The 56,815-nt window shown below is 46.9% G+C and carries 63 protein-coding genes and 1 pseudogene (2 of these 64 running past the window's edge); 48 read left to right on the top strand and 16 right to left on the bottom strand.

Translation table 11 applies throughout. From position 1 onward, the window contains the following. Together MKY41_RS04925 and MKY41_RS04920 are read left to right on the top strand one after the other, a co-directional pair. Window positions 1–727 carry the 3' portion of a hypothetical protein gene (locus MKY41_RS04925; RefSeq protein WP_340743980.1) on the top strand. It extends 20 nt beyond the left edge of the window, so 727 of the gene's 747 nt are visible here — the last part of the coding sequence; its start codon lies beyond the left edge, outside the window; it ends in the stop codon at window positions 725–727. Further along, window positions 724–1,590, top strand: coding sequence for an ABC transporter ATP-binding protein (locus MKY41_RS04920; RefSeq protein ID WP_340743979.1), 867 nt, complete (start codon window positions 724–726; stop codon window positions 1,588–1,590). Before MKY41_RS04925 ends, MKY41_RS04920 begins: the two co-directional genes overlap by 4 nt. A gap of 768 nt (window positions 1,591–2,358) precedes the next feature. Here MKY41_RS04920 and MKY41_RS04915 read toward each other — a convergent pair. Both MKY41_RS04915 and MKY41_RS04910 read right to left on the bottom strand, forming a co-directional pair. Beyond that, window positions 2,359–2,553, bottom strand: a complete 195-nt coding sequence (locus MKY41_RS04915; protein WP_340743978.1) for a hypothetical protein — start codon at window positions 2,551–2,553, stop codon at window positions 2,359–2,361. An 86-nt stretch (window positions 2,554–2,639) separates the two neighbouring features. Beyond that, entirely contained in the window at window positions 2,640–3,185 is a 546-nt protein-coding gene (locus MKY41_RS04910; protein WP_340743977.1) for a DoxX family protein, read from the bottom strand. Between the two features lie 213 nt (window positions 3,186–3,398). On the opposite strand from MKY41_RS04910, the gene MKY41_RS04905 reads away from it, so the two are divergent. From MKY41_RS04905 to yfkAB, 4 genes are all read left to right on the top strand, one after another. Continuing rightward, complete coding sequence (locus MKY41_RS04905; RefSeq protein WP_340743976.1) at window positions 3,399–4,760, top strand: cyclic 2,3-diphosphoglycerate synthase; 1,362 nt, start codon at window positions 3,399–3,401, stop codon at window positions 4,758–4,760. Between the two features lie 249 nt (window positions 4,761–5,009). Then, window positions 5,010–6,173: an MHYT domain-containing protein gene (locus tag MKY41_RS04900; protein ID WP_340743975.1), complete on the top strand. Its 1,164-nt coding sequence runs from the start codon at window positions 5,010–5,012 to the stop codon at window positions 6,171–6,173. Continuing rightward, entirely contained in the window at window positions 6,137–7,351 is a 1,215-nt protein-coding gene (locus tag MKY41_RS04895; protein ID WP_340743974.1) for a putative bifunctional diguanylate cyclase/phosphodiesterase, read from the top strand. Before MKY41_RS04900 ends, MKY41_RS04895 begins: the two co-directional genes overlap by 37 nt. 54 nt (window positions 7,352–7,405) lie before the next feature. Then, window positions 7,406–8,518, top strand: a complete 1,113-nt coding sequence (gene yfkAB, locus MKY41_RS04890) for a radical SAM/CxCxxxxC motif protein YfkAB (RefSeq protein WP_340745636.1) — start codon at window positions 7,406–7,408, stop codon at window positions 8,516–8,518. 77 nt (window positions 8,519–8,595) lie between these two features. Here yfkAB and MKY41_RS04885 read toward each other — a convergent pair whose 3' ends face one another. After that, window positions 8,596–9,147, bottom strand: a complete 552-nt coding sequence (locus tag MKY41_RS04885) for a YusW family protein (RefSeq protein ID WP_340743973.1) — start codon at window positions 9,145–9,147, stop codon at window positions 8,596–8,598. 194 nt (window positions 9,148–9,341) lie between these two features. On the opposite strand from MKY41_RS04885, the gene MKY41_RS04880 reads away from it, so the two are divergent. The 6 genes from MKY41_RS04880 (at window position 9,342) to MKY41_RS04855 (ending at window position 13,796) form a co-directional block, all read left to right on the top strand. Next, entirely contained in the window at window positions 9,342–10,325 is a 984-nt protein-coding gene (locus tag MKY41_RS04880; protein WP_340743972.1) for an ABC transporter substrate-binding protein, read from the top strand. Beyond that, a complete protein-coding gene (locus MKY41_RS04875) occupies window positions 10,325–11,356 on the top strand; it encodes a FecCD family ABC transporter permease (protein WP_445683321.1) in 1,032 nt (343 codons plus the stop codon). The genes MKY41_RS04880 and MKY41_RS04875 overlap by 1 nt, the downstream gene beginning before the upstream one ends. After that, window positions 11,343–12,143, top strand: coding sequence for an ABC transporter ATP-binding protein (locus tag MKY41_RS04870; protein ID WP_340743970.1), 801 nt, complete (start codon window positions 11,343–11,345; stop codon window positions 12,141–12,143). The genes MKY41_RS04875 and MKY41_RS04870 overlap by 14 nt, the downstream gene beginning before the upstream one ends. Continuing rightward, the gene (locus tag MKY41_RS04865) at window positions 12,130–12,546 is read left to right on the top strand and encodes an ankyrin repeat domain-containing protein (RefSeq protein ID WP_340743969.1); all 417 of its coding nucleotides are present in this window, start codon (window positions 12,130–12,132) and stop codon (window positions 12,544–12,546) included. Before MKY41_RS04870 ends, MKY41_RS04865 begins: the two co-directional genes overlap by 14 nt. Continuing rightward, window positions 12,543–12,878, top strand: a complete 336-nt coding sequence (locus MKY41_RS04860) for an antibiotic biosynthesis monooxygenase (RefSeq protein ID WP_340743968.1) — start codon at window positions 12,543–12,545, stop codon at window positions 12,876–12,878. The genes MKY41_RS04865 and MKY41_RS04860 overlap by 4 nt, the downstream gene beginning before the upstream one ends. A gap of 399 nt (window positions 12,879–13,277) precedes the next feature. After that, window positions 13,278–13,796 carry a DUF1572 family protein gene (locus MKY41_RS04855; protein WP_340743967.1) on the top strand — a complete coding sequence of 173 codons (519 nt, stop codon included), beginning with the start codon at window positions 13,278–13,280 and terminating at the stop codon, window positions 13,794–13,796. A 73-nt stretch (window positions 13,797–13,869) separates the two neighbouring features. Here MKY41_RS04855 and MKY41_RS04850 read toward each other — a convergent pair whose 3' ends face one another. The 5 genes from MKY41_RS04850 to MKY41_RS20765 form a co-directional block, all read right to left on the bottom strand. Next, window positions 13,870–14,631, bottom strand: a complete 762-nt coding sequence (locus MKY41_RS04850; protein WP_340743966.1) for a methyl-accepting chemotaxis protein — start codon at window positions 14,629–14,631, stop codon at window positions 13,870–13,872. Between the two features lie 349 nt (window positions 14,632–14,980). Beyond that, window positions 14,981–16,072: a CotH kinase family protein gene (locus MKY41_RS04845; RefSeq protein WP_340743965.1), complete on the bottom strand. Its 1,092-nt coding sequence runs from the start codon at window positions 16,070–16,072 to the stop codon at window positions 14,981–14,983. Between the two features lie 427 nt (window positions 16,073–16,499). Beyond that, on the bottom strand, window positions 16,500–16,718 hold the full coding sequence (locus MKY41_RS04840) for a hypothetical protein (protein ID WP_340743964.1): 219 nt from the start codon (window positions 16,716–16,718) through the stop codon (window positions 16,500–16,502). 475 nt (window positions 16,719–17,193) lie between these two features. Next, window positions 17,194–17,430, bottom strand: a complete 237-nt coding sequence (locus MKY41_RS04835) for a YkuS family protein (RefSeq protein WP_340745635.1) — start codon at window positions 17,428–17,430, stop codon at window positions 17,194–17,196. Window positions 17,431–17,723: 293 nt separating this feature from the next. Further along, window positions 17,724–18,371 carry a hypothetical protein gene (locus MKY41_RS20765; protein WP_445683299.1) on the bottom strand — a complete coding sequence of 216 codons (648 nt, stop codon included), beginning with the start codon at window positions 18,369–18,371 and terminating at the stop codon, window positions 17,724–17,726. Here MKY41_RS20765 and MKY41_RS04825 point away from each other — a divergent pair. Then, complete coding sequence (locus tag MKY41_RS04825) at window positions 18,342–18,920, top strand: MFS transporter (RefSeq protein WP_340743962.1); 579 nt, start codon at window positions 18,342–18,344, stop codon at window positions 18,918–18,920. The two genes, MKY41_RS20765 and MKY41_RS04825, sit on opposite strands and share 30 nt — an antisense overlap. Before the next feature lie 201 nt (window positions 18,921–19,121). Here MKY41_RS04825 and MKY41_RS04820 read toward each other — a convergent pair whose 3' ends face one another. Further along, window positions 19,122–20,171: an LLM class flavin-dependent oxidoreductase gene (locus MKY41_RS04820; protein ID WP_340743961.1), complete on the bottom strand. Its 1,050-nt coding sequence runs from the start codon at window positions 20,169–20,171 to the stop codon at window positions 19,122–19,124. A gap of 428 nt (window positions 20,172–20,599) precedes the next feature. Between MKY41_RS04820 and MKY41_RS04815 the strand changes: the two genes are divergently transcribed. The 11 genes from MKY41_RS04815 (at window position 20,600) to MKY41_RS04765 (ending at window position 33,261) form a co-directional block, all read left to right on the top strand. Continuing rightward, window positions 20,600–20,893 carry a WXG100 family type VII secretion target gene (locus MKY41_RS04815; protein ID WP_041074643.1) on the top strand — a complete coding sequence of 98 codons (294 nt, stop codon included), beginning with the start codon at window positions 20,600–20,602 and terminating at the stop codon, window positions 20,891–20,893. Window positions 20,894–20,970: 77 nt separating this feature from the next. Then, the gene (locus MKY41_RS04810) at window positions 20,971–21,210 is read left to right on the top strand and encodes an EsaB/YukD family protein (RefSeq protein WP_340743960.1); all 240 of its coding nucleotides are present in this window, start codon (window positions 20,971–20,973) and stop codon (window positions 21,208–21,210) included. Between the two features lie 13 nt (window positions 21,211–21,223). Continuing rightward, the gene (gene essB, locus MKY41_RS04805) at window positions 21,224–22,609 is read left to right on the top strand and encodes a type VII secretion protein EssB (RefSeq protein ID WP_340743959.1); all 1,386 of its coding nucleotides are present in this window, start codon (window positions 21,224–21,226) and stop codon (window positions 22,607–22,609) included. A gap of 39 nt (window positions 22,610–22,648) precedes the next feature. Further along, entirely contained in the window at window positions 22,649–27,124 is a 4,476-nt protein-coding gene (gene essC / locus MKY41_RS04800; protein ID WP_340743958.1) for a type VII secretion protein EssC, read from the top strand. Next, window positions 27,121–29,949, top strand: coding sequence for a type VII secretion protein EsaA (gene esaA, locus MKY41_RS04795; RefSeq protein WP_340743957.1), 2,829 nt, complete (start codon window positions 27,121–27,123; stop codon window positions 29,947–29,949). The genes essC and esaA overlap by 4 nt, the downstream gene beginning before the upstream one ends. Before the next feature lie 4 nt (window positions 29,950–29,953). Then, window positions 29,954–30,478, top strand: a complete 525-nt coding sequence (locus MKY41_RS04790; RefSeq protein ID WP_340743956.1) for a type VII secretion EssA family protein — start codon at window positions 29,954–29,956, stop codon at window positions 30,476–30,478. Next, window positions 30,475–30,828, top strand: coding sequence for a YwqH-like family protein (locus MKY41_RS04785; protein ID WP_340743955.1), 354 nt, complete (start codon window positions 30,475–30,477; stop codon window positions 30,826–30,828). Before MKY41_RS04790 ends, MKY41_RS04785 begins: the two co-directional genes overlap by 4 nt. A 44-nt stretch (window positions 30,829–30,872) precedes the next feature. Then, a complete protein-coding gene (locus MKY41_RS04780) occupies window positions 30,873–31,178 on the top strand; it encodes a YwqI/YxiC family protein (RefSeq protein ID WP_340743954.1) in 306 nt (101 codons plus the stop codon). Further along, window positions 31,175–32,560 (top strand): ribonuclease YeeF family protein, encoded by a 1,386-nt coding sequence (locus MKY41_RS04775; protein ID WP_340743953.1) that lies wholly within the window; start codon window positions 31,175–31,177, stop codon window positions 32,558–32,560. Before MKY41_RS04780 ends, MKY41_RS04775 begins: the two co-directional genes overlap by 4 nt. 28 nt (window positions 32,561–32,588) lie before the next feature. Next, complete coding sequence (locus tag MKY41_RS04770; protein WP_340743952.1) at window positions 32,589–32,756, top strand: hypothetical protein; 168 nt, start codon at window positions 32,589–32,591, stop codon at window positions 32,754–32,756. Between the two features lie 58 nt (window positions 32,757–32,814). Then, window positions 32,815–33,261, top strand: coding sequence for a hypothetical protein (locus MKY41_RS04765; protein WP_340743951.1), 447 nt, complete (start codon window positions 32,815–32,817; stop codon window positions 33,259–33,261). A 191-nt stretch (window positions 33,262–33,452) separates the two neighbouring features. Here MKY41_RS04765 and MKY41_RS04760 read toward each other — a convergent pair. Both MKY41_RS04760 and MKY41_RS04755 read right to left on the bottom strand, forming a co-directional pair. Further along, window positions 33,453–33,611: pseudogene (locus MKY41_RS04760) on the bottom strand (KGG domain-containing protein); the annotation flags it as partial. Window positions 33,612–33,734: 123 nt separating this feature from the next. Continuing rightward, on the bottom strand, window positions 33,735–34,316 hold the full coding sequence (locus MKY41_RS04755; RefSeq protein ID WP_340743950.1) for a protein-L-isoaspartate(D-aspartate) O-methyltransferase: 582 nt from the start codon (window positions 34,314–34,316) through the stop codon (window positions 33,735–33,737). A 103-nt stretch (window positions 34,317–34,419) separates the two neighbouring features. On the opposite strand from MKY41_RS04755, the gene msrA reads away from it, so the two are divergent. The 6 genes from msrA (at window position 34,420) to MKY41_RS04725 (ending at window position 38,423) form a co-directional block, all read left to right on the top strand. Then, window positions 34,420–35,094 carry a peptide-methionine (S)-S-oxide reductase MsrA gene (msrA, locus tag MKY41_RS04750; RefSeq protein WP_340743949.1) on the top strand — a complete coding sequence of 225 codons (675 nt, stop codon included), beginning with the start codon at window positions 34,420–34,422 and terminating at the stop codon, window positions 35,092–35,094. 107 nt (window positions 35,095–35,201) lie between these two features. Beyond that, window positions 35,202–35,459: a PepSY domain-containing protein gene (locus MKY41_RS04745; protein WP_340743948.1), complete on the top strand. Its 258-nt coding sequence runs from the start codon at window positions 35,202–35,204 to the stop codon at window positions 35,457–35,459. A 204-nt stretch (window positions 35,460–35,663) separates the two neighbouring features. Then, window positions 35,664–36,062 carry an IS200/IS605 family transposase gene (gene tnpA / locus MKY41_RS04740; protein ID WP_340743947.1) on the top strand — a complete coding sequence of 133 codons (399 nt, stop codon included), beginning with the start codon at window positions 35,664–35,666 and terminating at the stop codon, window positions 36,060–36,062. Between the two features lie 10 nt (window positions 36,063–36,072). After that, entirely contained in the window at window positions 36,073–37,224 is a 1,152-nt protein-coding gene (gene tnpB / locus MKY41_RS04735; RefSeq protein ID WP_340743946.1) for an IS200/IS605 family element RNA-guided endonuclease TnpB, read from the top strand. A gap of 117 nt (window positions 37,225–37,341) precedes the next feature. After that, window positions 37,342–37,794, top strand: a complete 453-nt coding sequence (locus tag MKY41_RS04730; protein ID WP_340743945.1) for a hypothetical protein — start codon at window positions 37,342–37,344, stop codon at window positions 37,792–37,794. Window positions 37,795–37,832: 38 nt separating this feature from the next. Next, window positions 37,833–38,423 (top strand): hypothetical protein, encoded by a 591-nt coding sequence (locus tag MKY41_RS04725; RefSeq protein ID WP_340743944.1) that lies wholly within the window; start codon window positions 37,833–37,835, stop codon window positions 38,421–38,423. A 41-nt stretch (window positions 38,424–38,464) separates the two neighbouring features. On the opposite strand, the gene MKY41_RS04720 is transcribed toward MKY41_RS04725, so the two are convergent. Continuing rightward, complete coding sequence (locus MKY41_RS04720; RefSeq protein ID WP_340743943.1) at window positions 38,465–38,836, bottom strand: DUF2512 family protein; 372 nt, start codon at window positions 38,834–38,836, stop codon at window positions 38,465–38,467. A gap of 110 nt (window positions 38,837–38,946) precedes the next feature. On the opposite strand from MKY41_RS04720, the gene MKY41_RS04715 reads away from it, so the two are divergent. The 7 genes from MKY41_RS04715 to MKY41_RS04685 all read left to right on the top strand — a co-directional run bounded on the left by MKY41_RS04715 (window position 38,947) and on the right by MKY41_RS04685 (window position 44,857). After that, on the top strand, window positions 38,947–39,414 hold the full coding sequence (locus tag MKY41_RS04715) for a low molecular weight protein-tyrosine-phosphatase (RefSeq protein ID WP_340743942.1): 468 nt from the start codon (window positions 38,947–38,949) through the stop codon (window positions 39,412–39,414). 44 nt (window positions 39,415–39,458) lie between these two features. Beyond that, entirely contained in the window at window positions 39,459–39,833 is a 375-nt protein-coding gene (locus tag MKY41_RS04710) for a hypothetical protein (protein WP_052484014.1), read from the top strand. Between the two features lie 366 nt (window positions 39,834–40,199). Continuing rightward, on the top strand, window positions 40,200–41,087 hold the full coding sequence (ehuB, locus tag MKY41_RS04705) for an ectoine/hydroxyectoine ABC transporter substrate-binding protein EhuB (RefSeq protein WP_340743941.1): 888 nt from the start codon (window positions 40,200–40,202) through the stop codon (window positions 41,085–41,087). A gap of 83 nt (window positions 41,088–41,170) precedes the next feature. Beyond that, a complete protein-coding gene (locus tag MKY41_RS04700) occupies window positions 41,171–41,833 on the top strand; it encodes an amino acid ABC transporter permease (protein WP_340743940.1) in 663 nt (220 codons plus the stop codon). Continuing rightward, window positions 41,830–42,516, top strand: coding sequence for an ectoine/hydroxyectoine ABC transporter permease subunit EhuD (gene ehuD, locus MKY41_RS04695; RefSeq protein WP_340743939.1), 687 nt, complete (start codon window positions 41,830–41,832; stop codon window positions 42,514–42,516). The genes MKY41_RS04700 and ehuD overlap by 4 nt, the downstream gene beginning before the upstream one ends. A gap of 24 nt (window positions 42,517–42,540) precedes the next feature. Then, window positions 42,541–43,341, top strand: coding sequence for an ectoine/hydroxyectoine ABC transporter ATP-binding protein EhuA (gene ehuA, locus MKY41_RS04690; protein ID WP_340743938.1), 801 nt, complete (start codon window positions 42,541–42,543; stop codon window positions 43,339–43,341). Between the two features lie 152 nt (window positions 43,342–43,493). Further along, window positions 43,494–44,857, top strand: a protein-coding gene (locus MKY41_RS04685) for an IS3 family transposase (RefSeq protein WP_340743777.1) whose coding sequence is annotated in 2 segments (ribosomal slippage) — window positions 43,494–43,953 and window positions 43,953–44,857 — 1,365 coding nt in all. Because the reading frame shifts where the segments join, the coding sequence is not laid out codon by codon here. 102 nt (window positions 44,858–44,959) lie between these two features. Here the strand turns inward: MKY41_RS04685 and MKY41_RS04680 are convergent. Then, window positions 44,960–45,832: an AraC family transcriptional regulator gene (locus tag MKY41_RS04680; RefSeq protein WP_340743937.1), complete on the bottom strand. Its 873-nt coding sequence runs from the start codon at window positions 45,830–45,832 to the stop codon at window positions 44,960–44,962. Window positions 45,833–46,180: 348 nt separating this feature from the next. Here MKY41_RS04680 and MKY41_RS04675 point away from each other — a divergent pair, with 348 nt between their 5' ends. Continuing rightward, window positions 46,181–46,765, top strand: a complete 585-nt coding sequence (locus MKY41_RS04675; protein WP_340743936.1) for a hypothetical protein — start codon at window positions 46,181–46,183, stop codon at window positions 46,763–46,765. A gap of 16 nt (window positions 46,766–46,781) precedes the next feature. Then, a complete protein-coding gene (locus tag MKY41_RS04670; protein ID WP_340743935.1) occupies window positions 46,782–47,276 on the top strand; it encodes a DUF1648 domain-containing protein in 495 nt (164 codons plus the stop codon). 90 nt (window positions 47,277–47,366) lie between these two features. On the opposite strand, the gene MKY41_RS04665 is transcribed toward MKY41_RS04670, so the two are convergent. After that, complete coding sequence (locus MKY41_RS04665; RefSeq protein ID WP_340743934.1) at window positions 47,367–48,620, bottom strand: erythromycin esterase family protein; 1,254 nt, start codon at window positions 48,618–48,620, stop codon at window positions 47,367–47,369. A 91-nt stretch (window positions 48,621–48,711) separates the two neighbouring features. Here MKY41_RS04665 and MKY41_RS04660 point away from each other — a divergent pair, with 91 nt between their 5' ends. The 4 genes from MKY41_RS04660 (at window position 48,712) to MKY41_RS04645 (ending at window position 51,686) form a co-directional block, all read left to right on the top strand. Continuing rightward, the gene (locus tag MKY41_RS04660; protein ID WP_340743933.1) at window positions 48,712–49,470 is read left to right on the top strand and encodes an alpha/beta fold hydrolase; all 759 of its coding nucleotides are present in this window, start codon (window positions 48,712–48,714) and stop codon (window positions 49,468–49,470) included. A 60-nt stretch (window positions 49,471–49,530) separates the two neighbouring features. Next, window positions 49,531–50,382 (top strand): dimethylarginine dimethylaminohydrolase family protein, encoded by an 852-nt coding sequence (locus MKY41_RS04655; RefSeq protein WP_340743932.1) that lies wholly within the window; start codon window positions 49,531–49,533, stop codon window positions 50,380–50,382. Window positions 50,383–50,528: 146 nt separating this feature from the next. After that, a complete protein-coding gene (locus tag MKY41_RS04650) occupies window positions 50,529–50,948 on the top strand; it encodes a DUF948 domain-containing protein (RefSeq protein ID WP_340745634.1) in 420 nt (139 codons plus the stop codon). A 189-nt stretch (window positions 50,949–51,137) separates the two neighbouring features. Next, window positions 51,138–51,686 carry a DUF948 domain-containing protein gene (locus MKY41_RS04645; protein WP_340743931.1) on the top strand — a complete coding sequence of 183 codons (549 nt, stop codon included), beginning with the start codon at window positions 51,138–51,140 and terminating at the stop codon, window positions 51,684–51,686. Window positions 51,687–51,731: 45 nt separating this feature from the next. On the opposite strand, the gene MKY41_RS04640 is transcribed toward MKY41_RS04645, so the two are convergent. Both MKY41_RS04640 and MKY41_RS04635 read right to left on the bottom strand, forming a co-directional pair. Next, complete coding sequence (locus MKY41_RS04640) at window positions 51,732–52,181, bottom strand: DUF948 domain-containing protein (RefSeq protein ID WP_340743930.1); 450 nt, start codon at window positions 52,179–52,181, stop codon at window positions 51,732–51,734. Between the two features lie 22 nt (window positions 52,182–52,203). Then, entirely contained in the window at window positions 52,204–52,704 is a 501-nt protein-coding gene (locus tag MKY41_RS04635) for a DUF948 domain-containing protein (RefSeq protein WP_340743929.1), read from the bottom strand. Between the two features lie 499 nt (window positions 52,705–53,203). On the opposite strand from MKY41_RS04635, the gene MKY41_RS04630 reads away from it, so the two are divergent. The 5 genes from MKY41_RS04630 to MKY41_RS04610 form a co-directional block, all read left to right on the top strand. Next, window positions 53,204–53,473, top strand: coding sequence for a hypothetical protein (locus MKY41_RS04630; protein ID WP_340743928.1), 270 nt, complete (start codon window positions 53,204–53,206; stop codon window positions 53,471–53,473). A gap of 11 nt (window positions 53,474–53,484) precedes the next feature. Then, window positions 53,485–54,339: an AAA family ATPase gene (locus MKY41_RS04625; RefSeq protein WP_340743927.1), complete on the top strand. Its 855-nt coding sequence runs from the start codon at window positions 53,485–53,487 to the stop codon at window positions 54,337–54,339. Between the two features lie 42 nt (window positions 54,340–54,381). Then, window positions 54,382–54,687 carry a hypothetical protein gene (locus tag MKY41_RS04620; protein ID WP_340743926.1) on the top strand — a complete coding sequence of 102 codons (306 nt, stop codon included), beginning with the start codon at window positions 54,382–54,384 and terminating at the stop codon, window positions 54,685–54,687. Window positions 54,688–54,945: 258 nt separating this feature from the next. Further along, window positions 54,946–55,308, top strand: coding sequence for a YppE family protein (locus MKY41_RS04615; protein ID WP_340743925.1), 363 nt, complete (start codon window positions 54,946–54,948; stop codon window positions 55,306–55,308). Further along, a protein-coding gene (locus MKY41_RS04610; protein WP_340743924.1) for a DEAD/DEAH box helicase crosses the window boundary here: on the top strand, window positions 55,305–56,815 show its 5' portion. The gene runs 760 nt beyond the window's last position; 1,511 of the gene's 2,271 nt are visible here — the first part of the coding sequence; it begins with the start codon at window positions 55,305–55,307; its stop codon lies beyond the right edge, outside the window. Before MKY41_RS04615 ends, MKY41_RS04610 begins: the two co-directional genes overlap by 4 nt.

The raw sequence follows: 56,815 nt of genomic DNA, 5'->3' as shown, positions 1-56,815 counted from the left end.
GAAACTTTTTGCCCATCAATTATTCTTTCCAGCGGTGGTTGCCGTGCTCGTAATTTGGATATTCATGATGAGTCACACACCATCAGATGCAATTTTGATGAAGTCTCTAACCTTTTGGAATATTTTAGGTTCGTTTGCTATGGGGTTAATCATTTTATTGATAGCAACGAGAATTTTCTCCCAAGATAGAGAAGACCAAGTCGAAGATGTATTTAATACGACCAAGCGCGGTAAGAGGCAATTGTTTATCGCACGTCTCCAAGCAAGTTCACTCTTTACTATTGTCACTGTATTACTGTTTATAGGAATTCAGCTCGGAGGTGTACTTTTTTTCAAAACATCGGAGCAGGCCGTAAATATTCCCTATGATGTGAGTGTCACGGCGTACTTCATTCTTCAAACTTTCAGTGTGTTACTTGGGGCTAATTTCTTTACACTCTTTGCATGTGTTATTTGTTCGACTGTCAAATCGCATCCTATCACGCTAATTAGTTGCGGTCTATTATATGGCATTTCCTATATAACTCGTACGTCCCTAGTCAATAAGTACACAATCCATTGGTTGTTGGATAAAGGTTTTTTCTCCTACCTCATAAGGGGGAAACTATTTCACAATTCTCCAATTGATTTTGTGGAGCTTGGTTTGCTGGCTGCGTGGTATGGTATTTTGCTCGCTATCGTAATGATTATCAACAAAAATTTGCAAAGAAGGAGAAAAGAGATATGACGCTGAAAATCGAAAATATAACAAAGAAATATAGTGACAAATTTGTCCTGAAACAAGTAAGTTGTGAATTGTATGAAGGAATCTATGGCTTGCTAGGTCCGAACGGCGCAGGAAAATCAACCTTAATGCGCATACTCGTAGATGTTTTACAATCGACAAGTGGCCGCATCACTTACAACGGAGCTGACATTTCGACACTTGGCGAAAGTTACCGGGATGTACTCGGCTATCTTCCTCAGTCTTTCGGAGGCTATAGTAATTTCACTGCCGAAAAATTTCTCCATTATGTGGCAGCATTAAAAGGTTTGGAAGGTAAGGAAGCGATTGTCAAAGTCGATGAACTGCTTGATTTAGTCGGCTTACAAGATGTAAAGAAAAAGAAACTACGAGGGTTTTCAGGAGGAATGATTCAACGGGTCGGCATTGCGCAGGCGCTCATCAACGACCCTAAAGTTCTCATTTTGGACGAGCCTACTGCTGGACTCGACCCGAGTGAACGTATCCGGTTCAGAGGGATACTGTCTGAGTTATCTCAGGATAAGATCATTATTCTATCCACCCATATTGTTTCTGATATTGAATATGTAGCCAATGAGGTTTTATTGTTAAAAGCAGGCGAATTGATTGAAAAGAAGTCGCCAACTGAATTGCTTTCTGAACTAGAGGGCAATGTTTGGAGTATGATTGTAGAGGAGAAAGCCTATCTGAAGACAAAGCATAGACTGAAATTAGTCAATACGCATCACTTGCAAGGTAAAGTGGAGGTACGTGTCATTTCAAACGACAAGCCCGGTGACAATGCTATTGCCGTTTTACCACGTATGGAAGATATTTATGTTTATTATTTTGGGGAAAACGATTGAATCGCACACCTTTATCGTATTCAAGAAAAGGGCACTTTAGCGGAAGAATAAAGGTCGTGCCTCAAACAGACCATTTAGTTGCATAGGTGTTTGAATTTTCTTTTTTAACTACTAAAAGTTAATATAACCTCTCATCCAAAATATAGATGATACGGTAGAAATAACAGAGGATGCCATATCAAAGTTTAAATCTCAAATCATTACATGGAAAAAGAGAAAGCGATGGAATTCATGAATGCTATGGAGATGATTGTAATAATTGGTGTAAACGATGGAATAAATAATAACGGGGTTATCGCCCTAAACAATCTTGGTAATAATCTGTCAAAGGTAGAAAAGGCTTGTTATCTTTAAATACTAACAGCTGATATTTACTTTTACCATGTTTCGGACGATACCAATACAATTATTAACCCCTCCAATAAAGTATGTTAGTTCTATTAGTACTTTTCTTCGAAAGTGTAAAATGTTTAACCTTTTAATAAAAATATGCTGAAATGTTAGCCAAAATAAAAATGCACATACTAAAATTTACTTTTAGTAATGTGCATTTTTATAATGTGTGTAACATTATAAACAAGCCATGATGAGATAAGTCATCATGTACGATTACTTGTCTTTAATATTTACAGAGTAAGCTGTGCGTTTTTTACTTGCTTTTTCTATTGTCAATTTGTGTTTAAAGCATTCACCGTTATTTGACTTGCTATTAGCGTTTTTCTCCCCATCAACCGAACCCGTTACCATTCACGGACGGCTTTTTATAATTCATCTTCCTCCGCCCGGCTTCATCTGTTGCAATCCCGCTCTCATGGAAGCGACGGCGCTCGTCACATTCAGGATTACTGCAATCGCGATGCAGCCCCATTTGACAGGTTCGGGAAGCGCCACGGTGAGTGACACGATGAGCAAGGAGAAGCCGATAATGAGCATGGCCATATAAAGCACCAGTTTTTTAGACAAGCAAAACCACCCTTTCAAGGCTCCCTTTAAGTGTAACATGAAACCGGGAGCCGTGGTAGGCAAGACAGTCGGCAGCTCGTCTCGACTTATCTTGATTTTTCGGCTTTTGCCCATGGCGTGCCGAGAAGCGGCATGGCCCAACGGTCGAGGCCGTACCAGCCAGCGACTTTCCACGCCAGAACGAGCCAGGTGGCAAGGATGAACAAAATCGGGTTCGTGCTGAGCGTCCCGGCAAACAGGAAACTGACATTCATGAAGGCGCCGAAAAAGGCGGCAATGCCCGTCAGAAGCCCGAAAATCAATCCAAGGCCCACAAGCAACTCTCCGTATGCTACCAAAAAGCCGAACACTTTGGCATTCGGAAGGACGATTGTTTCAAGGAATGAGGCATACCAACCGGTCACGTCTCCGCCGTCCGCAGACTTGGCTAGTGCCCCGCCGACGAATCCTCGGATGGCATCGCCCGCGTGATCACCGGTCCACGCATCGCTTCTCACTTTCCCCCAACCGGCCATGAGCCAAGCATACCCGACGTATAATCGGATGATCAGCCATATAAGTCCAGAACGCGTATCATTGAATAAAAAATGAGAGACCGGATTTTCAGGCATGATAATTGTTTTTTCTTTCATTTCATTACCTCCCGTACATAATTTAGCCTATATCTTATTTCCTAGCTATATTTTTCACAGTTATGTAACGATTCCCTTCAAAAAGAATTATTTTCCTTGACTTTATTGTAGAAAAATCCTTTATTTTCAACCGAACAAAAATTCCCCTTTGTATTAAAATGCAAAAAGCCTTATAATAATGAAAGATAGTTACAGATTAGGAGAGAAGATTGCATGGACAGAAAAAATATTATTATCATCGGTGCGGCCGGTAGGGATTTCCACAACTTTAATACACATTATCGCGATAACGATGCCTATCGTGTAGTTGCTTTCACGGCGACCCAAATTCCGGATATCGACGGACGAAAATATCCGAGTGAATTGGCAGGCGATTTGTATCCGGAAGGGATTCCGATTTATTCACAAGAACAGTTGCCACAATTGATCCAAGAGTTGGATGTGGATGAATGTGTCTTCGCATACAGTGATGTCAGCTATGACGACGTGATGGGGGTCGGCGCGATTGTGAATTCTGCGGGTGCCAACTTCACATTGCTCGGATCAAAGAGCACGATGTTGAAAAGCAATAAACCGGTCATTTCGGTGTGCGCGGTACGGACTGGAACAGGGAAAAGCCAGACGTCCCGGAAAATTATCGAAACCTTGCTGGAGCATGATTTAAAAGTGGTTGCGATTCGCCACCCGATGCCATATGGCGATTTAGTGGCACAGCGGGTTCAGCGTTTTGCGACTGTTGAAGATTTGAAGCATCACAATTGTACGATTGAAGAAATGGAAGAATACGAACCGCATGTGGCGCGCGGAAATATCGTCTATGCAGGCGTGGATTATGCAGATATCTTACAAGCGGCGGAAAACGATCCGGACGGATGCGATGTCATCTTATGGGATGGCGGGAATAATGACTTTTCATTCTACGAGCCTGATTTAGCGGTCACTGTATTGGACCCGCATCGCCCCGGCCATGAGCTGAAATATTATCCGGGCGAAGTGAGCTTGCGTACCGCTGACGTAGCCATCATTAATAAAGTCGACAGTGCTGAAGCGGAAGCTATTCAAATAGTCGAAAATAATATTAAGAAGGTCAATCCAGATAGCGTTATTATGAAAGCGGAGTCCAAAATCACGGTGGATCATCCCGAGCAAATTGCTGGAAAGCGTGTTTTAATCGTCGAAGATGGTCCGACGTTGACGCATGGCGAAATGAAACTCGGGGCGGGCACTGTGGCAGCGCAGCGTCTAGGCGCAAAGGAAATAATCGATCCACGACCATATGCAGTCGGCACCATTGCGGACACATTCCGCAAATACGGCCATATCGGCAACCTTCTTCCGGCAATGGGCTATGGCGAACAGCAATTGAAGGACTTGGAAGAGACGATCAATGCGGCGGACTGTGATGCGGTAATCATCGGGACACCGATGGATCTGTCCCGTGTCATTTCCATCAACAAGCCTTGCACCCGGATCCATTATGATCTCGAGGAAGTCGGCAGCCCGGACTTGAACGAAATCTTGAAGAAATTCATCCAGGAACACCAGCTCGTTAAGGCACAGTCACCAAAAGCATAAAGCTTACCGAACCCCCACCATTTCGCGTTATATCGCGGTTTGGTGGGGGTTTTTTATTTTGGTCCCAGGCACTCAAACAAACATGACAAACATGAAAATTCAAACATTCACGTTTGTTTGAATAAACATGAATGTTTGTACACAAGGAACTGGAATAGATCTTTAGACTCTTAAATTGATTTTTAGACAAAAAATGATAGAATGATAGAGACTTTAGGTCGTTTTTTAGAAAAAATATGAGGTGGAATTGTGGAACATTCTTTGGCGTCAATGCATTCGCATCATAATACGTATCTCGTCGTCCTGTCGTATGTGATTGCCACAATGTCTGCGTATGTCTCGATTGATTTGGCGAGGCGGGTTATGTATTCTTCCCGGACCGCAAAATATGTCTGGCTCATAGCAGGGGCCGGGACGCTTGGCATCGGAATTTGGTCCATGCATTTTATCGCAATGCTCGCTTTTCAGTTCCCTGTTCCGATCTATTATGATGCGGTTTTGGTCGTCCTGTCGGTCCTAATTGCGATTGTAGGCTGTTTCTTGGGATTTACTATCATTTCACGGAATACCAAAAGTTCATCCCGGTTTATCCTATCGGGAATCATTATGGGATTAAGTATTGCAGCGATGCACTATGTCGGCATGGCGGCGGTGAAACCCGTTACGATCACGTACAATCTTCTGTTAGTGATCGTGTCCATTGTCATCGCCATTTCCGCGTCTTGGGTGGCGATTGGCCTTGGCTTTCGCTCTTCCAATACAGCACAGGGGATGCCATTCGGGTTGAAGGCTGTCTTTTCGCTCATCATGGCGGTTGCCATCGCGGGCATGCATTATACCGGAATGGCCGCCACACAATTTACGGACCATGGCCATCCTGCCGTTCCTGCATCCGACATGGATACTTCACTCTTGGCCTGGATTGTGGCAGGCCTTACGGTTCTGGTGTTTACTCTCTTCTTCTTTTCCTTGATTTTCGACAGGGTATGGAAGAGAAAAGAAATATTGCAGAAAACCTTACTGGACTCCATCGCGGACGGCATTGTCATCACCGACCAATCGGGCCGGATCTTGCATGTAAATCCCGCCTTTCTCCAATTGGCAGGGGGACACTTGAAACACCCGCATTTGCAGCAATATCATCCCGGGCTTGTACCTGACGCAGAACTGCCTTCCGGTTTGCAGGTCGAATTAAATTCCATGGTATTCGAAGTGAAGCGGAGGCCGGTCATAGGAGAAGCGTTGCATCAATCTCTCTGGCTTTTCCACGACCTGACGGAACGCATTCAGAATGAGCGTCAGATCACCTATATGGCGTACCACGATGCACTTACCCAACTGCCAAACCGCCACCGTGTCGATGTAGTTTTGAATGAATGGCGAGTACACAATCAATCGGGTGCATCATTTTGAATGTGGACCGGATGAAATTCATTAACGACATGCTTGGCCATCAGGAGGGGAATCTGTTGCTGCAGCATATAGCGGAACGGTTGTCGGATTTGTTGGAGGAGGGCGACTTTCTCGCCAGATTCGGCGGGGATGAATTCATTATCTTGGTAGCGAATGACCGCGTGAATACTGTAGAAGAGATTGCCAAGCGATGCGTTGAGCAGATGCGCGCGCCGTTCATCGTCCATGGTCATCCGATTTCCATCACGTTGAGCGCCGGATTATGCACGTATCCACGCGAAGCGTCGAATGCCGATGAACTGTTGCAATACGCCGATTTGGCGATGTCCGAATCGAAAAGGAACGGGAAAAATGAAGCAACGGCTTTCACCTTATCCTTGAATGAGCAATATCGACGGAAATTGCAAATCGAAGAAGCCCTTACAACGGCACTGTCGCATGGCGAGCTTCATCTCGTCTATCAGCCGAAAATCCGGATGCGTACAGAAGAGATAGAAGGGGTGGAAGCCTTGCTGCGTTGGACACATCCGGAGTATGGCCCGATCTCTCCAGTGGAATTCATCCCGATTGCGGAAGAGAAAGGGTTAATTCATACAATTGGGGAGTGGGTGCTCCGTGCGTCGTGTTTGCAGTGGGTGAGTTGGAGCCGAGAACTTGCCGAACCGCCGATCGTCGCTGTCAATATTTCGCCGATTCAGTTGACGCGCGACGATTTCCTGCCGACTTTGCTGGAAATTATTGAAGAGACGGCAATGGATCCCCGTTATCTGGAATTGGAAATCAAGGAGTCGGCCTCGCTTGGTTTTGAGGAGAAAAGCAGGGCCCTGTTGGAAAAAATCCGGACATTGGGAATCCATATTTCACTGGACGACTTTGGGACAGGCTATTCCTCCTTCAGCCATCTCAAAGAACTGCCGATCGACGTGTTGAAAATCGACCGCTCCTTCTTGCGCCAGCTAATCGGGAACAAAGGACAGGAAGCGATCGTTCGCTCGATCATCCATCTCGGCCATAATTTGAACTTCCGCGTGCTCGTCGAAGGAGCCGAAAAGAAGGAGGAGGTCGATTGGCTGAGGGAGGCCGGCTGTGATTTCGTGCAAGGGTATTATTATTCCAAGCCCGAAATGCCCGAACGCATTCTTCAACTAATGCGTCATGAAGGACAGCCACACGGTTGACGGAAGGTGTATAATGGGGTGGAGCAATTTAAATGAAATGAGTGAACAGAATTGATGAAAATGACGCCGGAGACGGATCCATGGGAAGCGTATTTGGATATCGAGAAGCACGGCAGGTTGACGTTATCGAGCATTGAATTTACGACAACGTATTTATGCAATATGCGTTGCGAGCATTGTGCCGTCGGTGATTTGCTGGCGCACCAAGACCCGGACGCCTTGCCGCTGGAGCTGCTCATTTCCCGTCTGGAGGAAGTGCCGCATTTGCGCACGTTGAGCATTACGGGCGGGGAGCCGATGTTTTCGAAGAAATCGGTGCAGAATTATGTCTTGCCTTTATTGGAATATGCCCATAAGCGGGGCGTGCGGACGCAATTAAACTCCAATTTGACAATGCCGCTGGACCGTTATATGATGATTGCCCCTTATTTGGATGTGCTGCATATATCCCATAACTGGGGCACCGTCGACGATTTTGTCGAAGGCGGGTTCGCCAATATGGAGCGCAAGCCGCCCGTCGACAAGCGCGCGGAACAGTTCCAGCGTATGATCGACAACAGCCGAGCCCTTTCGGAAGCGGGGGTGCTCGTTTCCGCAGAGACGATGTTGAATAAACGGACTGCCCCGTATTTGGAGAAAATCCACAAGCAAGTCGTGGGGGAGATGAAATGTGCTAGGCATGAGGTGCATCCGATGTACCCAGTTGCGTTTGCCTCGAATCTGGAAGTTTTATCATTGGATGAAACACGGGCTGCGATCCATCAGTTGCTCGATATCCGGGATGAATCGACGTGGATGCTGTTCGGGACATTGCCGTTCTACCCTTGCAGTGACAAGCGGGAAGATTTGGAACTGCTGGCGCGTCTGTATGACAGCCCGAATGTGTCGTTGCGGAACGACCCGGACGGCCGTTCCCGTTTGAATGTCAATATTTTCACGGGTGATGTCATCGTCACGGACTTCGGGGATACGCCGCCGATGGGCAATATTCAACAGGACGCGCTCCCGGTTATGCTCGATCGCTGGCTGGAACGGCCGTTGGCAAAATCGATCAGCTGCCATTGTCCGGAAGTCCGTTGTCTCGGACCGAATTTATTGGTCAAAGACGCGTATTACCAAGAAGAAGATTTTAGGGGCAAGCAATCGAGGATGGAACGTGTCTGGTAAAGGAGAAAAGAAGAGAACCGACTAGGAGTAGGCCTAGCCGGTTCTCTTTTTGTGTTGGACTCTATTCAACCCAACGATTATCTTTTCTCTTCATATTCAATTTTAGTCCCGTCCTTGAACCGGATTTCCAGTTCGAATTCGGTGTAGTCGGTCGGCAAGTTGAAGGCCGAGAGTGTGTTGGCAATGGCCTGTTCTTTGTCGGTCTGTTGAGTGATATCCAATTGTTCCAGAATAGGGAATAATTCATTGAACGCACCCGGACCTTTTTGTTCGACACCTTTCAAGGAATCCTCGATTTCGGCTTTGATGGAGCCGTCTGCCTTCTTTTCAATTTCCGCCTCGTATTCGGTATGATCCGCATACTCTACTTGCAGTTCAAATTCCTCATACTGCAGCTCATCCATTTTTTGCTGCATCTCTTTTGAATCGGCGGTTTTGGTTGGTGTCCCGGTTTCAGCCGGTTCCGTCGGCTGAGTAGTTTCTTCTGAAGGTGTTGCCTTGTTTTCAGCGGATTTCTCTTGGGCAGACGGAGTTTCGTCCACAGTCGGTGTAGGCTCCGTATCAGCTGAACAAGCGGCCAGCACTAGAGAAGAGGCGATTGCCATAGACCAAACTCTCCATTTTGTCATCGCTTCAACCTCCTTTCTCTCTTCCATACCCTAAATTGAGCGGAATAAAATATTTAAATTTATTGGAATAAACTTTCACGACTGTTTGGGTATCAGGCACCATTTTCCACAAACTCTAGTTGACATTGATTCTCATTATCATCTATACTCGAATCGTTGAGAATAATTCTCAGTTAATTGAGGGAGGTTTGAGAATGAAGAAATTGTTATATGCCATTGCCGTAGTAAGCATAATCGCTGTATTGGCGGCTTGCGGCAAGGCGGAGGAGAAAATGGATGGGGGTGGGGAGGCGGAGGCTTCTGGAAAGACAACAGAGAAAGCAGTGGAACAAGCTGGAATTGAAATTACCGACGCATTAGGTCAGACGCTGACATTTGAAACAGCGCCGAAGACGTTTGCCACGCTCAGTTCAGGAGATTTGGATATCCTCCTATCACTTGGCGCCAAAGTAGTGGGCCGTCCTACTTCACAAGCGCCGGTTGCTCCGGAGCTGGAAGAAGTGGAGCAAATCGGGAACCCGCATCAGCCGAATTTTGAGAAGATTGCGGTAGTTCATCCGGATGTTTTGCTAGCCTCGCCAAGCATGAAAGCGCATGCGGAAAACTTGGAACGGCAAGGGACGAAAGTAATCTATACATCTGCTAATAGTGTGCAAGAGATCCAAAATACGATTTCCATGGTCGGTTCACTTTTGAATAAAGAGGCAGAAGCCGACACATTAAATGGCACGTTGAACGAAGCATTGAAAACAGGCCAAGAATCCATTACGGAAAAAGGGACGAAAACATTGCTCGTCTACGGGGCGCCTGGGACATATCTCGCGGCACTGCCGACGTCTTTGTCCGGCAATCTGTTAGAGCTCGCGGGCGGGGAAAATATTGCGAATGATTTCCCAAATGAAGACCAATACCCGCAATATGCTAGCCTCAGTGTCGAAAAAATCATCGAGCGCAATCCTGAAGTCGTCATGCTCATCACTCATGGCGAACCGGAAGCAGTGAAAGCAGCATTTGAGAAAGAAATGATGAAAAACCCGGCATGGAAAAACCTGGATGCCGTCAAAGCAGGCCGCGTTATCGTGCTGCCATCCCATTTATTTGGCACCAATCCCGGAACAAAAGTGGTGGAGGCATTCCATGTCATGAAGGACAGTTTGGAAGAAGGTTCAGGAAAATGATCGCCGTCGGGGAACAAGCCTCCGAAGACCGCCATCCGCTCGCCAAAGTCCGGTTCATTGTCCTCCTTACCACAGCCGTACTCTTGTTCATCGCAACGATTGGCAGCTTGATGATCGGGCCTGTTTCATTCTCCCCAACGGAAGTTTGGAATGGCATTATGACGTCCGCGGATTCGCTGGAACGTCGGATTGTTTGGGAGTTGCGCGTTCCCCGGATGCTCGTCGGCCTCATTGTCGGCATGTGTCTCGCTGCGTCGGGTGCTATCTTGCAAGGGATCATGCGCAATCCGTTGGCGGATCCGGGTATTATCGGCGTTTCCTCTGGTGCCGGGTTGACTGCGACGGTGATCATGATTTTGTTTCCGGCGTATATTATGCTGCTGCCCGCTGCGGCATTCCTAGGTGCCTTGATTGCTGCATTGGTCATTTATGCGATGTCTTGGAAGGGCGGGGCTTCTCCGGTACGAATTATTTTGGTCGGAGTTGCGATCAACGCAGTCATCGGTGCTTGCATGAGTGCGCTCATGCTATTGTACAGCGACCGGGTCCAGTCGGTATTGCCGTGGTTGGCCGGGGGAATTGCGGGTGTCGGCTGGGTGCAGTTTGAAATGATCATCTATTACGCGCTGGCTGCATTGCTGCTTGCCTTGTTTGCAATTCCGCATATCCGGATTTTACGGCTGGGGGATGAAGTAGCGAAACTGCTCGGGCATAAGGTCGAGCGAAGCCGTTTTTTCCTCATCCTGCTCAGTACGCTGCTCGCGGGCATCGCAGTCAGCGTATCGGGGCTGATCGGATTTGTCGGTCTTGTCATTCCACATATCGTGCGCGCTCTCGTTGGCGGGGATTATCGGTACGTCTTGCCGATTTCGGCGCTTGGCGGCGGTTTGCTCGTTGTCGTGGCGGATACGATTGCCCGGACCGCTTTCAATCCGATCGAGTTGCCAGTCGGCATTCTGCTGTCCTTCTTAGGAGGTCCTTTCTTTTTGTACTTGATTCAGAAACGGAGGAATTCTTTTGCTGACAACTGAAGATCTATCGTATCGGCAGTCTGCTGAATTCCGGTTGGCGGAAGTCGATGTACATATCAAGAAAGGGGAGATTGTCAGTCTAATCGGCCCGAATGGCTCCGGAAAATCGACTCTTTTGCGCTTGCTGTCGCGGCTGAACGCTCCAGATACCGGGCAGATTTTGTTGAACGGCAAGGAAATTGCCCGGATGGATACCCGGGACGTCGCCAAGGCTCTCGCCATGCTGCCGCAAATGCACGATCACCAGCTCGATTTGACGGTTCGGGAGCTAGTCGGGTTCGGTCGTCATCCGCATCGTTCCACGTATGGGAAGCCGTTGCGGGGGGATGAAGAGATCGTCGAATGGGCCCTTGAAGTGACGAAGTTGTCCGGTTTCCGCAACCGGCTGCTGCATTCGCTATCAGGCGGGGAACGGCAGCGCGCCTGGATTGCAATGGCCATCGCCCAGCGGCCGAACATTCTATTATTGGATGAACCGACGACCTATCTCGATATCGCGCATCAGTTGGAAGTGATGGAACTCGTGACAGAGTTGAATGAAACATTCGGGATGACGATCGTCATGGTGCTGCACGACATTAACCAGGCGGCCCGCTACAGCGATCGGCTCATCGTCTTGAAGGAGGGGCGGATCCGCTATGACGGAATCCCGCAATGTGTGTTATGCAAGGAAATGTTCCGTTCGATTTTTGAAATTGACGCGGATATTTTCGTGAAAGACGGAGCTCATTTTTTTACACCGAATAAATTACGGAAGGATGATCGTTGTGAAAATGGAAAGTGTTAAACTGGAGCCAGTGGACGGGGAACTGGTCCGTACTTACATCGTGGCGGCCCATAGCAACTTGCAGGAAGTGAAAGCGTTGGTGGATCGGGAGCCGGCGCTGATCCACGCAGTCATGAACTGGGGAGGTGATGATTGGGAAAGCGGGCTCGGCGCCGCGGCCCATACGGGAAATCGGGACATTGCGGAGTTTTTGCTTTCGAAGGGTGCACGAATGGATATTTTCACAGCCGCCATGCTCGGGGAAGTGGAAATTGTGAAAAGCATGATTACGAGATTCCCGGAAATGGCGACGGCGAAAGGAGCCCATGGCATTCCGCTCATCCGTCATGCGGAACGCGGGGGCGAGCAGGCCTTGCCGGTATTGGATTTTTTAATGAATGATAGGGAGGATGAATACAAATGATGGTAGCCGTAAATACGATCCAGATTCAAAAAGGAAAAGGGGAAGAGGTGGCGAGCCGCTTCGCACAGCCAAAATCCGTGCATACGTTTGAAGGGTTCATTCGGATGGAAGTGTGGATGAAAGAGGACTCCCCTGAGTATGATGAATTGAAAGTTTGCACCACTTGGGAAGAACGCCGTTTCTTCGATAATTGGCTCGAAAGTCGGGAATCCCAGAAAGCGCATGGCTCCGGGAATGGCAGACCAGCCTCAAGCGAACCGAGCCCGTTTCTCGGGAATGAACTGACGACCTTCACTGTAAAGGCACAGCATCTGCCAGCAGCGAAAGCGTAATGATTGACGACCGCAGGCGATGGCGGCCACTGAAAACCAATCTCTTTATGGGGGGTGGTTTTTTACTTATCCAGAATAAGGAAGCTCCACTACAACATATCTCCCTTGTCCATGTAATACATTGTATAAATGACGCAGGAGAGGATGAGGGGTTGAAACGTTGGATTCTCTTTACCGTTGCAGTTTTCCTCGGCGTGCTGTTAGGTGTGCTGATGACGGTCTTTATGGAGTCTTGGTGAATAGGAAATTACGAAAAGGCAGAGCTTCCTAAGACAAGGGAGCTCTGTTTTCTTATCATACTATGGATTTGCTTCATTAGAATGATAGAATGAACCTAAGAGGCAATAGCAAGCGGATTAAACAGAGGATACGGGACGAAATAGAAAGGAGCTGCACATCATGTCAATTGGAACAGAATACATGCGCGTGATCCAAGAGCGTTTTCTCACCTTGAAAGAGCAGGGGGAGAAGGCGTTTGCACAGTTAGAGGAAGAGGATTTTCATTGGACCCTGAATGAGGCGTCGAATAGCATTGCGGTTATCATTCAACATATGAGCGGGAATATGATTTCACGCTGGACGGATTTTCTGACGACAGATGGAGAGAAGCCCGACCGGAACCGGGATGGGGAATTTGTGAATCAGCGTTTGTCACGTAATGAACTGGAGTTACGTTGGAATCATGGTTGGGAGACCCTATTTATTGCGCTAGGGAGTATAGATGAGGAAGATTTGCTGAGGACAATCCGCATTCGCGGGGAAAGTCATTCGGCGCTTGATGCTATCGAAAGACAGCTGGCGCATTATGCCTCGCATATCGGGCAAATCCTATTCATCGGTAAGCAAATCAAGGGAGAAGAGTGGGAGATCTTAAGCATCCCGAAAGGGCAATCGGAGGACTATTTGAAACGGAAGTAATCAGGTCAAACAAACGTGAATTTCACGTTTGTTTGAACAAATTAGATGATAACATGACGGTTTTTGAGTGCACTTATCCAACGTTTGCCTCTGTGATTTGCCTATTCAAGTTTTCGGTTATATTGCGGAGTTCGGTTGTAATCTGTTCAAATCCTACAACGGAAGAAAGCTGATCGTCGCAAGAAACAGAAATCCCTTCCAGATTCTTACGGTTCTTCTCAGTAATGAACGCCATCTCGTCGATAATCCCATTCACGTTGGCGACATTTCCACTGATCCGGTCTGCCATCGACTGGGCCGTTCCAAGCAAACTATGGACCTCTTCGACTTTCCCGACAATCGATACAAACTTTTCGTCTGCGCTTTTCATCTTGGCGATGCCGTGTTCTGTCGTTTCGGTCGTTCGATTCATTTCATTCCACAAATCTTGTGTATCCATTGTCAACTCATGCAGCACCAGGCCGATCTTTTCTACATGGCGATTCGAAAGGTCGGCTAGCTTCCGCACTTCATCTGCAACGACTGCAAATCCTTTTCCCGCTTCTCCGGCGCGGGCAGCTTCAATGGCAGCATTCAATGCCAATAAATTCGTCTGACTGGCGATTTGGGTAATTAACGACAAGGTCTCTTCAATTTCCCGAGATCGGTTATCCAACCTTTTCACGACACGACCCATCCGTTCAGTATAGGTGGAAATCACATTCATTTGATCGACGGCTTCTTCCATTCTTTCTTTTCCGAGAGATGCTTCTTCCAATGTCTGTTGGGAGGCTGCCACTGAATGATTCATCTGCTGCATGATAGTCGTTATATGACGCATGACATCATCGAGCATGTCCTTGCTTCTCTTCGAATACTCGGATTGTTCGCGAGCGGCTGATACCATCTGTTGAATGGAAGTGGAGATGGCATGCGACGATTTGCTAGACTCTTCTTATGTTTTCCTGACATCCACACAAACTAAAAAACAGAATCCAAGCGGTTGCCAAAGATTCTGTTCTTTGTCTACTCGAGTTATTGAAGAAGATTCACTTTTTCTTCTTAGGCCTGCATGACGTCATCAGTGGATCTGCCTTTGATGACGGGGAAGTCTACGGTAAGTGTAAGTTGTGTGGTATAATTTTCAGCAATGGTCTTCAGTATCGATATATACAGTCTTTTTGTTTGAATGACCCAAATTAGCCTTACTGAAGGAGCTCTAACTTACTCTTAATATAAGCCGATCGAGCTTCGATGAAACGGTATATATAGTCGGGTTCTTGGTCAAAGAAATCGATACTTTCTTTTTTATAGGGATCCGTTAAAACATAGGGCCGAATCAGCGAATGCATACTTTCTATTTTTGGTTGTAAATAGTCCAAAGTGAATTGATTGCGCAAAATGTCCTCTAAGAGGTTTTTATATTGATGGCGATATGTTTTGCAATCAAGAATCCTTGCTGTCAATGTGTTGAACCCTTCCATTCGTAAATAATCGCTTCTCATTTCCTCTCCATTTACATCCCTGCCCCATGTCGCATCGTAATCCCAAGGAATGATTTCATATTGTCCGGTATCGCTGTTCTGGTAAAGTGCATAGTTATGGACAAACCCGTCGAAATTTTGGGTGAGGACTACCCCGGCAAGCCACCGTAAATACTTATCAACATTCACATAATTTACAATTTCCTTTTCAAATTCTTCCTTGGGAATTGTATTTATTTGCATGATCATTTTTTGTAAATGCAATTCATCTAGTATGGTCCCGCATTTTTGTTCATATCCAACGGAAAGTGATTTTTTACCTTCTTTCTCCAAGTCGCTCATTAATGAAAAATTAGCATCTCCATCAATCGCATAAAAAATAGGACCAAGTGGCAATTTTCGATTGTTTAGGAAATGATCATCTACTGATTCTAGTTCCAAATAAACCCCTTCATTTTTCCCGTTCACTTTCAAAAAGACAAACCGTGCACGGGGTGCCAAGCAACCAATGTCGTGGAAAAAATCAAATGATAGTTTGTTTCGCAATAACGAGGGATCCTTAAATTCCGCATTTAAATGAAATACATTCGCATTTCGGTAAATAGGCGGTTTATAAAAGGAAACGGTATACGATTTCTTCGGAAAATCACGGATGTGTGAGCCGCGATAAACGAGGTCGATTTCAAACCTTTTTCCGTCAATCGTCAGCTTCCCCGAAACAGGATCATCATTCCAAATATCTCTTCGAAGTTCTCGAACATCAATCGGATGAATAAAAAGTCGATATTCAGGAAGTTTATCCCGTATCTCCATGGAATGACCACTCCTTTGTTCATTACTCTATTTCTATGAATGCAAACAAAGGAAGTTTACATACCAATATTCAGCCTGCATTGTGCACTTCACTCTACTCCTGTCCTTTTGCTGACGTACATTAAGATGAGGGGAAATAACGTAAAAATGCGGAGGCATTCAGTACAAATACTTTCTCTCAGTCAAAAGGAGAGGAGGGATAGTCATGTCATTATTTTTTGAAAATGAAATCAACAGAGCGATAGAAAAAGCGAATCGTTTAGGGCTAAAAGATTTCATGTTCCAAGACACCAGGAGTAACAGAAGAGTCACTAGTAGAAAACGAAGAACGTCAAACAAAGCTAGGTTGACTACACGTAACCGCAAACGCACAAGCCGTGTTCAACGAATCACGTCACGCGGTGGGTGTTGCGGAAATAAAATGCGTCTAACGTCGCGCAATCGCCGTCGCACAAGCCGAGTCCGAATGACGTCGCGTAATCGCCGTCGCACAAGCCGAGTCCGAATGACGTCGCGTAATCGTCGTCACACGAGCCGAGTCCGAATGACTTCGCGCAATCGCCGTTGCACAAGCCGAGTCCGAATGACGTCGCGTAATCGCCGTCGCACAAGCCGAGTCCGAATGACTTCGCGTAATCGTCGTCACACGAGCCGAGTCCGAATGACGTCGCGCAATCGCCGTCGCACGGGCCGAGTCCGAATGACTTCACGCAATCGCCGTCGTACGAGCCGAGTTCGAATGACTTCGCGCAATCGTCGTCACACGAGCCGAGTCCGAATGACGTCGCGCAATCGTCGTCACACGAGCCGGGTTCGAGTCACATCACGAAACCGCAGAGAAAATAAATTTAGGCCAAATCAGCGACCGAATTGTAGAAACCGAGCAACTTGTCGAAATCGTTGGTATTAAACTATTGATTGGATAAATGGCCGGTCAAACGGGAAGTAGCTGTCATACCTTTTCAAAAGGAGGCGGTTACTTCCTTTTTTTCATAACAGAAATACGTGTCAAACTGAAATATTATATGATTGAATGGCTGAAGCAGTTAATATCGACAGTCGCTCCATGAAAAAACAGAATCCAGGCGGTTGCCACAGATTCTGTTCTTTACCTACTCGAGTTACTGAAGAAGATTCACTTTTTCCTCTACCGCCTGCATGACGTCATCAATGGATCTGCCTTTCATCGTGATGACCGGGAAGTTGAATTCATGGGTGTTCCCTTCGTTGATGGCCTGGACGATACCTAGATCATAGCCAGTCACCTCTTCGTCGGTATTGAACATCTTCACCTCATAGCCTTTTGCTTGCAAAGCTGCCATCACATCTTCGTACGGTTGTTCAACAGCGATTTTCACCAATTTGCGGCTCCTCCTCTCCTCAGAAAAATCAAGTTCCCTCCTAAAGTGCCCGATATTCCGGAAGTTATAAGCAAGGGTCCGCTTGTTTTGTAGGACGGTTTTTCGTATACTAACAGCATTTCTACGCATCCTTGGTGCGGAAGACATTCATTCAGGAAAACTTTCTGCCGGACCTTTCCATTTACATACACATACTGCACAACAAAAAAATTGAAATTCTTAATTAAAAGACACAAATCACTTTACACAAGTATGGTGGAAGACAATTTTACTTGGGGGGATAGTATGTTTCAAGGTTCTTGGAGAGCGTTGGGATGGATTGGCTTATCAGAATTATGTGCTTTAGGCCTATGGTTTAGCGCTTCAGTGATTGCGCCCGAACTGATTGGAATCTGGAATCTGAGCTCCAATTCGGAAGCTTGGCTTTCTGCTTCTGTACCGATTGGTTTTGTCATATGAGCGTTATGTAGTTCATTTCTTGGGATTGCCGACCGTTTTAACCCCCGAAAAATTTTCGCAATTTCCGCATTGCTAGGTGCCATATTGAATGCCTTATTAATCCTAGTTACTTTCGGAGGTTTCGGTATTTTGCTGAGGGTATTTACTGGAATAACCCTTGCCGGTGTATACCCAACTGCTGTGAAAATTTTATCAGAATGGTTTCCGAGAAAGCGTGGATTGGCAATTGGAATTTTAATTGCCGCACTAACATTAGGATCTTCATTGCCCCATTTTGTGATTATGTTCTTTTCTTCAGTAAGTTGGAAATTCGTGATCGTCTGTAGTTCCGTATTGGCTTTATTATCTGCATTCATCGTTTTGTTTATTTTAGAAGCTGCCCCGGTCAAATCGAAAAGCAGGCCATTCTCTTTGAAATTAATAAAAAAGTAGTTCTGAATAAACCAGTGATGCTTGCGAATTATGGTTACTTCGGCCATATGTGGGAATTGTATGCGATGTGGACATGGCTTCCCGCATTTTTATCTGCTAGTTTCTCAAACTATTCATCCGAAATTCCTCAATGGTTCATTGCTTTGTCCTCTTTTCTTTCCATCGGAATTGCGGGAGGGATTGGTTGTGTGGTGGGGGGACTCATCTCAGATAAAATCGGAAGGGCCAATTTGACGATTATATCTATGGCAATCAGTGCAATCTGTTCGATCCTAATAGGTTTTACATTTGGGCAAATTATTTGGTTAACTCTAATTATCTCCCTTGTTTGGGGAGCGTCTGTCATATCTGATTCCGCCCAATTTTCAGCAGCAGTGTCAGAAGTAGCCGAAGAGGAGTATATCGGCACGGCCCTTACTTTTCAAATGTGCATCGGTTTCCTATCAACTATTTTTTCTATAAATCTCATCCCTATTATTCAGCGAATCGTAGGTTGGGAGTGGGTCTTCATAGTTTTGGCGATTGGACCTATTCTCGGGATTATTACTATGGTCAAATATAGACATTACGAATGCAACATCGAGAAAATGCAGTAGCAGCATTCAAGATTTGTATTGTTTTCGAATTAAACATGATAATTTTGAGGAAAATAAACTATTTAGTGTGGACAAATGGTTTGTACTTGGTAACTTGGAGTGAAAAGCGTCCGCCTGAACTGGAAAGTAACGAGTTTTTAATTGTATCCTTTCCATTATATATAGAACAGCCCTTCGCAAATCCGCGAAGGGCTGTTTTCCTTATAAATCGGCTTCCCATTCGGCGATTTGTTGCCGCACTTTCGGGGCCACTTTCGTGCCGAGCAGCCGGATGGCGTTCAGGACGTCCGCATGCGGCATGGAGCCGAGCGGGACGTGAAGCATGAAGCGGGTTATGCCGACATGCTTTCGCAGATGGACGATCTTTTCGGCAACTGTGTCCGGACTTCCCGCATACAGTGCGCCTTCCAAGCTTCTCGCCGCATCGAATGCTGCGCGGTCGTAATGTCCCCAGCCGCGTTCCCGCCCGATGACATTCATGGCGTATTGAGTGGAAGGGAAAAATTGTTCCATCGCCAGTTCGTCCGTTTCCGCAACGAAGCCGTGCGAGTGGGAGGCGATCGGTAACCGGGTTACATCATGTCCCGCTTGGGCGGCCGCTTGTTTGTACAGTTTAACTAGCGGGGCAAATTGCAGCGGTCTTCCGCCGATGATGGCCAAGACAAGCGGCAGCCCCAATTGTCCTGCACGGACGACCGATTGCGGCGTGCCGCCACTTCCGATCCAGATCGGTAGCGGTGTCTGGACGGGACGCGGATACACCCCGCGGCCCGGAATCGACGGGCGGTGCTTGCCGGTCCAAGAAATGATTTCTTCCGACTGCAATTTTAATAATAAATCCAACTTCTCATCGAACAGTTCATTATAATCTTGCAGATCATACCCAAACAAAGGGAACGATTCGATGAATGATCCCCGTCCTGCCATGATCTCCGCCCGTCCATCCGATATGCCGTCCAATGTCGCGAAGTCCTGGAACACTCGGACGGGATCCGCCGAGGATAGGACCGTCACGGCACTCGTCAGTCGAATCCGTTTTGTGCGGGAGGCCGCGGCCGCCAAGATGACGGCAGGGGAGGAGGCGGCATAATCTTTCCGATGATGCTCGCCCACTCCAAAAACGTCTAATCCAACTTCATCCGCCAAAACGATTTCTTCCACCACTTCCCGGATCCGCTCGGCATGACTGATCGTCTGCCCAGTTTTTACATCGGGTGTCGTTTCTACAAAAGTACTGATGCCAATCTCCATTATCCAACCTCCTAGTTCATCGTAAGTCTACAATAAGTTATCCCCTCTTATCCAACGTTTCGTTCCCACTTGATTGGTAGTCAACTGGAAAATACGCGATAAATGAATCGAAAGAAACAGAAAGCTAGTAATCTGGTTTATTTTCTATCAATAAATACTCAATTTTTATACGGAATCAGGTAGTTGTTCAGACCGAATTTCCTTCCTCGACAGCCAGTGGTGACTAATAACTCGGTACCCAATGCCTATCGCTATTTTGACGGGTTTTGGGTTCTTTTGACAAGGAAATTCCGAGTATGCTATTCATTAGAGTGAACGTTTGCTTTGATTTTCCATTGGAACGGAAATACCTGTACTGGAAAGGTGGGGGATCCTTCTTTCCATGCAGTTATTTTATAAAAAATTTACATGAATTGGAGAGATGAAGCATGTCAGGAATCATTCGCGTTACACCCGCAGAGCTTACGGCAATGGCCAACCGTTATAACCACGAATCGGGGGAAGTTGCATCGCAAATCGGCCGTCTCGATGGCATGATCGGCGAATTGCAATCCGTCTGGGAAGGGGCTTCCAGCGTCGCATTCGCAGAGCAATACGAACGCCTTAAGCCGCATTTCAATGAAATGAGAGAATTATTGAGCGAAATCGGAATCCAGTTGAACCGTGCAGGGGAAGCATTGCAAGATGCGGACCAGCAAGTGGCAAGTCAAATTCGCGGCTGAATGCAATCCATATGTATCGTATTCGGAAGCGTCTTTCTTTCAAGTGGAAGGCGCTTCTTTCTTTGGAGGGGACCATCATGTACATAGAAGTCACCGTGGATCTGTCCCGCTACGATGCCGAAGAATTCGATTTGCGGCTTTCTGATTTTCATTCGATCAAGAAAATGATCGACATCGCATGGCAAGCCCGCTCGATTTCCGAAAGGCAACGGGAAGGGCATTGGGTACGGGTGGTGAATAAACAGACAGCATTTCCGGGTTATCTCACGTTGGCCGAATGCGGCATCACGACCGGAGACCGGCTTGAAATTTTGTGAAGGGGAAATCGGGATGTCCAAAAAGACCAGCTCTTATTTTGAAAGTTTAGTAGATACCGAAGTCCTCCGGGAAGAAAAGCACGTCACCTTGGCTTTCCATCGAGAGCGGATTGGCTTGAAAAGTCAGGCCGTCATCGAGTTCCTGCGGGAAGCTGAACCGGCCATCCGGAAGGAGATCCGGGTGACGGAGGATGAATTGATCATCCAAGCAACAATTCCGCCCACTTTCCATCCATTCGAATCTTTGGGGAAGGAAGATTTGAAAACGAGATGGATCTTTGCCCACCAGCTCATTGAGAAGGTGGAAAACCATCCGCATGAACGGCTGACTGTTGTCGTCTGTCCGGAAAACATCGTCCATAACGCAGGGATGAAGCCGTTTTTCATCCATTACGGTGTGATTGACGGATTGCCGCCTGCCGAACAGGATCCGAACCGGGTCTGGCTGGAAACGAAAGCTTCCGTCGCCGCCGCCGTAGATGGATCCAAAACGTTCGACGAATATATCAAATACGCGGACGCCTTGAATTTGAATGCAACTGAATCCGCCATTTTATCCGCCGCCGATCCCCAAGAATTAAAAGCATACTGCCAAGGACAAATCGAGTGGCTGGATCAACAAGAGAAACTATACATACAGATGCCGAAGAAGAAATGGAAGACTTGGCAAATGACCACATTCGCTCTCGGGATTATCTTGATTCCCGCATTTATTTTCATGTTCCATTATTTCATTTATAAGAAACCGATGAATGAAGCGTATTTGGCGAGTCACCAGCAATTTTTGAACCATCGGTATAGTGAAGTTGTGACGGTCCTTGAGCCGCAAAGTGTGAAAAAGATGCCCTATGTCGTGTTGTATGAGGCGGCGTATGCGTACGTCACGAACGAGCGGCTGGACGAGGAGCAGAAACGGAATGTCTTGGCCAATATCACATTGCAGACCGATGCGGATTATTTGAAATATTGGATTTACATCGGCCGGGCGGAAGCGGAAAAAGCGGTCGATTTGGCAAGGTCGATGGAAGATGGCGAGTTGCTTGTCTACGGCTTATTGAAAAGGCGGGAAGAGATCCAAGCGGAAAAAGATTTGACAGGCGAGGAGAAGCAGCGGCTGTTGGAGGAAATCGATCACGAAGTCGAAGAATATGAAAAGCTGATGGAACAAGAAGCCGAAATGCAGCAGCAATTGGAAGCGGATCAGGAAAAGCCTGCCGAGGCAGACAAGCCGGAGGTGAAACAGCCGGCGAAAGAGGAGGAATCGCCTGCATCGAAAGACAAACCGGCCGATGCCACTCCGACTTCAAAAGAAAAGCCGGTTGAAGAAAAGGCGAAGCCTGATGAGGAAACCCAGAAGGCCCCTGCTTCAGAGAAAGAGCCGAAGCCTTCAGGTGAATAAATGATGTCCGCAGTTTACATGAAAGTAGGTGAGTGTTAGGTGGAGCTTTGGCTGTTCTATGACCGGTATTCGCAACGGGTCCAGTTCCAGGAATACGATTTTAAACGTCTGACAATTGGTCCTTCCGTCGAGGATGACGTGACGATGTTGACGTTTCCGTTCCCCCGCGGCCCCATGATGATGGAGGAAGGGAAGGACGGGTTTGATCTCCGGGAAGACGGGGAGCTGTTAGGTGTTCTGACGAAAGAAGGAAAAGTGTCCATTCCCCGGAAAGGGAGGGTGCTGGATCTTTATGTGACATCCTCCATGTCCCGTGAGAAGACGTATTATACCGGGTTCGAAAAGGTCATCTCTTTCGGGTGTCAAAACGATCATGCAACTTGTCAACTTCTGGGCCGCGCCTTTCCTGCTCGGCCGGGAGGCTCTTTTTCTCTTATTAAGACATCATCGGGATGGCGCATTGAAATGGACGACGCTTGCCGATTGTATCGGAACGGGGAGCAGCTGGAAGGCCATCCGCAGCTGAAGCTCGGCGATATGGTGCAATGGGAGTCGATGGAAATCCGATTGCTGGAAACGGATGTACTTGCCATCCGTTCCGTCGGTGCCTATCGGACGGAACTTCCCGAGTTCGAGTTGCCGAAGTCCGAGATGGCGGAAATCTATCCTGATTATCGTCGGACCCCCCGTATGATCCATGAGCTGCCGGATGAAAAAGTAAACCTGACGTTCCCTACGCAGGAGAACGATAATTTAGGCAGAGGGCTTTGGCTCATCGTGTTGCCGCCGCTCGTCATGCTGATCGTGTTGGGTCTTGTGGCGATTTTGATACCACGCGGGATTTTCATCATCATTTCCATCACGATGTTCACGGTGACGCTCCTGACGTCCACTGTCCAATATTTCAATGACAAAAAAAGACGGAAGTTGGGCGAAGAAAAAAGGAAGCGCGTCTACACAGCGTATTTGAAAAATATGCGGGAAGAGCTCTACGCATTAGCTAAAAAACAGAAAGATGTCCTTCGTTTTCATTTTCCTTCTTTTGAACAGATGAAACATATGACGAACCAATTGTCCGGCCGCATTTGGGAGAAGACATTGGATAGCCATGACGCGTTGGAGTTCCGTCTCGGCTCAGGAGCCGTCCCGTCCAGCTACCAGATTTCCTTGTCTTCCGGGGATTTGGCGAACCGGGATACAGATGATCTGCTGGCCCAGTCGCAAAAAATGGAATCTGCATTCAAGGAAATTGCAGATGCCCCGATTACGGCAAGTTTAGCGAAAGGCACGGTCGGGTTGATCGGAAAAGAGTCGATTCTCCGGAACGAGTTGAACCAATTGGTTGGACAGCTCGCTTTTTTCCATAGCTACCATGACATGCGGTTCATCTATATTTTCAAGCATGCCGATTATCCGAAAGTGAAATGGATGAAGTGGCTGCCTCACTTCACATTGCCGCATATGCATGCGAAAGGGTTTATTCATAACGAGCAGACGCGGGACCAGCTCTTGTCCTCGCTTTACGAAGTGATCCGGGAACGGGATGGCGATGAGAATAAAGGGAAGGTGATTTTTGCCCCACATCTCGTGTTCATCGTGTCGGATTATCAATTGATTGCGGAACATAGCATCCTGGAATTCTTGGAAGGGAAGAACTTGCAGGAACTTGGAATTTCCGTCATCTTCACAGCGAGTGCCCAGGAACGGATCCCGGAGAACGCCAAGACACTCGTCCGCTATTTGAATGAGCGGGAAGGCGAGATCATCATGGATGCGAAAAAGGCGGTCCGTGTCCCGTTTCGGCTCGATCGAGTGGACGACGGGACGAATGAGCGATACGCCCGGATGTTGAAGACGCTGAATCATCAAGTCGGCATGGTCAGTTCCATTCCGAAGATGGTGAGCTTCTTGGAACTTTACGGCGTAAAAGAGGTCGAACAGCTGCCGATCGAGCAGTTTTGGCTGACGAATGAATCTGCGAAATCGATGGCAGTGCCGATCGGTTTCAAAGGGAATTCAGATGCCGTAGAGTTGAATCTCCATGAGAAGGCGCATGGCCCCCATGGCTTGCTCGCCGGGACGACGGGTTCCGGGAAGAGTGAATTTTTGCAGACGCTGATCTTATCGCTTGCTGTCAAGTTTCACCCCCATGAAGTCGCCTTTTTGTTAATTGACTATAAAGGCGGCGGGATGGCTCAGCCATTCAAGAACATCCCGCATCTGCTCGGGACGATTACGAACATCGAGGGAAGTAAGAACTTCAGTATGCGGGCGCTCGCTTCCATCAACAGCGAATTGAAGCGCAGACAGATCCTGTTTGACCGATCCAGCGTTTCGCATATCGATGAATATACGACGCTATACAAAGAAGGGAAGGCACCAGAGCCGATGCCGCATCTGCTGCTCATTTCGGACGAATTTGCCGAATTGAAAAGCGAAGAGCCGGAGTTCATCCGGGAGCTGGTCAGTACGGCGCGAATCGGCCGGAGCTTAGGCGTCCATCTCATCCTGGCGACACAGAAGCCGGGCGGTGTCATCGATGAACAGATTTGGAGTAACGCCCGTTTCCGGGTCGCCTTGAAAGTGCAAGACGAATCGGACAGTAAGGAAATCTTGAAAAACAATGACGCGGCTTCCATCACGGTGACCGGCCGAGGCTATTTGCAAGTCGGCAACAATGAAGTATATGAATTATTCCAATCGGCTTGGAGCCGGGCCCCTTACATGGAAGAAACGTTTGAAGGCGAGGATGAAATCGCCATCGTAACGGATCTCGGATTATATCCGCTATCCGGCATTCAAACCCGCCCTGCTTTAAATAAAACGAAGATCACCGAAATCGAAGTAGTCACAGAAAGAATCGTCCAAACCCAGCAGGAACTCGGAATCCAAAAATTGCCGAGCCCATGGCTGCCGCCGCTTGCTTTACGGATTGACAGAACGACAGAGACGGAGCTGAAACCTTCCGTTGTCCCACTTGGCATGATCGATGAAGCCGAAAAGCAGAGCCAATCCCCGATCGGTTACCATTTGATGGAGGACGGGAATGTCGGCGTCTTCGGTTCACCGGGCTACGGAAAATCGTATACGTTGTTGACGTTGGCGCTTGGCATCGCGGAGAAGCTGTCTCCGGGACAAGCCCATTTCTATATTCTGGATTATGGCAACGGTTCTTTATTGCCCCTGCGCCAACTGCCGCATACGGCGGATTATTTCACGCTTGGGGAAGATTTGAAACGCCAGAAGCTGATCAAGCGGATCACAGATGAAATCGCCAAGCGGAAACGGGCATTCCAGCAAGCGGAAGTGAGCCATATCGGCATGTATAACGAGGTGGCCTCCGAGCCGTTCCCATTCTGGTACATCGTCGTCGACAATTACGATCTTGTACGAGAGGAAATGGAAGAGACCGAACTGCTACTGAATCAATTCGGCCGGGACGGGCAATCGCTCGGCATTTATCTATTTGTCGGGGCGACCCGGGCCCAATCCGTCCGCCAGTCTCTCATGAACAATCTCAAAACGAAAATTGTGCACTATCTGATGGACTCCTCGGAAGCATTCGGTATTGTCGGACGTGTGCCGTTCGATTTGGAGCCGTTCCCGGGACGCGCGGTCCTTAAAAAGGAAGAGGCGCATTTTGCTCAAGTTTACTTGCCGGCGAAGGGAGAAACCGATTGGGAAGTGCTTGAATCGGTGAAGAAAGCCGTCCGGTCCATCAAAGAACAATATCGCGGCCATCCGGAGGCCGAACCGATTCCAATGTTGCCGCTTGAGTTGACGACCGATAATTTCTTCGACTATGTGAAACGTCCATTACAAGCTGGCCAATTGCCGATCGGTTTGGATGAGGAGACCGTGCAACCTGTTTTGCTTGATTTCACCAAGACCAATCACTGCCTGATCATCGGGCAGCCGCAGCGCGGCAAGACGAACCTACTGAAGTTGCTGCTTCATCAATTGAACGAACAGGAGAAGGGCTTCATCGGCATTTTCGACTCGTTCGACCGAGGATTGGTGGAGTTCGGCAAAGAGGAAGACGTCGACTACTTGGAGACGAAAGAGCGGTTGGCGGATTGGCTACAAGTTGTGGAATTGTACTTCGAAAGGACCGAAGAAATCTATTTGGAAAATCTTCAGAATGGCAAGCCGACGACGATCCTGCCATCCTTTTTCATCATCGACGGCTATACGAGATTTTTGCAAACCGTCGATCCGGGAATTCAGGATCGGTTAGCGAAGCTGATGAAGAAATACTCGCATTTAGGTTTGAACATCATCGTGTCCATTACGAATGCGGAAATTACGAAAGGGTATGATCCGTTCACGAATGAGTTGAAGCTCGTGCGGCAAGCCCTCCTCTTCATGAGGAAATCCGAGCAGACGTTGTACACCTTGCCGTATGAACGGAAAGAGCCGGAATTGCCGCTCGGCTATGTCCACTACGTCCTGAACGGCTATGACCTAAAAGTGCTCACACCTTTATGCAAGTTGGAGAGGAAGATTGTGCAATGAGTAGCAATAAAAAACAAAAAATTAGATTGATAGCCGTCATGCTGTTAATTCTTGCAATTCCCATCGTGTTTTTCCAGTTGTTAGGTGGCAGTCTTCTCCATGTGAATGGCCAACAGAAGCGGATCATCGCTATCGTCAATGAAGACCTCGGGGATGCCCGGGACGGGGAGTCGATCGAGATGGGAAAGGAAGTCGTCTCGATCCTTTCCGACAATTCTCCCTATGAATGGAAAGTGCTCGGACGTGGTCAGGCGGCGAATGGACTGAAGTCGAACCAATACGAAGCCATCGTCTATATCCCTTCCGATTTTTCGGAGCGCATCATGTCGTATGACGAGCGAAATCCGCAAAAAGCGGAATTTTCCTACCAAGTGCAACGTCAGAAGGATGGCGCACAAAAGGAAAAAGTGCTAAATGAAATCAAAGAAGCGACTAGCCGAGTGAATGACAAAATCTCCACATTGTACTGGAGTTATGTCGCGCTGGAAATGGACCATATCAAAAAGGAATTCGATACGATCCTGACGAAGGAGACTGAATTCCTTGATGCGATGTCCGAATACTACAAGCCAGGCTCTGAGGCGCTTGCAGAAAAGATGAGACAGCAAAAGGAACAAATGGAGGGAATCCGTTCCCTCATCGGCAATGCGGGGGAAGCCCATAACACGCATATCCAGAATGCGGAAACATTTGGTGCGGAATTGTCCGACTTTGTCTCCTATGTCGATCAGTATAAAAATTTCCAAGCCCAGCAAAAGGACATTTTGCTGCAAGTGCAAACGACTAGTTTGGAAAAGATCCAGAACGCAGCTGCCGCGCAAACGCAGCGATTCAACGAATCTCTCCTAGCCTTGGAGGAAAACAATGAGGAATTGAACTCCAAGATTACGGAAGTGAATGAAGCAATCGAGGACAATAAAGAAAAGCTCAATGCCTTGGCCGAGCTGCGTCAACAGCAGGTCGATCGCCAGGTGGACGAACTGCTTGCCGTACAAGGGACGGCCATCGATCGGTATAACCACTCGCTTTTCAGCCGGCTGGAAAAAGAGCTGGAGGAAGGGAAGAGAGGTGCCAGCAAACCATTCTCATCTGAAGACATCGAAGGCTTGCCTTATCAAAAAGAATGGCAGTCCATCCAAAATGATCTGCTAGCAAAATCGCAGGAGAAAACTAACCGGGCAACGCCCAATATGGCTGAGGAACAACAGAAGTTACAGGAACTCCTAGCCTCATTGGCCATGTTGAAGACGAAAGTCGGGGAGGATGAACTTGGCCTGCAGTTGGCAGCCGACATCACCCAATTGGAAACAGAGTTTAAATCGCTCAACGATTCGATGGCAGAAAAGGCTCAGTCCATGAACGAAATGGCCAACACCGATGCCGGAGATATGCGGACAGCAGCCAATGAATATAATGATCTCTATGCGTCGTTCGAAACACTTGCTGGAAAGTTCAACACGTTCCGATCGATTCTGGAAAATACGCCAGCAGACCAGACCGGCATCCGCTATGCCATTCATTTGAGAGAAGAGGCCTTGCTGAAAAATCCGGCATTGTCGGCTGTGGAGCAAGAACAATTTAAAAAGCTGTTCACTCAAACTCCTGTGTCTGCAGATACCGCTTCACTTATGTCCTATTATGCAAAATTGGACCAATACGAGTACATGCTTGAAGAACGCCAACGGGGAGCGATGAAACAGGAACTGCTGAAAGACAAAGTGGTGAAGGACCTGTTAGCCGAGGTCGTGAAACTGAATGAGGAAGAGCTGGCGGGTTGGAGTTCAGTCGGCGACAGCATTCCGCAGACCGAACTTGGCATGGGCAATGTAAGCTCTTCATTCGCCGCAATCATGTCCGGCTATGAGCAATCGATGGAAGAACAACATCTAGCGTTACAAAGTGATTTGGATTCCATCAACGAACAAGCGGCCACTCTCTTGGCACAGCTTCAATCGACCGAAGGGGAGCCGGTCCAGGCAGTCGCGGAAGGCCAAGTGCTCGGCGGCCAGCAAAATATCAGCTCCCAACTGGTGTCGTTGAGCAGCCAGATGGCCTCCTTGTCTGAACGGCAAGATGGTTTGGTCAACTATGCAGTCGATTTATATGGGAAAGCGAATGATTTGAAAGACACCTCCGCCATCTTCAGTGATAAATGGCAGACCAACCTGGAGGAGATGTCCGAATTCCAAGGTGATATCGAAGGGTATCTCGCCAACACCTACGTTGACGGGCAGGAAAACGGCTATGTATTCAATTATCTCGTCAATCCGTTGGAAATTCGGGGAGAAGCACTGTTGGCAGAAGAGATGAAGAAAGTGCCGCCACTGATTCTGTTCGTCATCTTATTAATCAGCAGCTTGCTCATCGGCTTTTTCACCCATCGGTTCGGGAAGAGGATCGGGTCCCGTGTCGGATTGGGAATGATCGTCCTATTATCCTTGCTTGTCGGATTGATCATCAGTCTATATAGCGTCAATATGTATATACTCCGAGACGACCGGGCCATTGAGTGGACTGTTTTCACCGTATTATTATTGCTCGCGGGCGCCGCGCTCATCCGGGCAGCACTCGATGTCAATCCGACGGTCGGATGGATTGCTGCCATGGTGCTCATGGGGATGTACATGATTCCGTTGCTCGTCTTAGGCGTTCCGGAAATCAAAGTTCCCGATCTCGTATCGAAAGTGTTCATTTCCATCAAGTATGAGCCGGAAACCCTATTCGGATGGGGTGCGACCATCGTCGGTTTACTTGCCGTAGTCCTGTTAGCAATTTCCTATTTTCTCAATCGTCCCCGAAAAATTGAAACTTCCACGGCGGAATAACGGTATGAATAGGAAGCTAGTTGCAATTCTTCTATTAGTGGCGTTCAGTTGGATCGCCCGGCCGGCAATCGGGACCGCAAATTCCGATGAATCCATCAAGGAATTGGAACCGGTGTTGTATGAGAGGTTACAGTTTAAAAAGAACACCGATTATCTGCATGATGCAGGGAAGATCGAGATGAAGAACACGATTCCGACGAAGCAATTCGATATCCATTTCGATGGGAGCCGGAAATTGCCGGACCGCGGCGACACGGTGAAGTTGTTCCGGAAAGCGGAACGGAGTGAGAGGGGCACCGTGGCTGCCAAGTCGAAGGAACTCGGCCTATTTGCCAATGAAGTGCCAAAGCGTGAGGAAGCTGCGGCAGGGCCGGGTGTCCTCGATGGACCGTCCTCCAATTCGGGCGGCCGAACGTTGGTTTTCATCTTGTTGATCGCCATCGGGGCCATCGTGCTGTTCACCGTTTTCATACCGAAAATTATTCAAGAATCTCCGGCGGAGGAGAGGAGAAAGGGGAGTCACTCATGATAGCTTTTTATATCGCGTTAAAAGCGAAGAAATTGAATGAGGTGGCACGGCTGCAAGCTTGTCAGGCAAACTTGGAAAGCAAGCAAGGCGAATTCCAGCAAAACGAAGGGAAATGCTTGGAACCGGAATTGACGTTGACGACATGGCATGGAAAGCATGCTTCCGATTTTGATGATATCCGGGATGCGGATATTCACGCTTCCTACTTGGAGCTATCCGGCGATCAATTCACAAAAGTGTTTGACGCGATTGCGGCCAAAATTGCGGAGCTGCAAGCGGAAATCGTGCAAATCCAAGCAACGATCGACCGATTGCTGGCGGAACAGGCGGCAGCGTCTGCGCAGTCGTAAGAAGAACAAAAGGGGCCGCGAATACTTGAGAGGGAGGCATCACCATGACAGAAATGAAAGTCATATACGCAGAGGTGGAAAACCAGCTGGGTGAAATTGTAGGGGCAGCGGAAGGATTGGATCCGAAAGCTGTTCCCCCCATCTCCCAAAACCAGTTGGACGTCGTCACCAAATTGACCACGTTGCAGACGCAGTTGGAGACATTGTTGACTAACTATAAAACGTTATTGCTCAAAAACATGGAAACGACGGAGAAGTCGGTAGAATTCATCCGCACATCGGACGAACATGTCGGCAAGGGGATTGCAGGTGCCGCCGTCGCATTCGATCAAAGGAGCATGATTAAATGAAGATCCTGAAGGTGAGCACTTTCACAGACGGTCTGCAACAAAACATAGCTATGCTGGATCGGCTGGAAGGGGAAATCCAGCAAATCGATACGACGATCCAGAAGTTGGTCGGCATGGACGATGCACTGAAAGGGGAAGGCGGGAATGCCATCCGCGCCTTTTACCAGGATTGCCATTTGCCGCTCTTACAATTCATGCAGCTTTTCAAAAGCAATTTCCATTGCGTGCTAAACCAGATGGAAGCGGCGTTGGAGACGTTGGAATCAAATCCTGACGGCTATATCCAAGAGAGTTTCTTGGAAGGGGATGTAGAGGAAGGTCTGACGGAAATTTCCCAAGTGACATCGGGGTTGACCGATGAAGCGAATGCCATCATGGCCAAAGTCGCCGATATTGTCGCCCTGCCGAATTTGGATGACAGCGATGTCCGAAGCGGGGTGGATACGGCAAAAAAACGCCGGGACCGAACAATTGCCGATTTGAACATGTTTGATTCGACCCAAACGGATGCGTTAGCGAGTGTGGAGTCCGATTTGTTGACGATGGAGCTATGGCTGATGGACATCCAGTCCCTTATGGAAGATAACTTGACGGATGTATCGTTCCCGTCCGACCAGTGGGCTAAGTATGCTGCCGGGGCACCGCTCCAGGTCGTACTGGATCACCGCACGACGCCGGTCGGAGGTACGTTATCATCAGGCGAAAAGAAAGAGGATGTCGGTAACGGCTACTTCAATCTGGAAGAATTGAAAGGGATGAAAAAGGCGGCGAAAGACTCTTCAGCGCAAGAAAGAATTGCGGCGGTCGACAAGCCGCTGGAGGAACTTGCAGAAGGGAATATCCTCTGGAAGCAAGAACACGGGAATCATGTCATCAGCGAAGGCGCACCGATCAATTATGACGCGCTTGGTGTGAAAACAGACTCGATCGACCTGTACGGGCATGACGTCAAGTATGCAGTGATAGACGGGAATTTCATCCTGTTCAAAGATAACCCGAATTTGCAGTATTATACGCAAGGCGCAGAACAAGGTCAATTCAATTACTATGCCGGAAAAACAACTCAAGCGGTAGCCAATCTGTATGGAACGCTTGGTATGATGAAAGTGCTCGGCAAAGTGCCAGGCGTGAACAAGGCGGCGGACCTCATAAACAAGAAAGCTCCAACAGCCGGTTCGATCGGGAAAGGAGTCGCTTCCTATGAAATTCAATCGCGTGTGCCCATGTGGGGCGAAATTATCGGGACTTCAGTTCCGGCGGTCGGCACAAAAGAAATCATTCTCTACATTAGCGAAGATGAGGGCGAGAAATGGCCTAAGCGGGTCCGTTTTGTAGTCAGTCCCGAAGGCGTGGTCACTCCGCATAAATGGGAAGTGAAATAAGGCCATCCGGTAGGCCAGGAGGTTTGGAATGGGACCGATTCAACTCGTGATTGTCATTGCCGCGGCCATGATCATCAAAAATCATTTCTGGGAAAAAGACAAACGGAAACCGAACGGCTTGCGTACCTTGTTTGAAATTGTCGTAGTCGTAGCGATCATTCTCACGTTGGAACACTTTTTTCCTTTTTTAAGATAGAAACTTCTGAGGGCAGGGTGAGATTCATCCTGTCTTTTTTATGATGGGAGAGGGTCTCATGTTCGAAAAGAAGAAATTACACGTCGAGCAAGCATTTTTTAGTGTCGCCATCATTTCAAATGAAGATCTAGCCGATGAGCAATACGACAATTGGACGGATGAAGTAATGGGCACGGCCGACAATGTAGGAAGTACAACATGGATGAGGATAGAGGATTGGGATGCCCGCCAGGTGAATGTGCTAGCCGAACGTTTTCCTGATGTCCGTATGAAAGAGACGTTCTTTGTAGTCAATGAAATTATTGCTGAAGACATCCAGCTTGAAGTGAAGGAATTGGAAAAACGCCATCCGTGGAAAAAGTTTTTCAATGCGATTCCACTGTCGGATTACATTGATGCTGAAGAGCGGGCTGTGCTTGATGCCTCCAAGGCGTCATTGTGCACAAATGATCTGGAAACAGTGAAACGCTTTTTAGCAGAACAGGCATTGGTTGGAATGAAGTAAAGGAGGAATCCCGAAAAAAGAGCCCTGCGAACAGGGCCCTTCCATATGTTGAATTAATCGTTTTTCCGTTGTCTCGCTCGCGCTTCTCCGCCTTTTCGACCTGCTTCTTCCTTGCTCATCTTGCCGTCGTTGTCATCATTGTCATTTTGGCGAGCACGGGATTCTCCACCTTTACGTCCGATCTCTTCTTAGAATTCACGGTCATGATTTCGGGAAGTCGCTTCTCCGCCTTTACGGCCGATTTCTTCATAGAACTCATGGCCGTGTCTCTCCGAAGTTGTTTCGCCGCCTTTGCGTCCTGCTTCTTCTACCGTCATTTTACCGTTGTCATTGTTGTTGTCTTTTGCCATTGTGAATTCCTCCTCTAAGATTCTGTATTCGTGGTGCTGGTAATCTTCTTCCCCATGCGTTTGCCTATTAAACATGCAAATCTGCCAAACACGGATTGTAGTCCTCTGCTAGGCATCATTTTTCTATTCATATTTTCCTTTCAACGGAACAAAGCGGACGGATTCCAGGACCTCGGTGTGAATGCCGCCATTTGACTCTTTTGTTATCCTGCATAGGTCTTGAAGAAACGGAGTTCCCACTGGAATGATCATGATTCCGCCTGGCGCCAATTGGTCGAGCAGCTCAGAAGGCACTTTAGCCGCAGCCGCAGTCACAAGGATACGGTCATACGGCGCATGTTCCGCCCAGCCCGTGCTTCCATCATCCATTTTGAATTGAATATTGGTGAAACCGGCTTCCTGCAGCCGCTCCTTCGCGCGAGTGTACAAGGCCTCAATGCGCTCAATCGTATAAACAGTTTTCACAAAGGGAGCGAGCATCGCGGTTTGAAAGCCGGAGCCCGTACCGATTTCCAGCACTTTGGCATCTCGATGTAAATGAAGGGATAATGTCATATCCAGCACAAGGGATGGCTGCGAAATCGTTTGCTCATAACCGATTGGAATAGGTTCATCGTATGACGCGAACTCTTGGAGCGTGTCCATAAAAAAACTGCGGTCCAATTTTTGAAAATACGTTTTGATGTCTCGATCCAGATTCTCCATGTGGAAATCCACTCCTTTTTGTAACAGAATAAGGCAAGGGAACAGAAAAGCAATTGATTTGATTGTGGGATGTTCGGCTATAGTCATAAAAGGAGTGATACGTATGGAATTTCAACATCGGACCATCGTTCATATCGAAGCGGAATTGCAGGATAGGAAGGTAGAGACCGCAACATTTGGAATGGGGTGCTTTTGGGGGCCGGAAGCCCGTTTCGGCGGCTTGCCGGGCGTCATGCGGACGCGTGTCGGTTACGCTGGAGGGACGACTGCAGCGCCGACATATCGGGAAATGGGGGATCATAGTGAAACGGTGGAAGTGGAGTTTGATCCCCAAGTGATTCGGTTTGAAGACGTGCTTCGGCAGTTTTGGCGGAACCACTATCCAAACCGAGGCCATTATAAAGGCAGGCAATACTTGTCTATTTTACGCTATCACGACGACGAGCAATTGGAAGTGATAGAACGAGTGAAGCGGGAGATGGAAGGGGAACTGGGCGAAGCGATCGAAACGGAGATTGCCCCGTTTGAAACCTTCACCTTGGCGGAAGAGCGCCATCAAAAATATTATTTGAAGCGATACCCAACCGCTCTAGAACAATTAAAGGAATTATATCCAGATCAACATCTGCTCGTCGACTCCACCTTTGCGGCACGGTTGAATGGCTTTGTTAAAGGATTTCGGACGTGTGATAGCTTATTTGAAGAAATAGCGCATTGGAAATTGCCGCCCGACTACCGCCAGTATTTAATGGACAAGTTGAAGGCGATGAAATGGTGAGATGTTACGTGTAGCAAATTGAAATAGGAACTAAATGCCCTCGCTTGGAACCCATCCATGCCCCAAGTCATACGATGATAAGGACTGAATGAATTGGGGGGAACGCATTGACGAATCGGCATTGGCAAGGAAACGACGGATATTGGGGGAATCATTGGCAAAATCCGCAATATCGGAGAATCTCACTAGAGCAGGCCATATCAATTGCGCAGGAACAAGTTCCTGGAAATGTAGTGAAAGCCGAGTTGGACTATGATGATGGACGGTTGATCTATGAAATCGATATACGAACCGCACAAGGCTTGAAATACGAAGTGAAAGTGGATGCCAACACGGGGCAAGTGATTCGAGTCAAGTTAGACTGATTGCAGAGTACGGCCCATAACGGAAGAGGCATGTGGAATCCCAAGCTTGAGCTTTTCAAGGCTTGGGTTTTTCTAGTGCGGATCGGGAATTCTAGAAGCAGGAGCGCGATTGTCGTATACTAGTAGTAACACAAGCAGTCATGACAAATGGAAAAGGGGATATGAGGATGATCAAGTCGGCGACGTTTTATACGAATCGTTTGAATGAAATTAGATAGTAATAATCATTCAGTGTTCTTACTGTATGACCATCTTGTGTTGGTTGTTAAATACCGCATAGAAGTCTTTGACGACGAAGTATCAAACTACGCTAAAGATATGTTTGTCAATCTGGGAGATAAATACAATATCTCCCTAGTGGAATGGAATCATGATCAAGACCATGTTCACGTTCTGTTTAAAGCCCACCCCAACACAGAGTTATCAAAATTCATCAACGCGTATAAAAGCGCAAGTTCTCGGCTAATAAAACGGGACTTCCCACGGCTTAGGAAACAGTTATGGAAAGAAATGTTCTTGTCGAGAAGTTTCTGTCTGCTCACTACGGGTGGATCTCCTATCGATGCCGTGAAAAAGTATATTGAAAACCAAGGCATGAAGTGAGGTGAAAGCAATGCTGGTCAAAAAAGCATACAAGTTCCGCATCTATCCAAACAAAGGACAGGAAATATTGATCGCTAAGACGATCGGCTGTTCCCGTTTTGTCTTCAATCACTTTTTGGACAAGTGGAGCCGTTCCTATCAAGAAACTGGCAAGGGATTGACCTATAATCTTTGTTCCTCCCAATTAACACAACTGAAAAAGGAACTAGTCTGGCTGAAAGAAGTTGACAGCATTGCACTTCAATCCTCGCTTAAGAACCTTGCCGATTCCTTTGCACGATTCTTTAAGAAGCAGAACAAAGCACCCCGATTCAAGTCCAAAAGGAATCACGTGCAATCCTACACGACCAGGCATACGAATGGGAACATAGCCATTCAAGGTAACAGAATTAAATTGCCGAAACTTGGTCAGGTCCGTTTTGCGAAAAGCCGTGAAGTGGAAGGGCGCATTCTGAGTGCCACGATCAGACGCAATCCAAGCGGCACATACTTCGTATCAATTCTTGTGGAGGCAGAGGTGGAGGAGTTGCCTAAAACCGGCTCGGCCGTTGGAGTCGATGTAGGGGTAAAAGACTTTGCAATCCTTTCCACAGGTCAAGAGTTTGGAAATCCGAAATGGTTTCGCACACTGGAAAAGAAGCTGGCCGCGGCCCAGCGTGTCCTGTCCAGGCGTCAGCAATTGGCTTTGAAACGAAAATGCAGACTGGATGAAGCAAGGAATTATCAGAAACAAAAGCGTAAGGTGGCGCGATTGCATGAAAAGATTGCAAACGCGAGAACCGATTACTTGCATAAAGTCTCGACCGATCTCATCAAAAACCACGATGTGATCGGAATGGAGGATTTGCAAGTAAGCAACATGTTGAAAAATCACAAGTTGGCGAAAGCCATCAGCGAGGTGTCTTGGTCGCGATTTCGTACGGTGCTTGAGTATAAAGCGGCATGGTATGGAAAACTAGTGGTAATCGTCGGAAAGAACTACCCTTCCAGCCAGCTTTGTTCTTGCTGTGGCGATCGAAATAAAGGCGTTAAGAATCTCGCAATGCGTGAGTGGACATGTAAGGGATGCGGCAAGCATCACGACAGGGATACGAACGCAAGCATCAACCTAAAAAATGAAGCGATAAGACTTCTAACCGCAGGGACTGCGGGGCTAGCCTAATCCATAACTGGCGACTGCGCCGGTGTTCTTAGGAATCCCTCACTTCAAATTTTCGGAGAAATTAAGTGGTGGGTAGTTCAACACTTTGCCATCAATATCCCAGGCAACCAATTTTCCATGATGAGGTATTGGCTATCTGATCGACTCACCTTAAATCGTGACAGTGGACGCGATGAAATTTATTTTCCAGGATTCGATGCAGACTCCATGTATTTTGAAGATCCAGCCGGAAATATTGTCGAATTAATCGGACGCCGAAAGCGTGATTTATTTGGCGATTTGACGAAAGAATCCTTTCTTAACTTAAGTGAAGTTGGCATTGTAACGCCTTTTGTCACCGATGTCGGCGAGCAGCTGATGGATGCGGGCATTCCGCTGCGCAAAGGGACGGAAGTCGATCCGAGCGGCTTGAATTTTCTCGGACAGGATGATTGGTATGTTGTGTTGGTCCCGCCAGGCCGCAGATGGTATTTTTCGGATGCCTTAGCGGAAACATTCCCGCTCGTCTTTACTTGGGGCGAAGGACAACGGATTTCCATCGATTCAAATGGCAGGATTCAGTTGGAGTAGCGCATAAGCACTAAAAGAATTGATGAAAGGAGATCAGGATGATTGAAATATGGAAATCAGGCGTGAATGCCATTGTCTGTGCTGTGATTTGGCTGTTGTTCGTCGCCTACTTGTCCAGTTATGTCATTCAAGATTCTTTTTATGCTTGGATGATTCTGAACGTCGGCGTGGTACTCCTCATCGCCGCAAGTCTACTCTGGGCGTGGCGCAAGCACCGGGATTTCCCGAAGCGAGTTTCGATGCTCAGTGCGCTTGCAGCAATTGCAGGAATGGCTGTTTTTATGATGATCCCATTGCTGGTCCATATCTTTCCCACGATTTATTTTATCATCATCTTGCTGGGGACTTCACTCCTTTTTACCTATATGTATCGGCAATCAAAACCGAAAAATCCCGGTTATGCCGAGCGTAAATGGAGAGCGCTTTTTATCTATGTGAGTATGGGCATAGCAGCTGCGATTACGCTATTCTGCCTACTGATCGTTATTTTGCCGGAAACATTCCCTTTTGAATTTTGGACAATTGCTGCTATCATTTTATATGCCTTTGGGGCCTTGTTAGGAATTCTGATTATGGAAATTCTTCATGTGCTTGAGAAAACGGGGCAAATCCAAAGATTAAGTACATAAGAAAAACTCCGAAACACCGGAGCGGATTTCGGAGTCCTGCTTTAGACATGATGATGAGAAAATTGGGTCCGGAGCATCCAAACATGGAAGAAGAACTCACCAAAAGTGATGAGGGCGCTTGTCAGCAGAGCTTCGCCGAAGGAGTTATCATAACCCAACAAGTGGAGTCCGCCCCAGAGGAGGAGAAAACCGATAATCAGATCGCCAAAGGTAGCTGCGCCATTACCCATCTTCGGCAAGACCATCATATCCCCGGCTACATAGGAAACAAGTAATAGAGCAATCCCCAGTAGGGTGGAATGGAAAAAAGAAACGCCATAAATGAGCGATAAGACAATCCACACAATGGGAAAAATCACGCCTGCCTTTAGCGCTAATGATATCCCGTGGTTGACGATGGAATTCTCATTCAACTGTATCCCTCCAAATTCGTATTTTGTGCTTTACACCTAAACTGCCCAGTAAATGATGTTTATAACATGGGAAATTAAGTAATTCTGACTAAGTGAAAGAGGTGTTCTGAATGATTCGTGTTTTATTTGTCTGTCTCGGAAATATTTGTCGATCGCCTATGGCGGAAGCGGTGTTCCGTCATTTGGTACAGCAGGAGCAATTGGAAGATGTCATAGTAGTCGATTCAGCCGCCACGAGCAATTGGCATATCGGGAAGCCACCACATGCCGGAACGATCGCCCAATTGAAAGAATACGGCATTTCGACGGAAGGGATGGCAGGGCGCCAACTGGAGACGTCAGACTTTGAAACGTATGATTTTATTGTCGGTATGGATAGTAGCAATATGGAAGATATCCGTCGGATGCTCGGACAGCCGGATCATCCGAAAATTTTGCGTTTGCTCGACTTGACCGAGCGTCGAAAGGATGTACCTGATCCTTATTTTACGGGAGATTTCCAAGAAACTTATGAACTCGTCACAGAAGGCTGTGAAGCATTGCTCGATCAAATAAAAGCGTCCGGACGATTAGAATAGGTATGCTGCCAAGGGGGATTTCAGGTTTTGGGGCGGACCTGCCCGTGACGGATTTCAAAACATTTCAAGCGGACAGCTATTCTTTTGCCCGAATGCTAGGAAAATCGATTGATGTCAGTCAAAAGGCTGCGTATCCTGCCAATTTCCATCACATCCGAACAACGGAAGGGTTATTCATATTGCTGAATGCTCATTATCATTACCTTTCATTTGCTGTTGAAGTGAGTTTTGGAACAATCCGTTTCGTAAATGCTGTGGAATGGGCAGCGCTTTTTGAGGAAGCGGGCTACCGTGTTTGCACCTCAGCTGAATTGGAGCAACCGTTACGTGATGTCCAGTTTGAAGATGGGGAAAAAGATTTGTGGAAACATTGGCGACCAAGTCATATTGGAGACGTTATATACAATTTTTGGGATTAATGCAGGACCTTCTTGTGAGAAAATAGATAAAAACAATTTAATATAAAAAGAACGACAATAATTATGGAATTATTCATAATTGTTGTCGTTTTTTATTTTTCCATATAGCCTTCTGGAAATAACTAATTAAAAAAATGTTCCTAAATAGGTGGAAAGCTCTGTTTTTCTACGATTCCAGAAAAAAAATTAACTTTTTTTCTTAAAACTTTAAACCTCTTGTAAACGCTATCAGAACGGGGTTCACTGAGTTTTTAAATTTTCAGGATGCCATGAAAAATTCTGAAATCGGTTTGAACTTTAAAATCAGCTATGTTAACCTAGTAACTATCAAAAAATAGCTTTATAAAAAAATTAAGGAGGAACATTGTGAGAAAACTAGGCATTGGATTGATTTCGTTGGTTATGGTGCTCGTTCTTGCTGCTTGCGGTAGTGGAGATGCGGGATCCGCCAACGGAAAAGAAGGAAATAAACTAGAAACGTTACAAGAACAGGGGTCAGTCAAAATCGGGTTTGCCAATGAGAAGCCGTATGCGTATGAAGAAGATGGCGAACTGAAAGGAGCCGCGGTGGCGATCGCTCAAGAAGTGTTTGCCAACCTGGGGATCGAGAAAGTGGATGGACAGCTATCGGAATTCGGGCAACTCATCCCAGCATTAGGTGCAGGGAAATTTGATGTCATTACAGCCGGAATGGCAATCACGCCGGACCGTTGTACGAATGTCGCATTTGGCGAGCCGGAAATCCAATATGGAGAAGGGTTGATCGTCGAAAAAGGCAATCCGATGAATTTGCATAGCTACAAAGACATCGCCGACAATCCGGATATTAAAGTGGCAGTCATGAGCGGTGCGACTGAAAAAGATTTCATGCTTCGCGAAGGAATTGCGGAAAATCAAATTACGACAGTACCGGATATCCCGGCTTCCTTCTCCGCTGTTGAATCAGGCCGTGCTCATGTGACAACGGGAACGGAAATGACGATTAAAATGGCGTTGGAGTCTGCCAATAACGAGAAACTGGAATTCGTCAATGATTTCGAGCAACCCGATATCGAAGGCGTGCCAAGCTACGGAGCAGCTGCATTCTTGAACGGGGACGATGACCTTCGGGAAGCGTATAATGCCGAATTGCAAAAGTTGAAAGAAAGCGGCAAACTCGCGGAACTGATCGAGCCCTATGGCTTTACAGAGGAAATGAATACGGTCGATCCGTCGATTACCACCGCCAGCATTTGCAGCGGAGAAAATTATTAAAAGAGGAGGTCGTTTCAGGGCCTCGTCGGATGAAAGGGGAGCCCTGAACCTCCTTAAAAAAGAATGGTATTTGGAGTGATTTGGTGAGTTCCATAACGGAAATAGCCCTTGAGTTATCAAACGGGTTGAAAGTAACCTTGCTTGTCTTAATGTTATCCATTATTTGCTCCAGTATAATCGCCTTTGTGGCAGGATTGTCCCGAATCTCTTCGAACCGTCTGCTGACGGGATTCACTGGATTTTACGTTGAAATATTTCGGGGCACTTCGCTCATCGTGCAATTATTCTGGTTTTCATACGCCCTCCCCGGCTTGTTCGGCATCCATCTCGGAAGCGATATTTGGACAGCGGTGCTAGCCATCTCCCTCAATTACGGGGCGTATATGTCTGAAGTTGTCAGAAGCTCCATCCTGGCGGTTGCCCCCGGACAAACGGAAGCCGCCACTGCCTTGAATCTGTCGAAGTTCCAACGCATGCGCCACATCATCATTCCCCAAGCAGTCCGCATGATGTTGCCGGAATACGGAAACTACCTCATTCAAATTTTGAAAGCCACTTCGCTCGTGTCGTTGATCGGACTGACAGATCTGTTGTACTACGGCAATATTTACCGAAGCACCCATCTGGCAGAAGCGCCAGTTGTCTACATCCTTCTTCTCGTCATGTACTTCGTGCTCGCCCTGCCATTGATCGCGTTTACTAGAAAGATGGAGAAAGTGTCGAAGAAAGGGGTGGCGCACGGATGACTTGGGATTGGAATGTCTTTTTTGAAGTCATACCGCTTATTTTCAAAGGGTTATGGATTACGCTCGGCTTGACGATTGCCAGTTATGTATTCGCGGCCATCTTTGGCTTTGTCTGGGTGTTTCTATATCGCATACCAGTGAGCGGGATTCGTTGGCTGTTCAGTTGGATTGCAGAATTCATCCGATCTACACCACCGCTGATTCAATTATTTTTCTTGTATTACGCATGGCCGATGGTGCCAGTCGTCGGGGTGACGCTCAATCCGTTCGTCGCAGCCATTCTTGGACTTGGCATTCATTTCAGTACGTATATGGCGGAAGTGTACCGGTCCGGCATCGAGTCGGTCGATAAAGGTCAGTGGGAAGCGGCGACTGCGTTAAATTTATCGACGCGCCAAAAATGGCTGAAGATTGTTTTACCGCAAGCCATTCCGCCAACGATTCCGATGCTTGGCAACTATTTGATTATCATGTTCAAAGAAGTACCGCTGGCGTCGACAATCGGTGTTGTGGCGATGCTCCATATCGCCAATGATTACGGCGCTCAATATTATAAATACGTCGAACCGTTGACGGTCGTTGCGCTGTTCTTCTTGCTGTTGAGTTATCCATCCGCGTTGCTCATTTCGAAGATGGAGAAAAAGTACAATCGGCGGTTTGATAAAAAGACCGCTACGTTATGAAGATAGTGTAAAGGAGGGGGTTCCATGAGTGAACCGATCGTGCAATATAAAAATATCCGCAAATCTTTCGGAGAGGTGGACGTCTTGAAAGGGATCGACCTCGATATCCAGCCTGCTGAAAAGGTCGCCCTCATCGGCCCAAGCGGCTCCGGGAAAACGACAATCATCCGGATGCTAATGACGTTGGAGCAGCCGACGTCCGGGAAAATCGAAGTGGATGGCCGGAATTTATGGCAGATGGAGAAAAAGGGGGAATGGGTGACAGCAGATGAAAAACACCTCCGCGAAATCCGCGGAGACATCGGCATGGTATTCCAACATTTCAACCTGTTTCCGCATATGACGATCCTCGAAAACTGCATGCTGGCACCTGTCATCGTCAAAAATGAAAGCAAGGAGACCGTTCGCGAAACAGCAGTGGAAATGCTGGAGAAGGTCGGGCTCGGAGAAAAGATTGATTTGTATCCGAGCCAGCTATCCGGCGGCCAGAAACAGCGGGTCGCCATGGCGCGAGCGCTTATGATGCGTCCGAAAGTGATGCTGTTCGATGAAGTGACATCCGCCTTGGACCCGGAACTCGTCGGGGAAGTGCTGGAAGTGATCCGCGATCTCGCGAAGGAGGGGGAGATGGCGATGATCCTCGTCACGCATGAAATGGATTTCGCCCTCGATATCGCAGACCGCGTCCTCTTCCTAAATGAAGGCGTCATCGAAGAGGAAGGCCATCCGACCGATATTCTCGTTAATCCGAAAAGCGAACGGCTCCAAGACTTCCTTGGTAGGTTTAACGGTAAGGCAAAAGAAGCGCAAGGGGTTGTCGTCTAATTGGTTCGGTTGATGGGGGAAAAAACCTAAATGCAATCTATTGTTTTTAATACGGAATTCCAGTAGAAAAGAGCAAATGAAAAAACGCACATTACGTTGAACTGCACCCCAATTGTTGGACACAATCTAACAATTGGAGGTGCAGTTTTTCTATGGCAAAATATACGCTTGATTATAAACTATCGGTTGTTAAACGGTATTTGGAAGGCGGAGAAAGTTATATTTCAATCGAAAGGTCAATTGGAACATCTGTAAGCGTAGTGATGAACTGGGTAAAGCAATATCAAGCTCATGGAATAAAGGGTTTAATGAAGAAAAACTACACAAATTACTCCTTACAGTTTAAACTGGATGTACTTAATTACATGAGTGATAATGGGACGTCACCAAATGAAACAGCTGTGATCTTTAACATTTCCTCTCCAGCAACGATAAGAGCTTGGAGGATCCTTTTTGAAAAAGGTGGAGTAGACGCCCTCACTTCTAAGAAAAAGGGGCGTCCATCCATGAAAGAAGAATCCCAAAAGAAACAAAATAACCAGTCTCCAAAAGACGATGCTGTCGAAGCTTTACAAGCCGAAGTGTCACGATTACGAATGGAGAATGAGTATCTAAAAAAGTTGAATGCCTTAGTTCAAAACAAGGAAAAATCACCAAGCAAGATAAAGCGAGAGTAATCTATGAACTAAGGCTAAAATTCCCGGTTAAAGCACTTATAAAGTTGGCTGGTATACCCCGCAGTACCTACTATTACTGGATGGATCAATTAAATCGTCCAGACAAGGATACGGAGTTAAAGGAAATGATTCAGTCAATATATCATGAACACAAAGGCCGTTACGGCTATCGTCGTATCAAGGATGAGTTAGAAAACAAAGGATATAAAGTGAATCATAAAAAAGTGCAGCGATTAATGAAGGAATTAGGCTTGAAATGTGTTGTCCGTATGAAGAAATATCGTTCGTATAAAGGGCAGGTTGGGAAGATAGCACCAAATGTGTTAGATCGTGATTTCAATGCCAAAAAGCCAAATCAAAAATGGGTAACAGATATCACAGAGTTTAAGTTATTCGGAGAGAAGCTCTATCTATCTCCTATTCTTGATTTATTTAATGGTGAAATCATCACATACACTCTGGGTTCCAGGCCAACTTACTCACTGGTATCAGATATGTTAGAGAAGTCTTTTGAGCGATTGACGGATGAGGATGAACTGATTCTTCATTCAGACCAGGGGTGGCATTACCAAATGAAACAGTATCGCCATGCCTTAAAAGAACAAGGAATAACACAGAGTATGTCCCGTAAGGGGAACTGTTATGACAACGCTGTGATTGAGAACTTCTTTGGGATTATGAAGTCTGAATTTCTTTATTTAAATAAATTTGAAAGTGTTGATCATTTTAAAAAAGAACTTGAAGAATATATGAATTACTATAATAACAAGCGTATCAAGTCAAAATTAAAAGGCAAGAGTCCAGTACAATATCGAACTCTTGCCCAACGCGCAGCTTAAATAAATACACTGTCCAACTTTTTGGGGTCACTTCACGTTTGTGCGTTTTTACTTGCCATATATTCTGTTAGAATTTGAGCATTATTAGTTAATATTCCATTGTTATTTTTCTATGACGGGTATCCATATTTCACTCTTAAATATTGGCGAGCTTGTATCCTTATTTTCATTCCATAAAATTTCAGGACCTTCTGCTTGCTCGTAATTTGAAGACGGGAACCATTCGGAATAAATACGGCCCCAGATATCCTGTAAAGTTTCAGGAAATGTTCCAACCGATTCAAATACAGCCCATGTTAGAGCAGGAACATCAAGTTGGGTGAAGTTATTAGGACATTCGTTTGTTGTTGCAACACCGATATAATGATCAAGCCCCCCTTTTTCCTGCATTCGACCTTCTGCAAAGTTTATAGATGCACTGAGCAGTCCCAAAGGTTCCACATTAGAAAGTTTTTTAAGTTTATTTATCGTTTCACCATCTAAACTTTCCCACATAGAAGCTATTTCCGGATTAACTCCGTTGAAAATAATCGAAACTCTTTTATTAATTCCAATGATGCTAAATGCCTCTTTTTCTTCAATTCGATAGTTCATTGCAGTTCCTCCTTTAATTGATAACTGGAAGGTCATTCGTGGATAGGCTTTTATTGTGTGACCATTATTTCTGGCTTCTGATGGTGTTATCCCATGAAGGTTTTGAAAAGCCCTCGTAAAAGAATCCGGAGAATTGTATCCGTATTTAATGGCAATATCAATAATCCTGAGATTGCTATCGTTCAGCTCAAAAGCTGCAAGCGTGAGTCGCCTTCTCCGTATATACTCCGATAGCGTTACACCTGCCAAATAGGAAAACATTCGTTTAAAGTGATACTCTGAACATAATGCCCGCTTTGCTACTTCACGACTGTCAATTCGATTGGTAAGATTTTCTTCAATAAAGCTCAAAGCATCATTCATGTTTTTAAGTGAATTCACTGTAATGACCTCCCTTACATCAATAGAATAGCAAGAAATGAAATAATCTATCCGACTTATTATGCACACTTATGCAGGGCCAACTTATTCTTCAACAATTTGGCCCAATAGCTTCATTATCCGCTTTCGTTCTGGTTACATTATGCCATGTGCCAGAAGGTGCTATAAAATATTTGGCCCATTTGTTGAATTATCCATCCTTCAACTGATGTTTTTATCGTAGGACAACTTCAGGGAAAATGAGCTTTCTAAGACCTTGGCCTATTTCATTCATTGACAAAGGGCACATCCACCGATAGGGACGTTATGGTAAAATGGGAAAAACAAGCATGAGGGATGGGAATAAAAGTGAGAATAATTCCAGCATTTATTCTAAGCTTGGCAGTGCTGGCAGGGTGCGGCGCGCAAGATGTAAATGAAGCGGCAGCCGATGAGAAACCGGTAGATAAAGTGGAGGTACTAGCGGAAGAGGAAATCGTAAAATCAACAGAGTCAAAAGAAGAGCCGGAAGAAAACAAACAAACGAAGCAGCTTTACCAATTTGAGACGATGACATTCGAATTGATGAACGGTGAGACAGCCCGCGGGCAGTTCCAAGTGAATTTGCTGGATCCTGCGGAGACGTATGAAATCGACGAAGGAGTAAAAGCCGAGCTGCTGGAATACTTTCCGGACTATGACCATGATGGAGAAAAACCGATTAGCCGGTCCCCTTTTCACTGGAATCCGGCCTTCATTTTCAAATTAACGGATGGGAATCAGCAAGAATTGCTGTTCAGCACAATCGATCGCACAATAAAATCAGAGGAGAGTCATACACTGAACGTAGCAGTGGTCGATGTTACTACGACAACATTCGAAGGGACTGTACCAGACGGCGGTTCAACATTTGAAGAAGTGTTCGATATCCTAAAGAAAGCGATTGGAAAATAGACAGGAGGGCAGACCGATGACGAATCCGCCTAAATTGGAAATTCCGAAGACGCGGTGGGAGAAATGGTTTGACCGATTCACATTGGGTGTTTTTTTGGCGGCGGTCATCTATGGCCTGTTTGCATGGCCCGCCTTGCCCGCGGAAGTGCCGATCCATTTCAATATGACGGGGGAAATCGACGGTTGGGGCCATAAAGGCTTCCTGTTCCTGTTGCCGGGAATCGGCGCGTTCCTGTGGATTGTACTGTCGTTCGTCGAGAAGCATCCCGAAACTCATAATTACCAAGGGCTGACAGAAGAAAACGCACCCCGTTTGTACCGCAACTCGATTTTGCTCATCCATGTCATGAAAAATGAAATCCTTCTTTTCATTTCGTACATGACTTGGAAAATTATCCAGAACGCATTCGGTCGTTATTTGAGCGGCGGCGTCTGGGACATGATTATTTTCCTCGTCGTCCTGTTCGGTTCCATGGGATTTTTCATTTACCGCAGCATAAAAATCAAGTGAAACGCCTGTCTCTCCGAATAGGAAAGGACAGGCGTTTTTTAAGTGTGAGAGGTTGTTTTCCGCGCCCTGACAGTTTGCGTGAATCTCCACTTAAAGCGGTTTCAATGCTGTTGTTTCATCGAGATAAATGAACGCGTCGTATCGGTGGCTAATACGGGAGGAGACATAGTTGCCGTACGCCTCAAATTCGGGATGATAGACGACCCCGATGGCGCGGTGGCCGACCCAATCCTGAAATAAAGAACGGTTTCCTTCATTAAATAGGAGCACTTTATCTTCCTCCCTCGCTGCATGTAGCTGGCCTTCCCACGTATTAAAACGGGCGGGAGGGACGGTCATTCGCTGCAATGGATCGCCCCAGTTTTCAGCTGCGATGACTGTCCCGGCATACGTGCCGAATCCGATGGCATACGTATTGTCCCTGCCGTATTGTTCCCGTATCAATTGGCCGACGTTCAGCATGTTCTCATTCTTCATCGACGTCTCGGACGCATCGCCGATATGGGTGTTATGCTCCCAGACAATCACCTTCGCTCCAGCGCCATGATATTCCTTGAGCTTCTGAATCGCTTCGACCATATGCGTATCCCGGATATTCCACGAAATGGCGTCCTCTTTCAGCATCGCCCGGTAATACGACTCTGCATTTTTGGCAACCAATGCGTTCATCGCAAGGTTCAAGTCTTCCTCCTGTCCTTCACCGTAGCGGGCGGCATGGTTTCGTATGGAAACGAGCAGTTCTGATACTTCGCGAATGCACTCATCCGAAAAATGGGCGGTCGACAGCGCATAATGTTCCGGCATTCGATTATACGGCTCAAAGCAGGAAAACGCCTTTTTGGCCAATTCCAAATCTACCCCGAACGATGGATTTTCCTCCAAAAACTTCAGCACTTCATCGATCGATTCATAAAGGCTGTATAGATCAATGCCGTAAAATCCGACCATCCGCTCCGGTTCCCGTCGGTCATTCTCATCTTTCAGCCAGTTGATGAGCGCTTCAATCTCCTCGTTCGCCCACATCCACGTCGGCCAGCGGTTAAACGCCTCGGTCAACAGTTCAGTGGTGGATCGTTTCTTTACCGAAAACCCTTTGATATACTGATTGACTTCCTGCGCAGAAGGCCAATCGCCCTCGACCGCAATGATTGAAAATCCTTTTTCCTGAATCAAACGCTTCGTCAGCTCCGCACGGACCGTATAAAATTCCGATGTCCCATGCGAAGCTTCTCCCAGCATGACGATTTCGGCGTCTCCGATTGCGTCGATTATTGCATCGATCGTCAATTCTTCATACAGGGGGAGGGCGTGCGATTGAATTGCCTTCACTAGCTTTTTGGACAATTTGCCTCCGTCTCCTTCCACTATCGATCCTTTTGTTACAATTAGTATACCCATGGGATTTCCGAAAAAACGATTATAGGGAGTTGGTCGGATGGCGGTCTTTTATGAACAATTTGGAAAAATAGGGGAAGGACCTCTTCTCGTATTCATCCATGGCGGCGGAGCCGGAGGATGGATGTGGGACAAGCAAGTCAGCCACTTCCGCGATTATCATTGCATTGTGCCGACATTGCAAGGGCATGGCGTACGTAGCGAGGAAGGGACGTTTTCAATCCGGAATAACGCGCAAGAGCTGATCGATTTGATTGAAACCGAAAGGGCGGGTCGAACTGTCCATATTATCGGCTTTTCCATCGGAGCGCAGATCGCATTGGAAATGTTGAATCTAGCTCCGAATTTGGCTCAGACTGCGATGGTCAATAGTGCACTGCTTCGTCCGATGACTTGGGCGAGGCCGTTCATCGGGCCGTCCATCCGCATGACGATGCCCCTCGTCCGCAATCGGGCCTTCGCGAAGCTGCAAGCGAAGCAATTGTATTTGGATGGGGAGTATTTCGATAGATACTATGAAGATAGCGTGAAAATGAAAGCCGAGACACTCATCGACATGTTGCGGGAAAACCTATCCTTTTCTATTCCGAAAGGGATTTCCAACAGCTCGACCTCCATCCTCGCCACTGCCGGAATGAAAGAACGGAACAGCGTCATCCAATCGGCTAAGCAACTTACTGCGCTTCGGCCCGATTGGCACTGTCTTCTCGTCCCCGACATCGGCCACGGATTTCCGATCGCCCGCCCGGACTTGTTCAATCAAACCGTGGAAAAGTGGCTGGCAGAACACACAGTATAGGTTTAGGTTTGGAGTAAACGGGAATATACCTCGAGAGAACTGCATTTGAAGGAGGAAGACATGGAATCTCCCGTAACTCAACAGCCGAAAACGAAATGTGATACAGAATACGAACCGCTGAAACGCGTTATTTTGTGCCAACCGCAATTCATGGCAATCGAGGACGTCATCAATGACGTCCAGAAACAATATAAAGAGGAAAACATCGATATCGAACGCGCGATGGAACAGCACCGGATATTTGAACAGCAGTTGCGAAAACATGGCGTGGAAGTGGTGAAGCTTCCGTCGTCCGAACAATTTCCGGAACAAGTCTTCACCCGTGACATCGGCTTTACCGTCGGGGAAGACGTCTTTGTGGCTGAAATGGCAAGTGATATCCGGAAAGGGGAGGAAGTGGCGCTTGAAGAATGGTTAGTCGATGAAAAAATTCCATTTCAAACGACGGCGGATCGGGTCGAAGGCGGGGACGTCCTCATTGATCGGGAAAAGATTTTTGTCGGGATCAGCAGCCGGACATCCGAACAGGCTGTTGCCATGTTGGAAAAAGAATTGACCGACCACGAAGTGATCCGCGTCCCGTTTGAAGAAAAATACTTACATCTGGATTGCGTATTCAATATTCTATCTCCCGAAGTGGCGCTCATTTTCCCGCAAGCGCTATCCGCTGATATGGTGGACTACCTTGGCTCGATGTATACGCTCATCGAGGTATCTGCGGAGGAACAATTCACACTCGGAACAAACGTCTTATCCATCGGAAATGGCAAAGTGTTCAGCCTTCCGATGAACCAAGATGTCAATGCGGCAATGCGGGCGCATGGATTCGAAGTAATCGAAGTCGATTTTTCCGAAATCATCAAATCCGGTGGCTCCTTCCGTTGCTGCTCCATGCCGCTTGAGCGGAAATGATATTCAAGATGAACCCTTCACAACAATCATTGTGGGGGTTTTATTTTTTGAATGAATCCAGTCCTCTTTCCTCTTAATCTTCTTTCCTTCACGCTTAAAGGGTTGAGAAAGGTGGTATAGAAAAGAAGAGAGGAGGTTCGGAAGTGATGTTGAGTGCAATCGGAGTTTTACTGATCGCCATTGCCTTTGCTGTTGTTTCTATTTATGTGGCCAAACTTTTGCATCGAGTAGCCCAGAGTATCGGGACGCTTGGCGAAACTGCCAATCGGATGGAAGGGCAGATCGATCGGACTGTCGGGGCGGTAGAACGGACGTTAGAAGAAGCGGATTGGACAATCCGGGACATCGACGTCAAGCTGGAAGCGTTGGATAGTGTCTTTGAAACAGCTGAAGAAGTCGGAGAAACCGCCTATCTGACGAGCGCCGGATTGGAGGAAGCGACAGGTGTCTATGCGAAAAGCGAAGCCATGCCCGGGACAAAACCGTTCGTCCGGGTCGTTCAGTTTTCTGAACTGACGCTCGGCATGGTGGATTCTTGGAAGCGTGGAAAAAAAGCATCGTATTAATTTTACTGAAAATGAAGGGTCGGCTATAGAATTCCCCTACATCTAGAAGTGGGGGAGGAATACCGGCTGAATTAAAGTGAAAGCCTCCGGCGGATGTTTGGAGTTTTTTAGGGAGATGCTCTAGCTAACTTACTAAAAGACTGCAAGCATTTACGCCAAGGCATAATGGATCAGAAAGGATGAGCAGGCATGGGTTTGACAGGAGTTGGCGTACTTTTACTCGGGGCTGGATTTTTAGTCCTTGCTATTTTCATCGCCAAAGTTCTGAATCATTTCAGTTCCATATTGGAAGGTGTGAATGAGACAGTGGATCGGCTGCCGGATCAGTTGGATGAAGTCCTTGCTGAGACTAGCGAGATGATCCGACATTCTAACGACACATTGGCGGACGTCAATGAAAAGCTTGGCACACTGACTCCGTTGTTTCACGTCGCGGGAGATGTCGGCGAGACGACACGGAAACTGTCCTCTTCCCTTGTCGATGTGGCCGAAGCGGCGAAGAGCAAGGTCGTCGATATTGATGAGGAGAAACGGAACAAACGTCTCGGCGGTTTATACGGAACGGCAGCGCTGGGCCTTTATGCAGCGCGGAAACGGAAAGAGGCGAAGAGCGGCGGTTTGAAAAGGCCGCGCAATCTTATGGCAACCGGGGAAGAGAAAGCGTTCGATATCGCACGCATGAAAGCAGAAGCAAAAGAAGCGGCACGGGAAGGGAAATATATCGTGCAAGACCAATAATAAAAGCGTAGAGGAGCCCAACGATATGTGGGTCCTCTACGCTTTTTATTTTTCTGGAGAGATTTCTGCAATCTCTTTCATCTCTTTCCTTCTTTGCGAAAGGAAGAAAAGAAATGACAGGATGCCATAAAGTCCTTCGTATTTCTCCCGCTTCGAGTATTCCATTGCACTAGCGGTCTGGGCTTTCAGCAAATTCGTTTTCTCTAAAGCGGATAACGATAACGTTCGTGCCGCTTTTCCAGTATCGCCTACGATATGGAAAAAGGGGTTAAGCGAATGGACTTGGCTGTTGACCTGATCCAATGTCGCGTTGCTCGTCTGCAACATATCCGTCGCCTGGGCCGACACATCGTCGACTACATCGGGGAGGCGATCGGTCGTTTCCTGCAAACCTTCCAGCAAATCGGCCGCTTTGTTCAATGGCTTAATCAGCAAGATGACGAGGACTACAAACGCAATGCCGATGAGCAGTACACCGATTCCCATCCAATCCATGTTGTATCACCTCTTTTTTCGTTTATTCCCGACTGTGGTATTCGAGTTGTGGGACGGATGCCGAATGGGAAGGCGCTCCCGCGGATTGCCTTGCCGCTTTTTGTTGGGCCGCTTCTTTCTCCCTTTTCAGCCGATAATAGATCCGCGCCGTCGCTTCCGTCAAGGCGGTCGCTTTTTCCATCAACGGCCGCAGTTTTTTAGGTGGTGTCGCGATTTGTTGAGATAAAGACTCAAAGGATTCGTTCAAGTGCTCCGTCGTTTGGCCGAAGTTTTGAGCGGACTTGGTCAACTGGTCCAATGATTGTACTTTGGTCTCGACATCGTCCGCAATCCGGTTCGTTTTCTCCATCAATTGCGCGGATTGCTCCGTGATGCCGTTTAACTTCGTTTCCACTCGCTGGACGGTTTCCGACAATGAATTCATCGTCTGTTTCGTATTTTTCAGAACGAGGAAGACAAAGACCGCGATGAGAGCCAAAGATAGAGCCGCGATGGCTGCGCTCACATATAAAAGGATGTGCAACGATTCTCCACCTCCATTTCAAGATCCATACTACCTTCTATTTTTACCACCAATCTTCTATTGGTAAACACATAGGCTAGAGGAGTTGAAGCGCGGATCATAGCTTGGAGGACAAACTCTGGGCATAAGGGGAAGGAAGATTATTAGAAAAGTAGGTGGTACAATATTGATATTGTGAGATAGCGCAAGTTTGTGTCAGTTGCCGAGATTAAATTTGCAGTATTCTGCGAACGGGTAATTAATGGAGGTGTAATGGAATGAAGACGACAACCGGATTATATCTTTTTTTATTGCGATCTACTTTGTCAATCTGACAAATCTGACGCTGTTTCAAGGAGAATGGAACGGCATAGCAATGTGGCTGAATACAGGATTATTTATAGCGGGAACCGCCTATTATTTATTGAACAGAAATGGCGATCGAAAAAACGAAAGTTAATCTCTTGCGTAACAGGCCAAAATCATCCCGGATTGTCAAACCGAAAAGGGGGTTGAGTTAATGGATTGGAACACTGTCGTCGGAATACTGAAATATCTATGTATGGGTGTGTTTTTACTATTTTTCGCGATGGACGTTTTATCAAAAAAATCCTATAAAATTCACTTTTACACGTCTTTAACCGCAGCAATCGTCTTCTTAGTGTTGGGACAAAGCTGGCCTTCTGTAGTAAAAATTAGTGCTATCGTTTTGGTTGTCCTATTAACTATAAAAACAATTATGGACGAGAGAAAAAGATGGGCGACGAAGGATGCTGGTATCGAAAAATAAGGGGGGAAATTATGATTTATTTACGCGAATTTTCGTTTCCCAATGAGGAAAGCGAATTTGAATTTTTCATGAAAATAAAAAGAACATGTTATGACTCGTTTTATCCATTTAAAGTTCTATCAAGAAATGGATTTGAATCGATTGCTTTTGAGCCCGTGACGATATTATATGGCGGAAACGGTTCCGGAAAATCCACTGCCTTGCATGTAATAGCAGAAAAAACAGGAATCCAACGCGATTCTATCTATAATAAATCAAATTTCTACCCCGATTATGTCCGGATGTGTGAGATGCATCTTAAAGGGGACATTCCTGAAAACAGCAGAATTATTACGAGTGATGATGTATTTGACTATATGTTGAATATCCGGAATCTCAATGAAGGAATTGATCAAAAACGGGAAGAACTATTTGAAGAATATTTGGATGCAAAATACTCCCATTTTCAAATGAAATCTTTGGCAGATTACGAGCAGCTAACAAAAGTGAACACAGCTAGAAGGAAAACACAATCCCGTTTTGTGAGGAACGAATTGATGGACAATGTGAGAGGGTATTCGAATGGGGAAAGTGCGTTCCGGTATTTCACTGAAAAGATTGGCGATCAAGGACTTTACATTTTGGATGAGCCGGAAAATAGTCTTTCTCCAAAGCGCCAGATGGAATTGGTGAGATTTATTGAAGACTCTGCTCGGTTTTTTGGCTGTCAGTTTATCATTTCGACACATTCTCCATTTTTACTCTCCATGAGGGAGGCAAAAATTTATAACCTGGATGAAAATCCTGTTAGGACGCGCCACTGGACAGAATTGGATAATGTCCGAACATACTATGAATTTTTCAAAAGACATGAAAACGAGTTTTAAAATGGTTCGTGATTATGAAAGAAACAATTAAGGGGGGAAAGTATGGCGATTGGCATAGGTTATTTAATTGCTTCGATAGGCGCCGTTCTCGCTTATCTACTTAGTAAAGGCAAGACAAAAAGAAGAAAATATATAGCATGGGGCATTGCTCTTATGTTGCCAATTTCCCCAGCTTTAGCTTTTTCACTAGGCTTAACCTACGCTGTGAGTGTTGGAGATGGTTGGTCAGCATTGATTATGGTATATATTTTCCCCATTCTTTTCCTAATAGGGCTTGTTATGTTGCTGGTCGGTATTTTTACGAAAGAAGATGCAAAAAAATTTAGTGGAATAAATAAGAGGAATTGAGAAGGGGTGGCGATTGTCATCCTTTTTAGTTGGTAGAGAGAGGAAGGCAAGCTACGGTTCGGCATGTTGAAATCAATTGATGCTAGATCATAATTATATTATGTAAACTATAAAGGGTTTTTGAAAGTCCCTGAACACCAAAGCGATAAAAGCATTCCTCCATACTGATACAAATCGGAATGCACGTTCGTCCCGCTATGGTGAATGAGTGCGAAATCTGCTAGAATGAAGGAAATCAACCGGAAGGAGCAGGGCAGGATGCATTTAATAGAAGAAACAGAACGACTCCTCTCCGTTTGCCGGGAGTGTCGGGAACGTCATGCCGATATGCGGGAGCAGAATAGGGAGCCGGATTTTTTCCAGGAAGTGAAACCATATGCGGATCGGACGCATGCGTGGCTGGATGAATGGACGAGCGCCGTATCGGAATGGATCAAAGTTGCCAAGCCGCTCTACGTCCATCCGCATCAAATCGAATCGCTGCATGATTCCATGAAGCAATTCATCGTCCAGTCGTTTTATCAGAAAACCGGGAAAAAACGGTTCGTCTTGTCGATCCACTCGGCTGAATATACATTGAAGACCATTTTGGATGCGCTGCGAAAGGAAGAGGGGCAATGAAACAGACGAAACTGTCCATCCCGGAGATACTGGAACAGCTGCATACAGACCCGTCTTTTTCATCAAATATCATCCACACACGGACTATCCCGGGCAAAGAGGCGGTATACGCTGAATTTCCGGAACGTCTGCATCCGTCGATCATCCGTGCGCTCGGGACGAAAGGGATCGGGCGATTGTATAGCCATCAGAAAGAAGCTTTCGAATTGGCTGTATCGGGCCAATCGTTCACGGCGGTAACTCCAACCGCGTCCGGAAAGTCGCTATGCTATCATCTACCGGTCATGCAAAGCATTTTGGAGGATGATACCTCGCGGGCTATTTATTTATTTCCGACAAAGGCGCTTGCCCAAGATCAGTTGGCCGATCTGCACGAGTTGATCGAAGCGAGCGGGGAGGCGATCCTCAGCTATACATATGACGGGGATACGGCGCCGGGACTGCGGTCCAAAGTGCGGAAATCGGGTCATATCGTCTTGACGAATCCGGATATGCTTCACTCGGGTATTTTGCCGCATCATACGAAATGGGTGTCGCTCTTCGAGAACTTGAAATATATCATCATTGATGAACTCCATACGTATAAAGGGGTATTCGGCAGCCATGTCGCGCATGTGCTCCGAAGATTGAAACGGATTTGCAATTACTATGGAAGCGATCCGGTTTTCATTTGCACCTCGGCAACGATTGCCAATCCGAAAGAACTGGCGGAGTCACTGACGAATACGGAAATGCGATTAATTGAAAACAATGGGGCGCCGGCGGGGAAAAAGCATTTCGTCTTTTATAACCCACCCGTCGTCCATCCAACGTTCGGTATAAGGCGCAGCGCTGTGTTGGAAGTCCGTGATTTGGCGTCATTCCTATATAGGGAAGGGGTCCAGACGATCGTTTTTGCAAAAAGCCGGGTGCGCGTGGAAATGCTCGTTACGTATATGAAAGAACTGACGAAGAAAAAGTTGTTCGATGAAACGATTATGGGCTATCGGGGCGGTTATTTGCCGTCGGAACGGCGAAAAATCGAAAAGGGGCTCCGGGAAGGAGACATCCGGACCGTCGTCAGCACAAATGCGCTGGAACTCGGTATTGATATCGGTCAACTGCAAGCGTGCGTTATGACGGGGTACCCGGGAAATATTGCAAGTGCCTTCCAGCAGGCGGGCCGTGCGGGAAGACGCCAGGAAGAGGCGCTCATCATTTACGTTGCCCAATCAATGGCGCTGGACCAATACATCATCGATCATCCCGATTATTTGCTGGGCCAGTCGCCGGAAGAGGCGCGGATTCATCCCGACAATCTTTTCATACTAATGGATCATTTGAAATGCGCTTCCTTTGAATTGCCGTTTACGTTAACGGAGACGTACGGGGAATTCGAAGTACAGGACTTGCTCGCTTTTTTAGAAGCAGAAGGCGTGCTCGTCAAAACGAGCGACAAATGGCATTGGATGACAGACCGATTTCCCGCAAGCGAAGTGAGCTTGCGATCCGCAGCACAGGAGAACGT

The sequence above is a fragment of the Sporosarcina sp. FSL W7-1349 genome (genome assembly GCF_038003045.1).
In the GTDB taxonomy this organism is placed as follows: Bacteria; Bacillota; Bacilli; order Bacillales_A; family Planococcaceae; genus Sporosarcina.
Note: the sequence above shows the minus strand (reverse complement) of the source record. Positions and strands in the feature narration are given on the sequence as shown.

Bases quoted from the DNA above. Each gene is read 5' to 3' on its own strand.
- MKY41_RS04670 (WP_340743935.1), top strand. From the start codon at position 46,782: ATGACGAATCCGCCTAAATTGGAAATTCCGAAGACGCGGTGGGAGAAA.
- tnpA (WP_340743947.1), top strand. From the start codon at position 35,664: ATGAAATTAGATAGTAATAATCATTCAGTGTTCTTACTGTATGACCAT.
- MKY41_RS04810 (WP_340743960.1), top strand. From the start codon at position 20,971: ATGTACATAGAAGTCACCGTGGATCTGTCCCGCTACGATGCCGAAGAA.
- essB (WP_340743959.1), top strand. From the start codon at position 21,224: ATGTCCAAAAAGACCAGCTCTTATTTTGAAAGTTTAGTAGATACCGAA.
- ehuD (WP_340743939.1), top strand. From the start codon at position 41,830: ATGACTTGGGATTGGAATGTCTTTTTTGAAGTCATACCGCTTATTTTC.
- MKY41_RS04725 (WP_340743944.1), top strand. From the start codon at position 37,833: ATGATTGAAATATGGAAATCAGGCGTGAATGCCATTGTCTGTGCTGTG.
- MKY41_RS04920 (WP_340743979.1), top strand. From the start codon at position 724: ATGACGCTGAAAATCGAAAATATAACAAAGAAATATAGTGACAAATTT.
- MKY41_RS04825 (WP_340743962.1), top strand. From the start codon at position 18,342: ATGCTTGCGAATTATGGTTACTTCGGCCATATGTGGGAATTGTATGCG.
- MKY41_RS04885 (WP_340743973.1), bottom strand. From the start codon at position 9,147: ATGACAAAATGGAGAGTTTGGTCTATGGCAATCGCCTCTTCTCTAGTG.
- MKY41_RS04660 (WP_340743933.1), top strand. From the start codon at position 48,712: ATGGCGGTCTTTTATGAACAATTTGGAAAAATAGGGGAAGGACCTCTT.
- MKY41_RS04905 (WP_340743976.1), top strand. From the start codon at position 3,399: ATGGACAGAAAAAATATTATTATCATCGGTGCGGCCGGTAGGGATTTC.
- MKY41_RS04790 (WP_340743956.1), top strand. From the start codon at position 29,954: ATGAATAGGAAGCTAGTTGCAATTCTTCTATTAGTGGCGTTCAGTTGG.
- MKY41_RS04845 (WP_340743965.1), bottom strand. From the start codon at position 16,072: ATGGAGATACGGGATAAACTTCCTGAATATCGACTTTTTATTCATCCG.
- MKY41_RS04650 (WP_340745634.1), top strand. From the start codon at position 50,529: ATGTTGAGTGCAATCGGAGTTTTACTGATCGCCATTGCCTTTGCTGTT.
- MKY41_RS04730 (WP_340743945.1), top strand. From the start codon at position 37,342: ATGATGAGGTATTGGCTATCTGATCGACTCACCTTAAATCGTGACAGT.
- MKY41_RS04860 (WP_340743968.1), top strand. From the start codon at position 12,543: ATGATGGTAGCCGTAAATACGATCCAGATTCAAAAAGGAAAAGGGGAA.
- msrA (WP_340743949.1), top strand. From the start codon at position 34,420: ATGGAATTTCAACATCGGACCATCGTTCATATCGAAGCGGAATTGCAG.
- MKY41_RS04645 (WP_340743931.1), top strand. From the start codon at position 51,138: ATGGGTTTGACAGGAGTTGGCGTACTTTTACTCGGGGCTGGATTTTTA.
- MKY41_RS04850 (WP_340743966.1), bottom strand. From the start codon at position 14,631: ATGCTCGATGATGTCATGCGTCATATAACGACTATCATGCAGCAGATG.
- MKY41_RS04910 (WP_340743977.1), bottom strand. From the start codon at position 3,185: ATGAAAGAAAAAACAATTATCATGCCTGAAAATCCGGTCTCTCATTTT.
- MKY41_RS04895 (WP_340743974.1), top strand. From the start codon at position 6,137: ATGGCGAGTACACAATCAATCGGGTGCATCATTTTGAATGTGGACCGG.
- MKY41_RS04780 (WP_340743954.1), top strand. From the start codon at position 30,873: ATGACAGAAATGAAAGTCATATACGCAGAGGTGGAAAACCAGCTGGGT.
- MKY41_RS04815 (WP_041074643.1), top strand. From the start codon at position 20,600: ATGTCAGGAATCATTCGCGTTACACCCGCAGAGCTTACGGCAATGGCC.
- MKY41_RS04865 (WP_340743969.1), top strand. From the start codon at position 12,130: ATGGAAAGTGTTAAACTGGAGCCAGTGGACGGGGAACTGGTCCGTACT.
- MKY41_RS04820 (WP_340743961.1), bottom strand. From the start codon at position 20,171: ATGGAGATTGGCATCAGTACTTTTGTAGAAACGACACCCGATGTAAAA.
- MKY41_RS04755 (WP_340743950.1), bottom strand. From the start codon at position 34,316: ATGGAGAATCTGGATCGAGACATCAAAACGTATTTTCAAAAATTGGAC.
- yfkAB (WP_340745636.1), top strand. From the start codon at position 7,406: ATGAAAATGACGCCGGAGACGGATCCATGGGAAGCGTATTTGGATATC.
- MKY41_RS04620 (WP_340743926.1), top strand. From the start codon at position 54,382: ATGGCGATTGGCATAGGTTATTTAATTGCTTCGATAGGCGCCGTTCTC.
- MKY41_RS04715 (WP_340743942.1), top strand. From the start codon at position 38,947: ATGATTCGTGTTTTATTTGTCTGTCTCGGAAATATTTGTCGATCGCCT.
- MKY41_RS04880 (WP_340743972.1), top strand. From the start codon at position 9,342: ATGAAGAAATTGTTATATGCCATTGCCGTAGTAAGCATAATCGCTGTA.
- ehuA (WP_340743938.1), top strand. From the start codon at position 42,541: ATGAGTGAACCGATCGTGCAATATAAAAATATCCGCAAATCTTTCGGA.
- MKY41_RS20765 (WP_445683299.1), bottom strand. From the start codon at position 18,371: ATGGCCGAAGTAACCATAATTCGCAAGCATCACTGGTTTATTCAGAAC.
- esaA (WP_340743957.1), top strand. From the start codon at position 27,121: ATGAGTAGCAATAAAAAACAAAAAATTAGATTGATAGCCGTCATGCTG.
- MKY41_RS04765 (WP_340743951.1), top strand. From the start codon at position 32,815: ATGTTCGAAAAGAAGAAATTACACGTCGAGCAAGCATTTTTTAGTGTC.
- MKY41_RS04770 (WP_340743952.1), top strand. From the start codon at position 32,589: ATGGGACCGATTCAACTCGTGATTGTCATTGCCGCGGCCATGATCATC.
- MKY41_RS04640 (WP_340743930.1), bottom strand. From the start codon at position 52,181: ATGGATTGGATGGGAATCGGTGTACTGCTCATCGGCATTGCGTTTGTA.
- MKY41_RS04615 (WP_340743925.1), top strand. From the start codon at position 54,946: ATGCATTTAATAGAAGAAACAGAACGACTCCTCTCCGTTTGCCGGGAG.
- MKY41_RS04855 (WP_340743967.1), top strand. From the start codon at position 13,278: ATGTCAATTGGAACAGAATACATGCGCGTGATCCAAGAGCGTTTTCTC.
- MKY41_RS04785 (WP_340743955.1), top strand. From the start codon at position 30,475: ATGATAGCTTTTTATATCGCGTTAAAAGCGAAGAAATTGAATGAGGTG.
- tnpB (WP_340743946.1), top strand. From the start codon at position 36,073: ATGCTGGTCAAAAAAGCATACAAGTTCCGCATCTATCCAAACAAAGGA.
- MKY41_RS04655 (WP_340743932.1), top strand. From the start codon at position 49,531: ATGGAATCTCCCGTAACTCAACAGCCGAAAACGAAATGTGATACAGAA.
- MKY41_RS04775 (WP_340743953.1), top strand. From the start codon at position 31,175: ATGAAGATCCTGAAGGTGAGCACTTTCACAGACGGTCTGCAACAAAAC.
- MKY41_RS04625 (WP_340743927.1), top strand. From the start codon at position 53,485: ATGATTTATTTACGCGAATTTTCGTTTCCCAATGAGGAAAGCGAATTT.
- MKY41_RS04630 (WP_340743928.1), top strand. From the start codon at position 53,204: ATGGATTGGAACACTGTCGTCGGAATACTGAAATATCTATGTATGGGT.